Source organism: Alteraurantiacibacter palmitatis (genome assembly GCF_037154115.1).
Classification (GTDB): Bacteria; Pseudomonadota; Alphaproteobacteria; order Sphingomonadales; family Sphingomonadaceae; genus Alteraurantiacibacter; species Alteraurantiacibacter palmitatis.
The window spans coordinates 1-56,915 of sequence record NZ_JBANRO010000004.1; the positions used below are offsets into that span (position 1 = coordinate 1).

A 56,915-nucleotide genomic window follows, 5' to 3' on the forward strand; every position below is an offset into this window, starting at 1 on the left:
CTTCCTGCTCCTTCAAAACAGCGATGATCTGCTCCTCGCTGAACCTGCTCCGCTTCATTCGTCCGTCTCCTTCTCAGAGCCTGATCCGAAATTAAGTTGAGTGGTGCCAGCGGGTTAGCTTGACGCGAGCCCAAGTCGCTGATTCACGGGGTTTTGCAACAAACTTCGGGAGTTCAACGATGTGGACCGACACCACCCGGGCGCAGTATGCCCGTGCCGACCTGGCTTTGCCAAGCGATTTGACCGATGCGGAATGGGCCGTGCTGGAGCCGTTACTTCCGGGCCCTTGCTGTGTAGGGCGACCGCGCAAATGGCCGCTGCGGCGGATCATCGAGGCGATCCTGTATCTGCTGCGCGGTGGGCTGCCCTGGCGGATGTTGCCGCCCTGCTTTCCTCCGGTCTCGACGGTGCGGCGCTGGTTCTATCTGTGGCGCGACAATGGTCTGTGGCTCTCGCTCAATCACGCCCTGCTGCTGATCGGGCGGGAAGCCCTCGGGCGCGAGGCTTCTCCGAGCGCTGGGGTCATCGACAGCCAAAGCGTGAAAACCACGGAAAGCGGCGGGCCTTGCGGCTATGACGCAGGCAAGAAGATCAAGGGCCGCAAGCGACACATCGTGACCGACACCGAGGGCAATCTCGTTCATGCCGTGATCCACACCGCTGACGTGCAGGATCGCGATGGCGCGCCGTTTGTTCTGGCCGAGATCATCCGCCGTCACCCTTGGCTCAGGCACATCTTCGCCGATGGCGGCTATGCTGGCGACAAGCTTCGCCAGGCGCTGCGCAAGATCGGGAAGTGGACGGTCGAGATCATCAAGCGATCCGACCATGCCAAGGGCTTCGAGGTCCTGCCCAGACGCTGGGTGGTCGAGCGGACCTTTGCGTGGCTCGGTCGCAACCGCCGCCTCGCCAAAGACTTCGAGCAGACCATCGCATCGGCAACCGTCCGTCGCCTCGAATAGAAACATCGTTCCAGATGTCTTTAAGGCATAATCCGGGTGCGGCGCGGGATGAAGTAGCCTTACGCTGTCCGCTCCAATCAGTGAGGCGTGCTGCCCTGCCAGCCATGCATCCCGCCAAAAGGTAGTGCCATGCCTCTCAAGCGGGGAACCAATTTCGTCGCGGCAGGAGTTTACCGCCTCATTGAAAGCAGCAACATCTGACCAGACCGCAAGCCTATCTGCCCATGCCCTCAGCCGCGCTGGATCCATTTCACTCCCACTCGATCGTCCCCGGCGGCTTGCTGGTGAAGTCATAGACCACGCGGTTGATGCCCTGCACTTCGTTGACGATGCGGGTGGCGACGCCGGTCAGGAAATGCGGGTCGAACGGATAGACATCCGCCGTCATCCCGTCGGTGCTGGTTACGGCGCGCAGGCCGCACACGCTGTCATAGGTGCGGTAGTCGCCCATCACGCCCACCGTCTTCACCGGCAGCAGCACGGCGAAAGCCTGCCAGATCGCGTCATACAGCCCCGCTTTGCGAATCTCGTCGAGATAAATCGCGTCGGCCTTGCGCAGAATGTCGCAGCGTTCCTTGGTCACTTCGCCGGGGATGCGGATGGCAAGGCCGGGGCCGGGGAATGGATGGCGGCCCACGAAGATGTCGGGCAGGCCCAGCTCGCGGCCCAGCACGCGCACCTCGTCCTTGAACAATTCGCGCAAGGGTTCGACCAGTTTCATGTTCATGCGTTCGGGCAGGCCGCCGACATTGTGATGGCTCTTGATCGTGACCGAAGGCCCGCCGGTGAAGGAGACCGATTCGATCACATCGGGGTAAAGCGTGCCTTGGGCAAGGAAATCGGCCCCGCCGATCTTCTTCGCCTCCTCCTCGAACACGGCGATGAATTCCGCGCCGATGAACTTGCGCTTGGCTTCGGGGTCGGTCACGCCGGCCAGGCCCGCCATGAAGCGCTCCTCGGCATCCACCACCACCAGCGGGATGTTGTAATGGTCGCGGAACATGGTTTCGACCTGTTCCCGCTCGTTCATGCGCAGCAGGCCGTGATCGACGAACACGCAGGTGAGCTGGTCCCCAATGGCCTCGTGAATCAGGATCGCCGCAACAGAGGAATCGACCCCGCCCGACAGGCCGCAGATCACGCGGCCATCGCCCACCTGTGCGCGGATTTCGGCAACCTTGGTCTCGCGGTAGGCGGCCATCGTCCAGTCGCCCTTCAGCCCGCACACGCGGTGGACGAAATTGGCGAGCAGCTTGGCCCCATCGGGCGTGTGCACCACTTCGGGGTGGAACTGCGTGCCGTAAAACTGCCGCGCCTCGTCCGCGATCACGGCAAAGGGCGCGCCGTCCGATACCGCCACGATCTCGAAACCGGGGGCGAACTGCGTCACCTTGTCGCCATGGCTCATCCACACCTGATGCCGTTCGCCCACATTCCACAGGCCATCGAACAGCGCGCAGGGCTTGGCGACGGTGAGGTAGGCGCGGCCGAATTCGCCGCCATCCCCGGTTTCATGGCCGGGGCGCACTTCGCCGCCCAATTGGTGACTCATCACCTGCTGGCCGTAGCAGATGCCAAGGATCGGCACGCCCGCCTCGAAAAGCAGGGCCGGAGCGCGCGGGCTGCCTTCGTCGGGCACGCTGGCGGGCGAGCCTGACAGGATGATGCCCTTGGGGCGCATCCGGTGAAATGCGGCCTCGGCCATGCTGAAAGGGGCAATCTCGCAATAGACGCCCGCTTCGCGCACGCGGCGCGCGATCAACTGGGTCACCTGGCTGCCGAAATCGACGATGAGGATGGAATCAGGGTGTTCGCTCATGGCCCACGCGCTTGCCTTGAAGCGGGCGCGCTGTCCAGCCGTGCGGCCCCCTCCGGCCGCAAGACAACGCGCCTGTGTGACAATCCGTATGTGACAATCCGGCGAAAGCGCCTTTGAGAAATGCGCAACAGGCGTCGCGTTTTTCGCATTTGCACCATTTCATGCTGCAATGCACAAAGCTTCACGAGAGATGTCCGAACGGCTCCACCCCAGTTTGATTGCCCAACCGATCAATGGAGCACCGACCATGAAGACTGTTCTTTTCGCCGCCGCCCCCGCACTGGCCCTTGCTTCCGCGCTCTCTGCCCCCGCCGCCGCGCAAAGCGTGATGATCATCAAGATGGGCTATGACCGCGCCCCGCGCGCCGAAGCCGCCCTTGCCGCCGATGCCATCGTGGCCGAAGCCGCCGAACGCGCCTGCCCGCGTCCCTTCCTGCGCAATCTGCGGGCGCAGGAACTCTACCGCCTGTGCCTGGCCGAAGCGCGCGCCGAAGCCGAAGCCAAGCTGGCCGCGCGCGAAACCCCGACGGAACTGGCACGCCGCTGATCTGCGCACAAGGTCTTGTCACATATTGAAAACATACAGGTTGCAAAACTTGCAACAACTGTCAAATTCTTCGCAATTGCACAAAATGCGTATTGACCTATCTGCACCTCGCAAGCGGGCCGCCTCCATCTCTCTCCCTCCCTCTCCCCCGGAGGCGGTCCGCAAAACAGGAGCAAAAACCATGCGCAATTTCGCCACGACGCTGCTGGCCTCGATCGCTTCGCTGGCCGTCAGCGCCACGATGTTCAACGCCATTCTCGTCTGAGTTTGGCCTCGTCCGAAGCCGCACGGCCCGGACGACATAGGAATCTGGATATGACCACTTTTGCCAAGCGCGTGCTCAACGCCTATTTCGACAGCGTTGCGCGCCTGCCTTACCCGGCGATCTGGATGGCCTGATCGGCATCCCGATCCGGCCGCCCGCAACGGGCCTGAACGGCCGCTCCTTCAAAAGGGGCGGCCGTTTGCATTTGCGCCCAGAATGCGCCGCCTTGAACAAGTTGTGGAACACCCCGCCCAAAGGCGGTGCTTTTGCTTCCTAAAGTGCCTGCAGATTCCTATATGATGGGCATGACCGATACCTCTGCCACTCCGCCCCAGAAAGACGTCCGCACCGCCGAATACGGCGCCGAGAGCATCAAGGTGCTCAAGGGCCTCGATGCCGTGCGCAAGCGGCCCGGAATGTATATCGGCGATACCGATGACGGATCGGGCCTGCACCACATGGTGTTCGAGGTATCCGACAACGCGATTGACGAGGCGCTGGCCGGCCATTGCGACCTGGTGCTGATCGAACTCAACCCCGATGGCAGCGTCAGCGTCGAAGATAACGGACGCGGCATTCCGGTGGACATCCACAAGGAAGAAGGCGTGTCCGCCGCCGAGGTCATCATGACCCAGCTTCACGCAGGCGGGAAGTTCGAGAATACGAGCGACGACAACGCCTACAAGGTGTCGGGCGGCCTGCACGGCGTGGGCGTCTCGGTTGTGAACGCGTTGTCCGAATGGCTTGAGCTGACCGTTTGGCGCGACGGGAAGGAGCACTGGATCCGGTTTGAGCACGGCGATGCCGTGGCTCCGCTGAAAGTGGTGGGCGATGCGCCGAAGGTTACCGGCAATGCCGACCCGAACGGCTTCAAGAAGGGCACCCGCGTCACCTTCAAGGCGAGCGAGGAGACCTTCAAGAACGTCCTCGAATTTGATTTCGACAAGCTCGAGCACCGCTACCGCGAACTCGCCTTCCTCAATTCGGGCGTGCGCATCCTTTTGCGCGACAAGCGGCATGAGGAAGTGCTGGAGCACGACCTGTATTACGAAGGCGGCATCGCGGCCTTCGTCAAATATCTCGACCGCAACAAGCAGGCCCTTGTTCCCGAACCGATTTCGGTAAGCGCGGAGAAGGACGGGATCGGCATCGATGTCGCGCTGGAATGGAACGATTCCTATTACGAAAACGTGCTGTGCTTCACCAACAACATCCCGCAGCGCGACGGCGGCACGCATCTGGCCGCTTTCCGCGCAGCCTTGACGCGCACGCTCAACAATTATGCCGAACGCTCGGGCCTGCTGAAGAAGGAAAAGGTCAGCCTGTCGGGCGAGGATATGCGCGAAGGCTTGACCGCGATTGTCAGCGTGAAGCTGCCTGATCCCAAGTTCTCCAGCCAGACCAAGGACAAGCTCGTCTCCTCCGAGGTGCGATCACCGCTCGAAAGCCTGATGGGCGACAAGATGAACCAGTGGCTGGAAGAAAACCCGGCCGATGCCAAGCAGATCATCCAGAAGGTGATCGACGCCGCCGCCGCGCGCGAGGCTGCGCGCCGCGCCCGCGAAATGAGCCGCAAGGGCGCGATGAGCGTCGCCAGCCTGCCCGGCAAGCTGGCCGATTGCCAGGAACGCGACCCCGCCAAGTCCGAACTGTTTCTGGTCGAAGGCGATTCGGCCGGGGGCAGCGCCAAGCAGGGCCGCGACCGCAAGACGCAGGCGATCCTGCCCCTGCGCGGCAAGATCCTGAACGTCGAACGCGCCCGGTTCGACCGGATCATATCCTCCAAGGAAGTGGGCACGCTGATCCAGGCAATGGGCACGGGCCTGCGCGATGAATTCAATCTGGAAAAGCTGCGCTACCACAAGATCGTCATCATGACCGACGCCGACGTGGACGGCGCGCATATCCGCACGCTGCTGCTCACCTTCTTCCACCGGCAGATGCCCGAAATCGTCAAGGCGGGGCATCTGTTCATCGCCCAGCCGCCGCTGTTCAAGGTGGCGAAGGGCCGCAGCGAGGTTTACCTGAAGGATCAGGCCGCGCTCGACCGCTATCTGGTGGAAGCGGGCCTGCAAGGGCGCGTGCTCGAAACATCGGGCGGCGCGCGCGGGGGCAGCGAATTGGCCGATATCGTGGCGCGCGCCCTGCGGCTGAAGAACACGCTGGCCTTCGTGCCGCGCAAGTATGAGCCGCAGGTGATCGAGGCGATGGCGCTGAAGGGCGCGCTGGCCCCCGGCCTCTCGCCCGCCGACCGCGCCGCGCGGCTTGCCGATGCCGCCGCGCATTTGCAGGCAGGTGATGCCGATGCCGAATGGGCCGCTTCGCTCACCGATGATGGCACTGTGCGGTTCGAACGCAAATGGCGCGGCGTGGCCGATGTCCATCTGATCGAGGGGAAGTTCCTCGACAGTGCCGAAGCGCGCAAGGTGCACGCCCGCGCCGCCGAACAGGGCGATGTCTTTATCACCCCGGTGCGGCTGGTGCGTTCGGGCAGCGAAGCAGCGGAAGCCGAAGCCGAGATTGCCGATGGGGGCGATGACACCGCGACGCCCTCGCTGCTCCCCGTCTCGCCCGATGCCATCATGCTTCCCACGCAATTGGTGGAGGCGGTGATGGCGGCAGGCCGCAAGGGCCTGTCGGTGCAGCGCTACAAGGGCCTTGGCGAAATGAACGCCGAGCAATTGTGGGAAACCACGCTCGACCCGGAAAACCGCGCGCTGTTGCAGGTGAAGGTCGAGGATGCCGACGTCACCGACGAGATCTTCACCCGCCTGATGGGCGATGTGGTCGAACCGCGCCGCGAATTCATTCAGGACAACGCGCTGAACGTCGCCAATCTCGATATCTAGGGCGCCCGCTCTCTCTCGCCGCCGATCCGCTCCGCCGGCGCTTTCTTCACCATGATGAAGGAAGCGGGCGCCTGGCCATACGTATGGGCCATCAGCGCACTTGACGCATTCATCCAAATATGAGAGCGCTACCAAACGCTTAGGAGAATCGCCAAAAGGCGCCGGGCGCTAATCAAAAAAATGAGAGGGGGTAAGAGGATATGTTGAAGGGTGCAAAAATGGTAGCGTTATCACGCGCTGCCAAAACCGTCGTTTTGGGTGTCGCCGCCAGCCTTATGGTAAGCGTTACCGCGCAGGCGCAGACAATCTGCAGCAATGGCACGGGCAATCAGGGCGGCTATTTCTGGACATTCTTCCGCGACAGCGGATCGGGCTGCATGACGCTGGGCGCAGGCGGCAATTACAGCGTCAGCTGGCAGCTGGGCAGCAGCGGAAATCTGGTGGTCGGCAAGGGCTGGGCCACCGGATCGACCAGCCGCGTCGTCAATTACAATGCCGGCGTCTTCAATCCGGGCAATAACGGCTATCTCACGCTCTATGGCTGGACCACCAACCCGCTGGTCGAATATTACGTGGTCGATAACTGGGGCAATTACACCCCGCCGGGCGCGCAATCGATGGGCACCGTGACCAGCGATGGCGGCACCTACAACATCTACCGCACGCAGCGCGTCAACGCCCCGTCGATCATCGGCACCGCCACCTTCTACCAATATTGGAGCGTGCGCACGCAGAAGCGGCCCACCGGCCAGAACCACCGCATCACTTTCCAGAACCATGTCAATGCATGGCGCAACCGCGGCTGGAACCTGGGCCAGATGAATTACCAGGTGATGGCCGCCGAAGGGTTTGGCAGCAATGGCAGCGCCAATCTGACGGTCTGGTAAACAGTCTCCCCCGCGCTATGCGGACACTGCGGGGCTGGCCTTTACGGGCCAGCCCCTTTTTTTCTTAAAGGAGCGCTTACTCCGTCCCCATATCCAGCCGGTCTGCCAGCCAGGGCAGCACCACGTCCTGAAAGCGCGGGCCGATCCTGTCGGTATGCGTGCCGTCATAGACTTCCCAGAAATGCGGCAGGCCGAACTTGGCGAATTCCTGATGGATCAGCGTGTCGTCCGTCACCAGCCCGTCGCGGTTGCCCACATCAAGCCCGATACCATCGAAACTGCGCAAGGCTTCGACGCGCGAAGACACCATCGCCAGCGGCGAATTGGCCGCCCAGCGCGCCAGCACCAGTTCGTCGAGCGCGCCTTCCTCGTCCACCGCCCAATCGACATAGAAGGGCGGCTTTTGCGGATTGGGCGACCAGGCGACCGCGCTGGCCAGACCTGCGCGCATCCCGAACCCGGCCTGATCGACACCGTCGCGCGGCACAGCGGCCATCGTGGCGGCGCTTTCAGCGGTTTCGCGGCGGGCGGAAACGCAGCAGGGGCTTTGCGCCCAGATGCTGTCGAACACCTCAGGATGGGTCATCCCCACCACCAGCGTGCCGTATCCGCCCATCGAATGGCCGACCAGCGCGCGGCCATCCCGGCTGGCAATCGTGCGGTATTGCGCGTCAATCGCGGCAACCAGATCGGTGGCGATGAAATCGCGGAAATTGCCCGTGGTGACGCTGTTCGAATACATCGACCCGCCCATCGCGGTCAGCGTATCGGGCACCACCACGATAAACTCGCGCCCCGCCGCCGCATTGGTGGCAACCGCCGTTGGCACCTGCATATAGTCATAGAAATCGCGGCCCGAAATCGCAAAGCCGTGCAGGTAATAGACCACCGGATAGCGCCGATCCGGGCTGCTGCCATAGCTGGGCGGCAGCACCACCATCACCTCGCGCAGCGGCGAATTGCCTTCAAGGTTCCCCTCCAGCGATGCGCCGTGCACCATGATCGCCTCGACCGTGATTCCGGCGGGCACCACGGCATCGGGTGCGGTGATGTTCTGCGCGGCGGCCGGATTTGCGAGGGGAACGGCCAGCAGCAGCGCGGCGCCGGCGGCAAGGATCGTGCGGATCATGTCATTCTCTCCTGCGAAAGGTGTTCAGCGGTCCAGATGCTGCGCGAAGAAGGGCAGCACATGGGTGCGGATACGCTCGGCAATGCGGTTGCCGTGATCGCCTTCATACAGCTCGAACTGGTAGGCGACGCCGAACCGGTCGAGTTCGCGCATGAAGGCGTAATTGCCTTCCAGCAGGAAATCGGCATCGCCAATGTCGATGGCAAAGCCTTCCAGCGCGTTCAGCGCGGGCAGATATTGCGGCAGCAGCACCAGCGGCGAATTGGCGGCCAGACGCTGGTTCGCCAGCGGGTCGAGCGTGCCGTCTGCGCGAAGGCCGGTGTAGATTTTCAGGAAGCCTTCATCGGTCGGGTCGGGCGTCCATGTGGCGGCGGTGGACACGGCGGCCAGCTCCCCAAAACCGGCCGCCTCGGCCTGTTCGGGCGTCATCGCGGCGATGGCGCGGGCCTGATCGGCGGTCAGCTCCATCGGCGGCAGGCAGCACGCGCTCATCATATAGATGCTGGAAAACACGCCGGGATTCTTCATCGCCACGCGGATCGTGCCGTATCCGCCCATCGAATGGCCGGCGAGGCCCCGGCTTTCCGGCGCCGGGATCGTGCGCAGATTGGCATCGGCCCAGGCCACCAGATCGCGCGCCACCATGCTTTCGTAATCGCCCACGGTCGGCCCGCTGGAATAGAAGCCGCCGCGCCGCAGCGAATAGCCATCGGGCATCACCATGATGAAGTCCTGGCCCGCCTCTGCCGCGGCCTGCACCGCTTCGTGCAGGCGGAATCCTGCCTGCTGCGCATCGAGCGGCCCCCAATAGCCGTGCAGAAAATAGACCACCGGATAGCGGCGATCGGGGTTTTCGTCATAGCCGGGCGGGGTTGCCACCACCACGCGGCGCTCAGGCGAATTGCCTTCCAGATTGCCTTCGAGCGAGGGCGAATGGAAGGTCATGAACGTGGCGCGCGCCTGCTCCTGCGCGGCGGCAGGTGCGCTTGTCGCGGTGATGGCAAAGGCGGCGGCAAAAGCGGCAATCCGCCTTGTCAGTTTCGGCATATCTCTCCCCCGTATTATTGGCACGGATCATTGGCGGGCTGCACGGCCCGGCTCTGCCATGCAGGTTGCGGCGAGTGGCCCGCGCTTGTCCAGCGCCTTTTAGGTAAGAGATTGTCGCAGGGCCGTTTGTCGCCCCTATCAGCGCTGCGGCGGAAAGCCCGCGCCATCGGGCCAGTCGGGAGCAGCCAGACCCATCACCTTGAACAATTCCCCCATCTGCCCCGGTTCCACCAGCCGATCGCGCGCGGCCATCAACGCGCTGCGGTGCTGCGGGGCGAAGGCGGCCAGCGCTTCGGCCCGCTGATCAATGCCCAGCGCGGTCAGCCATTCGCCTTGCGTGGTGGTGCCCAGCCAGCGCGCCCCGCCCGCCAGCGCCACCTGCCGCGCCTGGTCGAAATCGACATGGGCGGTGAGGTCCGCCTCGCCCGGATGATCGAGCGGATCGACCTTGCGGTGCAGGCGCAAGGCTTGCAGTGTCGAGCCGGTGCGCGGCGCGGCATGGCCATAATCGATGAACAGCGCCGCCCCGCCCTGCGCCACAAGCCGCCCGGCCACCTCGAACAGGGTGGCCGCCGCGCCGGGGCAGGTCTCGATGATCGTGCCGATCTGGGCCGAGCGCCGGTTTTCGGGCACGGCAGCGTCCATCGGCTGGCGTCCGGCGACAGGGAAGAAGCGGCCGCTTTCGTCCACATCCACCATTACTTCGCGCCAGCCCTGATCGGTCATCACCAATTGGCGCACGGGCAGCGCATCGAGAAATTCGTTCGCCACCAGCAGGATCGGCCCGGTGCGCGGCACGCTGGCAAGATCGTGGTGGTGGATCGCGTGCGGCACCTGTTCGAGCTGCACATCGCGCAGCCGCACCGACCCTTCAATCAGATGCGCGCGCGGTTCAAAGCCATAGCGCTTCATCGCGCGCAGCGCATCGCGCGCCAGAAAGCCGCGCCCCGGCCCCAGTTCGACGAAATGCACAGGCTCCAGCCGCCCGCCCCTGATCCACATATCGGCCAGCCACAGGCCGATCAGTTCACCGAACATCTGGCTGATATCGGGCGCGGTGATGAAATCGCCCTCCTCGCCAAAGGGCTGACCTTCGGAATAATAGCGGGCGTTGCTCTCGCCCATGAACTGCATCAGGCTGATGGGCCCGGTTGCCGCAATCAGCCGGCGGAAGATGTCCGCCTGGCTCGCCTGCTTCATTGGGTCGGAGAGCCGGGGGGCGGGGTATAGCCCGTGGCCATCGCCGGCCGCATCAGCGACCACGCCACCAGCGCAAGGCCCGCCGCGATCAGCGGCAAGGTCAGCCACTGGCCCATGTTGAGGCCGCTCTGCGCTGCGAATTCGGCGAGATGTGCATCGGGTTCGCGGAAGAATTCGGCAAGGAAGCGGCCCAGCGAAATCGTGACGGTGAACACACCCACCAGCAGTCCCGTGCGATAGCGCGCGCGCGTCAGCCAGAACAGCGAGAGCATCACCACGATCACCAGCAGCCCTTCCAGCCCCGCCTGATACAGCTGGCTGGGGTGGCGCGGTTCCGGCCCCGCACCGGGGAACACCATCGCCCAAGGCACCAGCGATTCCACCGGCCGGCCCCACAATTCGCCATTGATGAAATTGGCAAGGCGACCAAACAGCATCCCGAAGCCCACATTGACGGCGATATAATCGCACACGCGCACGAAGTTGAGGCCGTTGCGCCACGCGACAAAGGCAATGGCCAACACCACGCCGATCAGCCCGCCATGGAAGCTCATCCCGCCGCCCAGCGTGTTGAACATCTCCCACGTGCCGAGGAAGTCGGGCCGGTAGAAGATCACATAGCCGAGCCTTCCGCCCGCGATGATGCCGATCATGCAATAGAAGAACAGGTCATCGGCATGGCGCTTGGCCAAAGGGGCGCCGGGCGCATCGATCATGCGGCGCAGGTGCCAATATCCCAGCACCAACCCCGCCAGATAGGCGAGCGAGTAATAGCGCAGGGTGAAGAAGCCCAGGTCAATCCCCTGCTTCAGCCCCAGATCGGCCCAGTTGATTGCGTTGCCCGCAGCAACCGCCAGAAATTCGAGCATCGGTATCAGCGCCCTTGTCTTGCCAGCCTCATTCGTCCGGCCCCACCGCACGTGCGACGGGCAATGGCACAGCAGAGGGGCAGACGAAAGGCAGCTTTTGCACATTTGCGCGCAGAGCCTTATGGGCATGGCCTGTGTCCTTTGACGATCTCACCCGCCAGCGCGCCATCATCGATCGCCGCGCGCTCGTCGCCGCCATTGCCCAGGCTGTCGAGGCCAAGGGGGCCGCTTCTGCGCGCAAAACGATCACCGGCCTGCTGCGCACGGCGCTGGATGATGGCCGCGCCGAACTGGCGCAGCGCCTGCTGGCAAAGCCCGCCGCCGGGCACGAGATCATGCATGGCCACGCCTTCCTGATCGACCAAATCATCCGCGTGGTGCACGATCATGTGACCGGCGATCTGTATCCCGTCGCCAACCGCAGCAGCGGCGAACGCCTCGCGCTGATGGCGGTGGGCGGATATGGGCGCGGCGAAATGGCGCCGCATTCGGATGTCGATATCGCCTTCCTCACCCCGGCCAAACCCACCGCCTGGTGCGAACAGGTGGTCGAATCGATCCTGTATTTCCTGTGGGATCTGGGCCTGACCGTGGGCCATTCCACGCGCAGCCTCGATGAAATGGTGCGCCAGGCACGCGGTGATCTGACGATCCGCACTGCCATTCTGGAAGGGCGCTATCTGTGGGGAGACAAGGACATCCACCGGCAGGCGGAAGACCGGTTCTGGGGCGAAGTCGTGCCCGGATCAGAAGCGCAGTTCGTGACCGAAAAGCTGGCCGAACGCGACGCGCGCCACAAGCGCATGGGCGATTCGCGTTATGTCGTGGAACCCAATGTGAAGGACGGCAAGGGCGGGCTGCGCGATCTGCAGACGCTCTACTGGATCGGCAAATATGTCTACCGGGTGCGCAGCGCTGCCGAACTGGTGGACAAGGGGCTGTTCACGCCGGAAGAATATGGCAGCTTCCGCCGCGCCGAAGGCTTTCTGCTGGCGGTGCGCTGCCACCTCCACACACTGGCCAAGCGGGGCGAGGACCGGCTGACTTTCGACCTGCAACGCGAAGTGGCGCGGCGGATGCGCTATTCCGACAGGCCGGGCAAAAGCGCGGTCGAACGCTTCATGCAGTTCTACTTTTTGCAAGCGAAGCACGTCGGCAATCTGACCGGCGTGTTTCTGGCGCAGATGCGCGAACAGGCGGCGGAGCGCAAACAGCGCGAAGGTCTGCTCCAGCGCTTCCGCCGTCCGCGCGAGGTCGAGGGCTATCCCTTGCGCGGCGGCAAGCTGAGCGCGCCCACCGACGGCTGGTTCCGCGATGATCCCGTGCGGCTGGTGGAAATCTTCACGCTGGCCGAGCGCGAGGGGCTGGAAATCCACCCCGAAACCTTCCGCATCATCCGCCGCGACGCGCCGCTGATCCATGCCGAGACGCGCAAGTCCGAACGCGCCAATGCGGCTTTCCTCGATGTGCTGACCGGGCAGCGCGACCCCGAAACCGTGCTGCGCTGGATGAACGAGGCGGGCGTGTTCGGCCGCTTCGTGCCCGATTTCGGCAAGGTCGGCGGGCAGATGCAGTTCGATATGTATCACCATTACACGGTGGACGAACACACGATCCGCGCCATTGGCCTGCTCAGCCAGATCGAACGCGGCGAACTGGCCGAGGATCACCCGCTGGCGACCCGCATCCTGCCCGGCCTCAAATACCGGCGCGTGCTCTATGTCGCGGTGCTGCTGCACGATATTGCCAAGGGGCGCGGCGGCGACCATTCGGTGCTGGGTGCAGAGGTGGCGATGAAGCTGTGCCCGCGTTTCGGCATGACCGCACAGGAAACAAAGCTGGTCGCGTGGCTGGTGCGCTATCACCTGTGGATGAGCGCGACCGCCTTCAAACGCGACCTGTCCGATCCCAAGACCATCGCCAGCTTTACCGAGGAAGTGGACGACCTCGAAAAGCTCGCGCAGCTCACCGTGCTGACCATCGTCGATATCCGCGCAGTCGGCCCCGGCATCTGGAACAGCTGGAAGCGCCAATTGCTGAGCGAGCTGTACAATTACGCCGAGGAATATCTGCGCGGCGGCGGCGATGCGCAGTTGCAGGATCGCCGGCTGGCGGCCAAGCGCGCCGAAGTGCGCGAATTGCTGGGCAAACACGCGCAGCTGCTCGACGAACTCGATACGCGGTTTGACCGCGATTACTGGTTGCAGGAACCCGCCGACATCATCGCCATCAACCTGCCGCATTATGCCGAAGCGATGCGGGGCAAGCAGTCGCTTGCCATCCATACCGCCTATTACCCGGCGCGCGGGGCGACGCTGATCACCGTGATGGCCGATGACCATCCGGGCCTGTTCTCGCGCATTGCCGGCGCCATCAGCCTGGCGGGCGCGAACATCATCGATGCGCGCATCCACACCACGCGCGTGGGCAAGGCGGTGGACAATTTCCTGGTGCAGGACCCGCTGGGCAAGCCTTTCCGCGAGGAGGACCAGCTGGCCCGCCTCAAAAAGAGCATCGAGGATGCGCTGGCGGGCAAGATCGACATCGTGCCAAAGCTCGCCGCGCGTCCGCTGGCGCGCAGCCGTGCGGAAACCTTCCGGGTGGAACCGCGCGTCTTGTTCGACAACGAGGCATCGGACCGCTTTACCGTGATCGAAGTGACCGCGACCGATCGCCCCGCGCTGCTCAACCGCCTGACCCGCGCCATGTTCGAGGCCAGCCTGATCATCAATTCCGCGCACATCACCCAATATGGCGAACGCGCAGTGGACACCTTCTATGTGACCGACCTGCTCGGCCACAAGATCTTCAGCAAGGACCGGCTGGCCAAGGTGGAAGCCGCGCTGCTCGCCGCGATTGCCGCCGGCGAACCGCAGGGCGTCGCGGCGGAGTAGCTGCTACCCCCGCCCACCGAACAGCGCGGTGCCCACGCGGATATGCGTGGCGCCAAGCATTATCGCCGTTTCAAAGTCGCCGCTCATCCCCATGCTGCGGCCCCAGGGTTGTTCATCGGCCAGCCCGTTGTCGCGCGCCAGCTTGTCGAGCAGGGCAAAGAAGGGCGCGGGCTCGATATCGGCAGGCGGCACGCACATCAGGCCGGCCAGCGGAATGTCCGCGCCGCGCGCCTGTTCGAGCAGGGCAGGCAGATCGGCAATGGCGCAGCCGCCCTTCTGCTCCTCCGCGCCAATATTGACCTGCACGAAACAGGGGACGCGGCGCCGCGCCTTGTCCATTGCCTTGGCCAGAGCCGTCAGCAGCGATGGCCGGTCGAGCGAGTGTATCGCGTCGAACAGCGCCACCGCTTCGTCCGCCTTGTTCGATTGCAGCTGGCCGACAAGATGCAGCGATATGTCGGGGAATTGTTCCTTCAGCGCAGGGAATTTGGAAGCCGCTTCCTGCACGCGGTTTTCCCCGAACACGCGCTGGCCCGCGTCGAGCAAGGGCCGGATCGCGTCTGCCCCGTGCGTCTTGCTGACCGCAATCAAGGTGATTTCTGCCGGATCGCGGCGGGCAATGGCGCAGGCCTTGGCGATGCGGGCCTGCACTTGGCCGAGAAGAGAGGATGCGTTTTCATTCATGCCCGCGCTATAGCGCAGGGATGGCGCTGATCCAGTCTTTCCCCCAATTGTGGCTGCTGTCCGATGCGCGCAATGATGCGGTGCTGGAGGCGGCGCTCGCCCGCCTGCCGCGCGGCAGCGGGTTCATCTACCGCCATTACCATCTGCCGCCGGTGGAACGGCTGGCGCGTTTTGCGCGGCTGGCGCGGCTGGCGCGGGCGCGGGGGCACACGGTTGTTCTGGCCGACAGCGCGCTGACCGCCCGCGAATGGGGGGCAGACGGAATCTATGGCGCGCCGCGCGCGCTCTGCCCGCGCCGCGACGATCTGCTGCGCCTTGCCACCGTCCATTCGCTGGCCGAAATGGCTGCCGCGCGGCGCATGGGTGCGGACGCGGTGCTGCTGTCGCCTGTCTTTGCCACGCGCACGCATCCGGGCGCAGGTTTTCTGGGGCCGCTGCGCTGGCGTTTGCTGGCGGGCAAAGCAGGCGCGATGCCGGTAATCGCGCTGGGCGGGATGAACGCGCGCACCGCGCGGCGGCTGAATTGGCCACACTGGGCCGCGATAGATGGCCTCTCGGCGCTCTAGCGGTTGACGCGGAGTCGCTGGGGATTCACAATGTGTTCCTTGCGGGAAAGAGGGGTTCGTTACCATGGCGACGCGGGTGCGCAACGCCCAGCAGGCAGGCGACTGGAAAGCGGCATTTCGCCGCTCGCTGGCGCGCATCTGCCAGCGCAGCGCCGCGTTTCTGCTGTTCACGGCCATGCTGTTCCTCGCGCTGTCGCTGATCAGCTACACGCAGACTGATCCCGCGCCCTCCACTGCTGCCGGCGATACCATTGCCAACTGGATGGGGCGCAGCGGCGCGTGGGCGGCGGACCGGGCGCTGTGGTCGTTCGGCCTTGTCTCGCTGCTGTTCCTGCCGCTGCTTTACGCCTGGGCGCGCAGGCTGTGGCGCGCCGCCGACCTGTCGAAAGATGCGGAGGAGGAAGGCCTGCCCCCGCGCCGCATGGCCGAAGGGCGCTGGTGGGCGACTTTGGGGGTGCTGCTTCTCGCCATGGTGCTGCTGTCCACCGTGCTGGCTTTGGTCAGCGATCCGGCGGGCTGGTCGCAGCCTGCGGGGCCGGGCGGGCTGGCGGGCCTGCTGGGCGAAGGCGCCTTGCGCGCGCTGGCGGGCCGCCTGCCCGAAGCGGGGCAGTTCTGGGCCATTCTGGGCGGCGGGATCGCCGCGCTTTTCGGCGGGGCGTTTCTGGCGGGCAAGGTGTTTGCGGTGGATTGGGCGGGCCTGCTGACCCTGCCGCATCTGCTGCGCCGCGACCGCGGGGATGACGGGCAGGCCGCCCTGTCGCCTGTGCGGCGCAAGCCCGCCGCCGAGCGCAAGGCCGACAGCGCCGTGCCGATCGACCAACCGCCGCGCAAAGCTCCCGAAATCGTCGATCCCTCCGCCCCGCCGCGGCCTGCCCGCCCGACCAAGGCCAGTCAGGCCGATCTGTTCGCGCAATTTGCGCTGCCCAGCCTCGACCTGCTGGAAGATCCGCCCGCCGAATCCGCGCCCAAGCTCGACAAGCTGGCGCTGGAGCGCAACGCCCGCCTGCTCGAAAACGTGCTCGACGATTTCAATGTGAAGGGCGAGATTACCGCCGTGCGCACCGGCCCGGTGGTAACGATGTACGAACTGGAGCCCGCGCCCGGCATCAAGGCCAGCCGGGTGATTGGCCTGGCCGAGGACATCGCCCGCAATATGAGCGCGATCAGCGCGCGCGTCGCCAGCATTCCGGGCAAGACGGTGATGGGCATCGAATTGCCCAATGTCGACCGGCAGACCGTCAGCTTCAAGGAAATGGTCGCCTCCGAAGCCTTTGTGGAAGCCAAGGGGAACCTGCCGATCATCCTGGGAAAGGACATTGCCGGGGAACCGGTTGTGGCCGATCTTGCCGCCATGCCGCATCTGCTGGTGGCGGGCACCACGGGTTCGGGCAAGTCGGTGGGGCTCAACTGCATCCTGCTCTCGCTGCTCTACCGCTTCAGCCCGGCCGATTGCCGCATGATCCTGATCGATCCCAAGGTGCTGGAACTGAAAAGCTACGACGATATCCCGCACCTTCTCGCCCCCGTGGTCACCGAACCGCACAAGGCGATCCGCGCGCTGAAATGGGCGGTGGCGGAAATGGAGCGGCGCTACCGCATGATGAGCGAGATCGGCGCGCGCAATATTGGCGGCTTCAACGAACGGGTGAAGGCCGCACAGGCCAAGGGCACGCCGCTGGGGCACACCGTGCTGGCCGGGTTCGATGCCGAGACGGGGGACGAGCTGACCGAGGAAAAGCGGCTCGATTACGAAGTCCTGCCACAGATCGTGGTGATCGTGGACGAGCTGGCCGATCTGATGGTGACGGTGGGCAAGGAAATCGAAGGGCTGATCCAGCGCCTCGCACAGAAGAGCCGCGCGGCGGGCATCCACCTCATCATGGCGACGCAGCGCCCCAGCGTCGATGTCATCACCGGGGTCATCAAGGCGAACCTGCCCACGCGCATCGCCTTCAATGTCACCAGCCGCATCGACAGCCGCACCATTCTGGGCGAACAGGGGGCCGAACAACTGCTGGGCCGGGGCGATATGCTCTACAAGCCCACCACTGGCGCGCTGAAACGCGTGCACGGCCCCTTCGTCTCGGACGAAGAGGTGGAGAAGGTGGCGCAGCACTGGCGCGAACAGGGCCAGCCGTCTTACGTCGAAAGCGTGACCGAGGAAGTCGAGGATGACGGCTATGGCGGCGGCGGGTTCGGCGCGCTGGAGGACGAATTTACCGGCAGCGACAATCCGGACGAGCGGCGTTACCGGCAGGCCTGCCAGATCGTGTGGGAAAACCAGAAGGCCAGCGGATCGTGGCTGCAACGCCAATTGGGCGTGGGCTACAACACCGCCGCCAAGCTGATCGAACGGATGGAGGAGGACGGCATTGTCGGCCCCGCCAACCATGTCGGCCGCCGCGAAATCTATCGCGACCGGGATGGCAATCCGCTTTAGGGCAGGCGGCAGGAATAACTCGCGGCCGCCGCCGGGTCGCCGCCGGTATAATGCGGATAGGCCGGATGCGGGCACAGCGGCCGCTCCCCCCCTGCCCCGTCGCTGCGCCGTGCCGTGATGCTGGCGGGTGCGCGGCCTTGTTCCACCCACTCAACCAACGGGCTGAGCAGATCGAACCGGTCAAACGCATTGCCGCCCGAACAATGCAGCATTCCCGGCACCATATAGAACCGTGCCGCATCATCCCACGCCGCCGCGCCATTTGTTTCCCGCGCACGCTGGAAATAATCCCATGTGTCAAAGGCCGAAAACCACGGATCGGACACGCCGTGATAGAACATCACCTTCGCGCCGCGCCCCAGGAAGGTGGAGAGGTTCGTCCAATAGGCGGTGTCGGTCAGCCGCCCCACCGCATCCCATTCCACCGCCGCCAGCCGCGCATCGAGGTCGATCTCGCGCCCCGCATTCGCCGGGCCGAAGGGGCCGGGCGCGCCCGAGGGGATATATCCGGGCAGGCCCGGCCCGGAATAGGTCACGCCGGTATCCCACGGGATCGGCACGTAAAGCGGCCGCCCGCTCGCCTCGCGCGGGCCCGCAAAGATCTGCGCCAGCGCCTCTGCCTTTGCAGGTGCCAAGCAACCCGCGCTGCCATCACTCACCTGCCCCGGCGCGCAGGCCAGCGCGCGCGCGTCGAAATTGCGGCACGCCTCGACATTGAAGATCATGCCGTCCACCCGGCCATCCGCCCCGTCGCACTGGCGGGCAAGGCCCGCATCGACCACGGCCCGCTCCGCCGGGGAGAAGCCCGCCGGAGTGGAGATGCCGGTGCCTTGCGTGCGGTTGAGCAGCACCTGCGCCCATTCGATGGCGAGGTTGGAATGGCCGGGGCGCATGGCGGGAGCGCCGATCACAATGCCGTCGAACAGTTCGGGGTAACGCTGGCTGGCCAGCATCCCCTCGCGCCCGCCTGTGGAGCAGCCTGACATGTAGGAATGGTGCGGCTGCTCGCCGTAAAAAGTCGCAGCTATCGTCCGGGTGACCAGCGTGACCGTGCGCACCGAGGTTTCGGCAAAATCGAGTGCGGCGCGCTGATCCGCCTGAAAACTGGCGTCGAACACTTCGCCCTTGTGCCCGCTGTCATGGCTGGCGACGGCAAAGCCCATGGCGAGCGCGTTGCTTTCTCCTGCCGCCACGGGGCCGAAAGGCGGGCGGATCGACCCGTTCAGCCCGCCCCCGCCCATCAGCAGATAGCGCCCGTTCCATGTCAGCGGCAGCGCCAGTTCAAAGCCGATGCCGTATTCCTTGCCATCCACCCCCACGCGGCGGTTGATCATGCCTTCGACCTTGCAATGCGCGGGCAGGGCCGCCTGCGGGCCGAACGGCGTGGCTGTGGCGGGCTGGGCAGGGATCAGCGTTGCGGCGGAAATTTCCAGATAGCCATCGCCCATCTGCAACATGGCAATGCCGCACCTTTCGGCCGACACGGTTTGCGTCTCCTGCGCAGGAAGCGCCGAACCCAGCCCGAAAGCCGAAACCGAACACGCCAGCACCGCGGCGCCGCGCACCAAATACCGCATCCTCGTTCTCCCCACCTGAGTGCAGCCCTTCGGTATCAGCCGCCCGCACCAGCGGCAACCGGCCAGAGGAGGGGTTGGGCGCCCCTCAGGCGCCCAGCGGCAGGCGGATCTCGGCGGTCAGGCCGATGACCTTTCCCGCCTTGTCGTGCCGGTTGGTGAGCGACAAATGCCCGCCATGCTGTTCGGCAATCGCGCGCGCCAGCGTCAGGCCCAGACCCGCGCCGCCGGTCTCGCGGTTGCGCGATCCTTCGCCGCGCTTGAACGGCTCCATCATCGTGGCGATCTCGCCTTCGGGGATGCCGGGGCCGTTATCGGCAATGCGGATCACCGCCTCGCCCCCCTCGCGCCCCAGCGAGATATGCGGCGTAGCCCCATAACGCAGCGCATTGCCGATCAGATTGCGCAGCGCGCGGCGCAGCCATGTGGCGCGCAGCTTCATCGGCAGGCGCGTGGTTTCGCCCAATTCCACCGCGTCGCCCATATCTTCGTATTCCTCCACGACCGAGGCGACCAGCGCGGCCAGATCGGTGCGTTCCAGCGGATCGCTGGGCCGGCCCACGCGGGCAAGCGAGAGAATATCGTCGAGCGAGCGGGTGATATCCTCGATCGTGTGCGCCATGCGCGCACGCTCGGTTTCGTCCTCCACGCTTTCGATGCGCACGCGCAGCGCCGCCAGCGGGGTTTTCAGATCGTGGCCGATCGCGCCCAGCATCACGTCCTTTTCGTCGATCAGCGCGACAATGCGCGCTTCCATCGCGTTGTGCGCGGTGATCAGGCGGCGGGTATCCTCCGGCCCCGACGGTTCGAGCTGGCCCGCAATCTGGCGTGTTTCGGCAAAGCGTTCGACCCGGTCGGCAAGGGCAGCCAGCGGGCGGGTGATGCGCCGCAGCAGAATGGCAAGACCACCAACCAGAATGACATAAAGCAGCAGCGTCTGCGCAATCAGCGCGCCCAGCTGGCCCGGATCCGCCCCGCCCACGGCCCAGCGTGCCACGGTCCATTCGGGACTGCTGTCGCGCCGCATCGCCGCCACCAGCAGGCGCCCTTGCGCCCATTCGGTCCGTTCCTGTTCGCGCAATTGCGCCATCACGAAAGGATCGTTCACTGTGTCGCGCGTCAGCACGATCAGATCCACCGGCTGCACACCCTGATCGGCCAGAATAGCCTGCAAGGCCGCTTCGCGCTGGCTGTCGCGGACTTCGCCGGGCAGCAGCGGGCTCTCCTCGGTCTTCTGCACCCGCAGCCGCTGCCAGCGGCCCATGGCAGCTGCGCCGCGCCGGTCGGGCTGACGGAAATCGAACCGGGGTTCGGTGACAAGCTGGAAGGCAAGCGCGTTGAGCGCAATGCCTTCGCGCCGCTGTTCGGATGCGCGGTATTGCAGCACCGCCGAGATCGTCTGTGCCACCATCAGTGCGACCGCCACGGCCAGAAGCATCTGGCCCAGCAGGCTCTTGGGCGCCAGCTTGCGGAACAGGGCGCGCATCAGGCCCGGCTGCCCTCGCCCGGTTGCTGCACACGGCGCACATCGGCGGCGAGGCGATAGCCCCCGCCCCACACGGTCTGGATCAGGCGCGGATCGCGGCTGTCCTCCTCCATCTTGCGGCGCAGGCGGCTCACCTGGTTGTCCACCGCCCGGTCGAACAGATGCGCCTCGCGCCCCTGCACCATGTCGAGCAGCCGATCACGGTCAAGCACCTGGCGCGGATGGTCGAGAAAGGCGATCAGCAGGCGGAATTCGGCCGACGAAATGGGCACCACCGTGCCTTCCGGATCGGTCAACCGCCGCTTGAGTGGATCGAGCACCCAGCCTTCGAATTCGTACAGCGCGTCCGCTTCCATGGGCGCCGTGGCACGGCCCGCGCGGCGCAGCACCGAACGGATGCGCGCCACCAGTTCGCGCGGCTCGAACGGCTTGACCACATAATCATCCGCGCCGATTTCGAGGCCCACGATCCGGTCGGTCGCCTCGCCCCGCGCGGTCAGGAAGATCACGGGCAATTGCCGCCCCTCGATCAGATGGCGGCACAAAGACAGGCCGTCCTCTCCCGGCATCATGATGTCGAGCAGTACCAGATCGGGCTTCTTTTCCTGCAGGATCGCGCGCGCGCGCGCGGCATCGGACGCCTGCGTCACCGCAAAGCCCTGGCGCGTCAGATATTCGGCCAGCGGTTCGCGCAGGGATGCCTCGTCGTCGACCAGCAGCAGCCTGATGTCGCCTTCACTCATACCTTGTCCGGACATCCCCCTCGGTAGCACGGGATAGCCCATCGCTCCTTTGACGGGAAGAGCGGGCGGGATCCGTGCCAGATGGCAGAACAACGGGGCCGCGCAATCCGGAAATGGGGGGGTGGGGTGATGGCGCGGCCCCGCTGTCCTTGGCCGCATTTCTACCTGCCGCTTGTCGCAGGTCTATGCCGTGCAGCCGCGATAATGTCGCAATTTGTCGCAAAGCTTGCGCCGCACCTAGATCGGCTGACAGGCCACCTCAAGCCAGGCCCGTTCGACGCCCGAAAGCTGGGGGCCGATCCGTGCCAGCACTTCGGCATGGTAGGCGTTCCACCAGGCGATATCGTCCGGGGTGAGCAAAGCCACATCCACCAGCCGCCGGTCGATCGGCGCAAGGGTAAGCGTTTCAAAGCCCAGCCAATCGCCTTCTGCACCCGGAATGGCCCGCGGACAGACCAGCACGAGATTCTCGATCCGGATGCCATAGGCGCCGGTCTTGTAATAGCCCGGCTCGTTGGAAAGGATCATGCCCGCCAGCAATTCCTGCTCTGTCCCCGCCTGCCCGCCTCTCGGCTTGGCGATGCGTTGCGGCCCTTCGTGCACCGACAGGAAACTGCCCACGCCGTGCCCGGTGCCATGTGCGTAATCGATGCCCGCCGCCCACAGATGCGCGCGCGCCAGCACATCAAGCTGCGATCCGGTTGTGCCTGCGGGGAAGGTCTGCACCGCCAGCGCAATGTGACCCTTCAGCACGCGGGTGAAGCGGTCTTTGACTTCCGCATCAGGTTCCCCCGGCCCGATCCAGACGGTGCGGGTAATGTCGGTGGTGCCATCGGGATATTGCCCGCCGCTGTCCACAAGATAGACGCTGCCGGGCTCAAGCGGGCGGTTGGTCTCTTCGCTCACCCGGTAATGCACGATCGCCCCGTTCGGGCCGGAGCCGCTGATCGTGTCGAAGGACAGGTCAACCAGCTTGCCGCTCGCCCGGCGGAAGGATTCGAGCTGATTGGCGGCCGAAATCTCGTCCACCGTGGCGGTGGGGGCGTTGACATCGAGCCAATGGAGGAAGCGCGACACCGCCACCCCGTCGCGCAAATGCGCGGCGCGGGCGCCCTCCTGCTCGGCAGGGGTTTTCACCGATTTGGGCAGCACGGCGGGATCTGTCAGCGGGGCAATCGCGGCGCCGGCCTTCTCCAGCGCGGCAAAGATCGCGGCCACGCTGCGCGCCGGATCGGCGGCCACCCGCTTGCCCGAAAGCGCGGCAAGCGCCGCGGTGAACTCCGCCCGGTCCTGCACCCGCACATCGGTGCCCAGCGCCCGCGCAACCTCGGCAGGCACCTTGCCCGGCGCCACGAACCAGTCGGCACTGGCATCGGCGTGAACGATCAGGAACGACAGCACGACCGGCGTGCGCTCCACATCGGCGCCGCGCACATTGAGCACCCAGGCGACCGAATCGAGCGCGGCGATCACCACTGCGTCGCAGCCTTCGGCGCGCAGCCAATCAGCAATCGCAGCGCGCTTGTCCGCGCTGCTGCGCCCGGCCAGCGCGTCATCCAGCAGGAAAGCGGGCGCCGATGATGGCGCGGGGCGATCCGCCCACACGGCGTCCACCGGATTTCCCTCCACCGGCACCAGCACGGCCCCCGCCTTCTCCAGCCGCGCTGCCGCCGCATCGGCCCAGCCGCGCGTGTGCAGCCACGGATCGAAGCCAATTCTGGCTCCGGCGGGCGCATTGTCCGCCAGCCAAGCGGCCAGCGAATCGCCGGGCACCGATTTGTATTCGAACAACCGACCATCGACCTGATCGCGCACTTGCAGCGTGTAACGGCCATCGACGAAGATCGCGGCCCTGTCCTTCAGCACCGCCACCGTTCCGGCCGATCCGCCAAAGCCCGTCAGCCAGTGCAGCCGCTGGGCATAGGCGCCGACATATTCGGACAGGTGCTCGTCACTGATCGGCACCACAAAACCATCCAGCCCTTTCCGGCCAAGCTCCTCGCGCAGGGCGGCAAGGCGGTTTTCATGAGTCTGCATCAGCATCGGGCACATCGCTTTTCGGTTTTATCTGAAACCGGATTGTGTAACACACCCGGCGAATGAGGCCAGTCTAGTCTGTGTGCGGCCCATCTGCCAAGGAACGCCTTCCACGCATGAAGAACATTGCCCTTGTTGCCGCTGCCTTGCTGGCGCTACCGCCGCTGTCCCAACAGGCAATCGCCCAATCACCCGATAACGGAGCCCGCGTGACCGACACTGCCCCCGCTGCCGTCCCCACTTCGCCGCCTTTGGCCGAGCAGCGCGAATACAGCTATTCGCGCCACGGCATCACCATTTCCGACCCCTGGCACTGGCTGCGCGACCCGTCCTATCCGGTGATCGACGATCCCGATGTGCTGGCTTATCTCAACGCCGAAAACGCCTGGTTCGAGGCAAATATGGCCCCGCATCAGGGGCTGGTCGACACGCTGTTTGCCGAGATGCGCGGCCGTATCAAGGAAGACGATGCCACCGTGCCGCAGAAGGATGGCGACTGGCTCTACTGGTCCGAATATGAAGCGGGGCGCGAATACCGCAAATATTACCGCCGCCCGGCTGCTGGCGGCGAGGCGCAGCTTTACCTCGATGCCAATCTGCTGGCCGAGGGGCATGACTATCTGTCGATCAACGATATCTCGATCAGCAAGAACGGCCGCTACATGGCCTATGCGGTGGATACCGACGGGTCGGAACGCTACACCGTGCGCATCCGCGATCTGGAAACGGGCGCGGACCTTCCCGATGTGATCGCGGACACCAACACCTCGCTCATCTGGGCGGCGGATGACAGTGTGCTGGTTTACGGCGTGGCGAACGAGAACTGGCGCGTGGACAATGTGCGCGTCCACCGCATCGGCACCGATGCCGCCGAGGATGTGGAGATTTACCGCGAGGCGCAGTTGGGCTTCACCGTATCGGCCACGCTGTCGGGTAACGAGGAATGGCTGATCCTTGCCACCGGCGATAACGAGACGAGCGAGGTCATGCTGCTGCCCGCCGCCGATCCTTTCGCCACGCCGATCATGATCCGCCCGCGCCAGACCGGGGTGGAATATGCCGCCGACATCAAGGACGACACGCTCTATATCCTGCACAATGCTGATCATGTGAATTTCAGCGTTTCGACCGCCTCGCTCGCCAATCCGGGCGAATGGACCACGCTGATCGAAGGGACGGACGCCTTCTACCTGACGGGGATGGAGCTGTTCCGCGATTTCTACGTCACCGAAGGGCGACGCGCTGGCCTCGATCAGGTGCAGGTCCGCTATTACGGCGATCCTGCGCGGGTGGAGGAGATCACCTTTCCCGAGGCAAGCTATTCGGCGGGCCTCACCGACAATCCCGAATGGGCGGTGGACCGGCTGCGGTTGGGCTACCAGTCGATGGTCACGCCCGGCACGGTCTATGATTACCACGTGGCCGACCGGCGGCTGGAAGTGCTGAAAGTGCAGGAAATCCCCTCGGGCTATGATCCGGCGCTCTACCGGGTGGAACGGCTGGAGATTCCGGCGCGCGATGGCACGCTGGTGCCGGTTTCGGTGCTGTCGCGGCGCGACCGTCCGGCGGGTGGCCCGATGCATATCTATGCCTATGGCGCCTATGGCTATGCCGTGCCGCCGGGCTTTTCGACCAACCGGTTCAGCATGGTCGATCGCGGCATGGCCTATGCCATCGCGCATATTCGCGGCGGGGATGATCTGGGGCGGCGCTGGTATTTGGCTGGCAAGATGGAGGAACGCACCAATACCTTCAACGATTTCGTCGATGTGGCGCGCGGGCTGATTGCCAGCGGCCACACGTCGGCCGGCCGCATCAGCGCCAGCGGCGGCAGCGCCGGGGGCGAATTGATGGGCGCGGTGATCAACCAGGCGCCCGATCTGTTCGGCGCGGTGGTGGCCCATGTGCCCTTTGTCGATGTGCTCTCCACCATGCTGGACGAGACGCTGCCGCTGACGCCGGGCGAATGGCCCGAATGGGGCAACCCGATCGAAAGCAAGGCCGCCTTCACCCACATCCTCAGCTATTCGCCTTACGATCAGGTGGTGGCACAGGATTACCCGCCGCTGCTGGTGACAGCGGGCCTCAACGATCCGCGCGTGACCTATTGGGAACCGGCCAAATGGGTTGCCAAGCTGCGCGTGACCAAGACCGATGACAATGTGCTGCTGCTTAAAACCAATATGGGCGCAGGGCATGGCGGGCGGTCGGGCCGGTTCGAAAGCTTGCGCGAGGATGCCGAGGAATACGCCTTTGTCCTGTGGCAATTGGGTGTGACGGAGTGAGGCGTATATGATTCGTTCGTGTTTTGTGCTATGCATCGCGAATGGCAAAGCACTTAAAGCCCCTTTCTGAGGTCTGGTACGGCTCCCCTTATCCGGCGATATTTCGTCGCAAAAAAGGAAAGATCTGGGTTCGAATTGAAAAAAGTTTAGAGAATGTAACCCTCATCAAGGTTGGTCGAAACTGCCCGTATTGGATTGAAGAAAAAAGCTGTTTTGAAGTGCCCGCTGCGTGGTTTAATAGACTTGTGAGATTGTTGGTCGATGAGTTTGGGGCCCTCTGGATTATTCAGCCCTATAACGAACGGGAAGTTTGTGCGCCGAATTGCGTAAATGCGCAGGGTCATGAGTGTGAATGTCAATGCATGGGAAAGAATCACGGCTCTGGAAACGCAGGAAGTGGATGGTTTGAAGTCTCAGACACATTCATGGTTCGCTACTCGGAACAGCAATGGGGCTGTCGCTTGATGATATCGAGCAATTGAGCAACACCTTCTCCATGACCTTCACCGCCAAGCCTGAGCACATTGACGAGCTCGGCCATGTGAACAACGGCGTGTGGGTGAACTGGATGGAGGAGGTGGCAACCGCGCATTGGCAGCGCGACGGCGATTCGGCCCATATTGCCGCCTATGCCTGGGTCGTCACCCGGCACGAGATCGATTACCGCGGCAATGTGCGGCTGGGCGATATTGTCCACGCGCTGACCGAAATCCGCGAAGGGCCATCGGGGGCGCGGTTTGACCGGCACATGACCTTCACCGATGCGGGCGGAAAGCTGCTGGTGCGCGCGCGCACCACCTGGGCAATGATCGACCGCGCTACCGGCCGCCTGCTGCGCGTGCCGCAGGAAGTGGCCGCGCCGTTCCTGACCCAGGGTTAGCGATCGGCAAACAGCCCCAGATCAATGCTTTCGCCCACCGCCTGCAAACCGGCATCGGAGCCGTGCAGGAAATCGCCCATGTGGTATCCCTCGCGCATCACGGCGGGGTCTGCCGGATCGGCAAAGGCCAGATCTAGCCGCGTCACCGCGTCGAATTCGCCGCCCTTGACGATCCAGTCGTTGATCGTTTGGCGCGCGGCCTCGCCTTCCTCGCTCCAGTATCCTGCGCCCTTATAGGGGCCGATAGGGCTGCCGATCACGGTGATGCCCTTTTCGCGAGCACGGTGGATCAACTGGCGGTATCCCGCGATCATCTGCGCCGCATCAATCTGCGGCTGGTCCAAGGTGAACCCCCCCGGCCCGCCGCGCTGGGGGCCGTAACGGTTGCCGATATCGTTCACACCCACAAAAATGATGAGATGCGTCACATTGGGCAGGGCCAGCACATCCTCGTCAAAGCGGGCCAGCGCGCTTTCGCCCATGCCGGGGGACAGGACGCGGTTGCCCGATATCCCTGCATTGGCCACCGCATATTCCAGCCCCGCTTCCTCCAGCCGGTTGGCGAGGATATCGGGCCAGCGGCGGTTCGCACCCGGCGTTGAGCCGACCCCGTCGGTGATCGAATCGCCATAGGTGACAATCGTGCCGCGCGCATCGGGGCTGAACACTTCCACCGTGTGCAGGAAAGCGCGGTAGCCCGCGGTGGAGGCCGCTTCCCATGCCTGCCCCACATGGTTGCCGGGGGCGGACACGGCCAGCGTGTCCTGCCCGGTCAGGTGGCAGGTGCACGGGCCGGTGGCTTGGGGCAGGTAAAACTCCACCTTGATGCGGGAAAGATCGGGCAGGTTCAGCGCCACGGCATCGCTGGCAAAGGGGCTGCCGCGCGGGATTACCGCGCTTGGCGCGCCGCCAAAGGTCAGTGTGCGGCTGGTGCCGGGCACTTCCGCGCCCGCCTCGTCAATCTGGAACAAGCGCGCGGCGCCGATGGCCAGCGGGCCGGAGCCATAGCGGTTGGTGAAGCGCACGCGCAGATGCGTGCCCCCTTCGGACAGGCGTAGCACCTGCGAAATCGTGACATTCTCGAAACTGGCGGCGGCAAACGGCCCTTCGGTGGAAAGCGGCGCGTGCGGGCTGGCGGTCCAGCTGCCGACCCACATTCCAGCGCCATCCTGCGCCAGCGCGGGCGCGGCCATAGCCATCGCTGCCGCAGCCAATCCCAGCCCCAAACGCCGCATCCACTCTCTCCCTTGTGTCCGCGCCTTGTCCGGCGCTGTGTGCTGCCCTAGACCCCGTGTCTTACCGCATCAATCCGCCAATCAGATTGCGCACGAAACGCCCGGCGATGGAACCGCCCAGTTCGGTGGCGATGCTGCCCGCCGCGCTGGTGGCGGCGGTGCGCATCGGATTGGCGCGGCTGGATTTGCCGGTGATGGCGGCGGCAGCAACCGAGGCGGCAGAGCCGGCGGCTGCCCCCAGCGCCGCCTTGCCCGCCTTTTCCCACAACGAGGTATGCTTGCGCGAGCGCTTGCTCACTTCGGCTTCGCCCTTTTGCGCCACTTCGGCAGCGGTGGCGGCGGCATCGGCAGCCTTCATCGCCAGCACTTCGGCGGCGCTTTCGCGGTTGACGGCGGTGTCGTATTTCCCGTCCACCGGGCTGATCGAGCGGATGATGGCGCGTTCCTTCTCGGTCACCGGGCCTAGACGGCTGCGCGGCGGCTTTACCTTGGTGCGCTGCACGACCGAGGGCGCACCATCCTCCATCAGGGTGGAGACCAGCGCTTCACCCGTTTTCAGTTCGGTAATCGCCTGCTCGACATTGAGGTCGGGATTGATGCGGAAGGTCTGCGCGGCGGCCTTGATCGCCTTCTGGTCGCGCGGGGTGAAGGCGCGCAGTGCGTGCTGCACCCGGTTGCCCAATTGACCCGCAACTGCTTCCGGAATGTCGATGGGGTTCTGCGTGACGAAATAGACGCCCACGCCTTTCGAGCGGATCAGGCGCACCACGCGTTCGATCGTGTCCTGAAGCGCCTTGGGCGCATCGTCGAACAGCAGATGCGCCTCGTCAAAGAAGAACACTAGCTTGGGCTTTTCGGGATCGCCCACTTCGGGCAGGCTTTCGAACAGTTCAGCGAGCAGCCACAGCAGGAAGGTGGCGTAAAGCTTGGGGCTGCGCATCAGCTGGTCGGCGGCAAGCACGTTGATATAGCCGCGCCCCTGTTCGTCCACTTTCAGGAAATCGTCGATTTCCAGCGCCGGTTCGCCAAAGAACTGCCCGCCGCCCTGCGAATCGAGGGCCAGCAACTGCCGCTGGATCGTGCCGATGGTCGCCTTGGTCAAATTGCCGTATTTCGCGGTGAGCGTGGCGGCGTTTTCCGCCGTGTAGACCAGCATGGATTGCAGATCTTCCAGATCGAGCAGCAGCATCCCCTGCTCATCCGCAAAGCGGAACACGATGTTGAGCACGCCTTCCTGCGTCTCGTTGAGATCGAGCAGCCGGGCGAGCAGCAGCGGCCCCATTTCCGATACGGTGGTGCGGATGGGGTGCCCCTGCTGGCCATACAGATCCCAGAATATCACCGGATTGTCGGAATAGGCATAATCGGTCATCCCCAGTTCCGCCGCGCGCTCTTCCAGCTTGGCGGCGTTCTTGAAGGTGGGCGATCCGGCCATGGCGATGCCCGACAGATCGCCTTTCACATCGGCCACGAACACCGGGACGCCTGCGGCAGAAAAGCTTTCGGCAATGCCCTGCAGGGTCACCGTCTTGCCCGTGCCCGTGGCGCCCGCGATCAGGCCGTGCCGGTTGGCGCGGGCCAGAACCAGCGCTTGCGAACCGCCGGTGGCATCCTTGCCGATGAAAATCTCGCCCATGCTGCGTCCCTGTCTGACTGGAAACTCAGGCAGAAGCTTGGCGCACCAAAGCCTGCGCGGTCAAGCGCCTGCCCCTAAAGACAATGGATCAGGCAATGGACAAGGCGCAATTTGTGATTAGAGCGAGCCTGTATGTCCGCCCAGAAGCCTTTCGTCCTGCTCGATGATGCCCGCGCCCAAGGGGCAGGCGACGCGCAGCTTTTCGAAAACCCCCGCGCGCTGTTCATTGCCCGTGCGCCCGGCGATGTGGCCCGCGTTCTGGCCCAAGCGGATGCGGCGCGGCGGACAAGTGGCGGCACGCTGGCGGGATATCTTGCCTATGAAGCGGGCCTGGCGCTGGAAGAACGGCTTGCCCCGCTGGCCGAGGCGCGCAGCGGCGCGGCCGGCCCGCTGGTGTGGCTGGGCCTGTTTGACGAGGTGACCACGATCCCCGCCGCCGATATGCCTGGCTGGCTGGAGGAGCGCGGCGGCAGCAATCCGGCCAGTATCGGCCCGCTCAATCCGCAGATATCGACCGGCGCCTATCTGGCCGGGTTCGAACGCCTGCAGGAAGCCATCAGGGCGGGCGACATCTATCAGGTCAATTACACCATGATGCTGGCGGGCGCGGCAAACGGGCATCCGCTGGCAATCTACCGCGCGGTGCGCCCCACCGCGCTGGCGGGCTATGGCGGCGTGGTGTTTGACGGGTCGCACTGGCTGCTCTCGTTCAGCCCCGAACTGTTTTTCACGCTGAAGGGGCAAGAGGCGCGGGTCAAGCCGATGAAAGGCACCCGCCCGCGCGGCTTGAACGCCGCCGAGGACGCCGCCTTTGCCGCCGAGCTGGAAGGATCGGTGAAGGACCGGGCCGAGAACCTGATGATCGTCGATCTGATGCGCAACGATCTGTCGCGCGTGGCGGTGCCGGGCAGCGTGCGGGTGGAACGCCCCTTTGCCATCGAAAGCTACCCCACGGTGCACCAGATGGTCTCCACCGTGCGCGCCACTTTGGCCGATGGCATGGGCGCGCTCGACATGATTGCTGCGCTGTTTCCCTGCGGATCGATCACCGGCGCGCCGAAAATCCGCGCGATGGAACTGATCAACGCGGTGGAGCGCGATGCACGCGGCCCCTATTGCGGCGCAATTGGCCGCATCGGCACCGCCGCCGATGGCAGCGCGGACGCCGCCTTCAATGTCGCCATCCGCACCGTGCGATTGACCCCCGGCGAGAATGACCGGCACAAGGTCGAGGCGGGCGTGGGCGGCGCGATCGTGGCCGACAGCGTGGGCATGGCCGAATGGCGCGAATGTCTGGTCAAGGGCGGCTTTCTGCGCGGCCCGGCTTCTGGCGCGGATCTGATCGAATCGATGCGTTTTGATCCGGAGGAAGGCATTCCCCTGCTGGAACTGCATTTGGAACGGATGAAGGCAAGCGCGGCGGAACTGGGCTTTGCCTTCGACCGGCACGAAACGCGCAACCGCATTCAGGCGCTGTGCTTTGAACTTGATGCACCGGCCAAGCTGCGCCTGCTGCTGGCCCGCAATGGCGAGGTGACGCTGGAGGCCGTGCCGCTGTCTGCCGGTGCCCCGCCCGAAGAACTGGCCTGCGCGGTCATGCCGCTGCCCGTTGTTTCCGGCGACTGGCGGCTGCGGCACAAGACGACCGACCGCGCCTTTTACGACGATGCGCGCCGCGCCGCGCAAGACACGGGCGCGAACGAAGTGCTGTTCCTCCGCGATGACGGGCTGCTGACCGAAGCCAGCTATGCCAGCCTCTTTGTCGAGCGCGACGGCAAGCTGCTCACCCCGCCGCTGGCGCTGGGCCTGTTGCCCGGCGTGCTGCGCCGCCACCTGATCGCGCAAGGCCGTGCGCAAGAGGCCGAATTGCGGCTGGAGGATCTGGCGGGCGGCTTCTTCCTTGGCAATTCGGTGCGCGGATTGATGAAAGCACGCCTGCTATGACCGCACATCTCAGCCAGATGCTCCAGCGGATCGAGGCATCGCCCACCACCGCGATGACCGACCGCGCGATTCAGCTGCGTGAAGAAGGGCGCGACATCATCTCGCTCTCGGTGGGGGAGCCTGACTTTGCCACGCCTGCCCATGTGATCGACGCGGCCAAGGCGGCGCTGGATGCAGGCGCCACCAAATATACCCCTGTCACCGGCACCATGGCGCTGAAAAAGGCCGCCGTGCTGCATTTCGCGCGCGATCTGGGCATTGCCACCGATCCGTCGCGCGTGATCGTGACCGCAGGGGGCAAGCAGGCGATCTTTCAGGCCATCGCCGCGACGGTAAGCGAAGGGGACGAGGTGATCGTGCCCGCGCCGTGGTGGGTATCCTATCCGCAGATGGTGCGCTTTGCCGGCGGGCGCGTGGTGCCGCTGATTACCCATGCGCACCGCAATTTCCGTTTCGATCCGGGCGATGTCGAGGCGCTGATCACGCCGCGCACGAACTGGCTGATGCTCAATTCGCCGGGCAATCCCACGGGCGCGGTCTATCCCGCCGAAATGCTGCGGGGCCTGGCCGAGGTGCTGCGCCGCCACCCGCAGGTCATGGTGCTGTCCGACGATATCTACGCGCCGCTCAACTACACCGATGGCCCCCACGCCACGCTGGCCAATCTGGCCCCCGATCTGGCGGAACGCATCTGCACCGTGTCGGGCGTGTCGAAAAGCCACGCAATGACCGGTTTCCGCATCGGCCTTGCCACTGGCCCCCAATGGCTGATCGAGGCGATGGGGCGGCTGCAAAGCAATTCCACCGGCAATCCCGCCGCCGTCAGCCAGGCGGCCGCCGTGGCGGCACTCGAAGGCCCGCAGGATTTTCTCATCCAATGGCGCGAGATTTTCCGCCGCCGCCGCGATTTGGTGGTGGCGGGGATCAACGCGATTCCCGGCCTTTCGACCCCGGTGCCCGATGGCGCGTTCTACTGCTTCATCGATGCCGCCCCCTTGATGGGCCGGTTCGATGGAGACGACAACAAGCTGGCGCTGCATCTGCTGGAGGCGGGCGTAGCGGTGGTTTCCGCCTCCTCCTTTGGCGGCAAGAACGGTTTCCGCATTTCCTTTGCCACATCCGAAGATGTGCTGGCCGAGGCGATCAGGCGCATCGGAGCAGCCTTGGCATGAGCGAATTCACCATCCTGTATGAAGACGGGGAAGCGCTGGTGATCGACAAGCCGGGCGGCCTGCCGATCGACCGGCCGCGCAAGGGCGGCCTCTCGCTGGAGGCGCGGCTGGATGAATTGCGGCTGGGCTTTCAGCGCCAGCCGCAACCGGCCCACCGGCTCGATACCGATACATCGGGCTGCCTGCTGCTGGCGCGCAATCCCAAGGCGCTGAAACGCTTCAACCAGGCGTTCGAGGATCGGCAGGTTGGCAAGACCTATCTGGGTATTCTGGCGGGCGTGCCCGAGGCGAAGGAAGGCGTGGTCGAACTGGCGCTCGCCAAGATCAGCAGCGCCGAGAAAGGCTGGCGGATGATCCCGGCGAAAAAGGGCAAACCCAGCATCACCCATTGGCGCGTGCTGGCCGAGGAAGGCGGGCGCGCTTTGGTGGAGTTTCGCCCTGAAACGGGCCGCACGCACCAGATCCGCGTGCACGCCGCCAGCGGCATTGGCATCCCCCTGCTGGGCGATCCGGTCTATGGCACGTCGGCAGGCTTTGCCCGCACCATGCTGCACGCCAGCCGCATTGAAATGCCGCGCGAAGGCAAGACACCGGTGGCGGCCCACGCCCCGCTCCCTGCCGATTTCGTGAATCTTGGCTTCACCGAAAGCTGAGCCATGGGCCGCATCCTCGACACCGCGCTGGCGATTGCCGAGGAGAGCTTCGTCACCGCGTCCGGCCCCGGCGGGCAGAATGTCAACAAGGTGGCGACCGCGGTGCAGCTGCGCGTCAATATTTACCGGCTGGGCCTGCCGCCGCAGGTCTATCACCGGCTGGTCGCGTTGGCGGGATCGCGGCTGAACCAGAAGGGCGAGATCGTGATCGATGCGCGCCGCTTCCGCACGCAGGAAGCCAACCGCGCCGATGCGCGCGCCCGACTGGCCGAGATGATCGCGGCGGCGCTGAAAGAGCCGAAAAAGCGCGCCCGCACCACTGTCAACCGGCCCGGCAAGGTGAAACGGCTGGCCTCCAAAAAGGCGCGCGGCACGGTGAAAGCCACGCGCGGCAAGGTGGAGTGGTAGGGCATCCTTGACGCCCTCGCCCGCCAAGTCCGCGCGCTTGACTTTCCCCCGATTCTCCCCCAATGGCCCGCCCCATGAGGCGGCGCTGCGCGCGCCGCCTGTTGTTTTTTGCGGCTGGTGCCGCGCACAAGCTTTATTGGGAATTGCGACATGGCGAAGCCTGCAACCATCAAGATCCGCCTGAACTCGACCGAGTCGGGGCACTTCTATGTCACCAAGAAGAACCCCCGCAACACGACCGAGAAGATGAGCTTCCGCAAATACGACCCCGTCGTGAAGAAGCACGTCGAATACAAGGAAGGCAAGATCAAGTAAGCGGCCATTTGCCGCCTTTCCGGGCCGGAACGATCCGGTTCAGTGACAGTTCAAGGCCCAGCCGATAAGGATGGCCGGATGAACAGCTTGAAAAAAATCTCCGCTCGCACCTTGGGCGCCGCATCTGCCGGCGCCCTTGCGATTCTGGCACCCGCCGCGCTGATTGCGCCTGCCGCACCCGTGGCTGCACAAAGCGCCGCGCAAAACGCGCAGATCACCCGCGCCGTGGCCGCGCTTCGCGGCATCACCACGATGCAGGCCGATTTCACCCAGACCGATCGCGCCGGGCGCACCGTGTCGGGCACGCTGACGCTGAAAAATCCGGGCCGCATCCGCTTTGAATACAGCCGCGATGTGAATATGCTGGTCGTCTCCAATGGCAGCACGCTGACGCTGGTGGATTACGATGTGCAGCAGGTCGAACGCTATCCGGTGCGCAATTCGCCGCTTGGCGCGCTGCTCGATCCCAACCGCGATGTCGCCCGCTTTGGCCGCGTGGTGCCGAGCAACAGCCCCGGCGTGGTGAGCATTGCGGTGGCCGATCCCGGCCGCCCGGAAATGCCCGAATTCACGCTGATCTTTGTCGAGAAGGCGTCCGCCCCGGGCGGGCTGGAACTCGCCAGCTGGGTGGCGCGTGATGCGCAGAACAACCGCACCACAGTGCGCCTTCGCGGCCATCGCTACGGCTTGGCCGTGGCGGACAGCACCTTCACTTACCGCGATCCGCGCCGCACCACTCGTCGGCCCTGAGCGTCAGCTCATGGCCGGGATGTTGGAAGTTTGCGACAAAATGCTTTCGTCCATTCATTCAGCGGACAGGCAGCGCTTCCTATAGTGAGAATTGCAAGACGGCTGGCGTATTCGGGTTTCCCCCCTGTTGCCCGATCCGCCCCAAAGGCCCGATTGCAAGCGTGACGAACGCTAAGAACGAACCCCCGTCCCACGATGCCCCCGGGACGGGGGTTTTTCGTGCGCGGCGTGCAGGCAAACCCCTTGGCACCCGCTGCCTTGCCACCTAAGCATCGCGGCCATGATCTCTGTTGCCAGCTGGAACATCAACTCGGTCCGCCTGCGTATGCCGCTGGTGGCGCAATTCCTTGGCAGCCAAGCGCCCGACATTCTGTGCCTGCAGGAAATCAAGTGCCAGGAAGGCCAATTCCCGCACCAGGCCTTTGCCGAGCTTGGCTATAACCACATCGTGATCCACGGGCAGAAGGGCTATCACGGCGTCGCCACGGTCAGCCGCATCCCCATCCGCGAAGTGTCCCGCCACGATTGGCAAGCCAATGGCGAGGCGCGCCATGTGGGCGTGGAACTGATCGGGCCGCAGGCGGGCGCGCTGGCGGGCATGGTGCTGGAAAACGTCTATGTGCCCGCCGGGGGTGACGAGCCGGACCGCACGATCAACCCCAAATTCGGGCAGAAGCTGGATTTCCTTGAACGCATGACCCGCTGGGCCGATGCGCTGGACCGGCCCACGCTGATCGTGGGGGATTTCAACATCGCCCCGCTGGAAAGCGATGTGTGGAGCCACAAGCAATTGCTCAAGGTCGTCAGCCACACGCCGATCGAGGTGGAGACGCTGGCGCGCTTTCGCGATGCGCATGGCTGGGCGGACCTTGGCCGCCAGTTCATCCCTGATCCGGCGCGCTATTACAGCTGGTGGAGTTACCGCTCCGCCGATTGGCGCGCGAATGATCGCGGGCGGCGGCTCGACCATATGTGGGCCAGCCCCGATCTGGCGCGGCAGGCCACGGGCCACCGCGTGCTGGAGGAGGCGCGCGGATGGACGCAGCCATCCGACCACGTGCCGCTGATCACGGAGTTTGCAAGCTGAGCGCGGACTCGCCTCCCTCTCCCGCCCGCCGCGTGGCGCAGGCGGTGGACGCGCTGCGCCATGGCTGGCCGCTGCGGATCGGGGATGCGCCGCTGCTGCTGCCGGTGGAAACCGCCGCTGCGCCGGGTGCCACTTCCGCCCGCCTGCTGATTTCCGCCGCACGTGCCGCAACCCTCAAACTGGCGAATCAGCGCGAGGCTGCGGATGGCCATTCGCCCGTGCTGGTCGAGGCGGGCGAGCCGCAAAATCTGGCGCAGGCGCTGGCCGTGGCCGATCCCTCGCTCGACCTTGTTTCCCCGCTGAAAGGCCCGTTCGCGGCACGAGCCCTCGCTTTCGCAGTCGAGGCCGAGGCCGCGCTGGAACTAGCGCGGATTGCGGGTGTGCTGCCGGCCTTTCTGGTCGAACCGGCTGAGGCGGGGGAGGCGGTGATGCTGGAGGCGCAGGATCTGGCGCACTGGGCCGATCCCGCCCATCTCGCCATCGCCACCCGTGCCCGCCTGCCCGTGGCGGCAAGCGAGGAGGCCGAAATCGTCGCCTTCCGCAAACCGGACGATACGCGCGAGCATATGGCGCTGGTGATCGGCAATCCCGATTATGGCCGCGCGCCGCTGGTGCGGCTGCATTCCGAATGTCTGACGGGCGATATCTTCGCCAGCCTGAAATGCGATTGCGGGCCGCAATTGCAGGCCGCCCTTGCCCTGATGGCGGCAGAGGCGGCGGCGGGCGGCTGGGGCGTGTTGCTATACCTCAGGCAGGAAGGGCGCGGCATTGGCCTCGTCAATAAGCTGCGCGCCTATCGCTTGCAGGACGAAGGCTTCGATACGGTGGACGCCAATGCGCGGCTGGGCCTGCCGGTCGAGGCACGCGATTTCGCCACTGCCGCGCGGATGCTCGAATTGCTGGGGGTGGAGGCGGTGCGCCTGCTCACCAACAACCCGGCCAAGGTGGAGGCGCTGGCCGCAGCAGGCGTGCGCGTGGCAGAGCGCGTGGCGCACCAATTGCCCGCCAACCCGCACAACGCCCGGTATCTGGCCACAAAGCGCGACCGGAGCGGGCATTTGCTGGGGTAGCGCGCGGCGACCCTACCGTATCTCGTAGCGCGTCAGCCCGCGGCCCAGCGTGTTGCCGGTGATCTGCTGCACTTCGCCCGACCAGTCGGCCACGAACACGGTGTTGCGATCGACGCCGGGGGCCAGCCGCGCCGTGTTGCCCGCCACTACCAGACCGGCGCTCGAATAATCGCGGCTTTCGGGGGCGACGGCGATGAAGGCGGAGTAATTCTCCTTGTCGCGCCCCTGCACGAACCAGTTGTTGCTGATCTGGCCGCTGGCGCCGGCAGGCAAGTCGATCATGTAATTGGTAGCGCGGCCGCCCGCATCGTCAAAGCTGTTGCTGGCGATTTCCACGCGCGGGGCGCGGGCTTTCAGGTAATGGCCGCCGCGCCCCTGTTCGAACCGGCTGTTGGTGACACGCACCAGCCCCAGCGCGCCGGTATAGATCGAATGTGCACACCCCCCCGATCCCTCGCAGGTGCCAAGGCGGGTGAAGGTGGAGTGATCGACCACCAGCGTCGCGGTTTCGGCATTGGCGGTCAGGATGCCCTGCTGGCTGTCGCGGAACCAGCTTTGCGCCACGGTCAGGTCGCCCGCCTCCATGCGGATGCCGGCGCCGTTGTAATCGCGCACGCGCATATTCTGGAATACCAGGCCCGATACCTGCGCGCTGCGCCCGCGCAGCACCAGCGCCGCCTTGCCTTCGCAGGTGACGGCGTCGAACACCGCCTGCCCCGGCTGGGTGGCGAGATAGGCGATCTCGCCTGCGTTCTGCACCGCGCATTGGCGGTGATTGCCCGGCGCAATCGCGATGGTGCCGCGCCCGTCTCCGATCGAATCAACCGCGGCCTGCAGATTGGCAAAGCCCTGCCCCGTTTCGACCACGGTGAACGGGGCGGGCGAGCCTTGCGCCAACAAAGCGGCGGGAATAGCGGCGGCAGCGGCAAGCGCGGCAAGGGCGGTGAGGCGTTTCATGGGCTGCGCCTATAGCCCGGCGCGGGTTAACAGGCGGAAAAGGCGGGCATCACCTCTGCGCCGAAAAGTTCCGCCGACCGGGTGACTTCGGCCACGGTCATATCGCCAAAGGCCAGTTGCGCCACGCTGTAGGTATAGCCGCCCGCCGCAATGTCGCTTTGCAGAAAGGCGCGCACGGTAGCAGGCGACCCGGCGCAGCCGCTGCCCGCGGCCTCCAGCGCGGCCCAGTCGGCGGGGAAGCGGCTGACAATGGGATTGGGCACGTCCTGCGTCTGCCACAGATGCACAAAGCTGGCGCGCCAGCGGGCAAAGGCGCGGGTGGCAATCGCGCGGGCCTCTCCGTCGCTGTCCGCCACCACGATATGCCGCCCCGCCCCGATCAGCGGCATCGCCTCCGCATCGCCGCCGCTTGCCGCATAGGCCGCGCGGTAACTTGCCACCAGCTTGCGCAGCGGTTCGCCTGCCAGCAGCGTGACGATGTTCAGCCGCTCCTTCGCGCAGCGCTCCGCCGATCCAGGCGAGTTGGTGCCGTACCACAGCGGCGGGCGCGGGGTCTGGGTGGGCCGCTGCGGCACGGGAACGCCGTTGAAGGTGAAAAAGCGGCCCGTATGGTCCAGTGTGTCGCTTTCAAGCGCTTTGAGCACCACGGCGAGCGTTTCGGCTGCGCGCTCCTCCTGCTCCGCCATGTCCACGCCGTAAAAGCCCATTTCGATGGGGGATATGCCCCGCCCGTATCCGAATTCCAGCCGCCCGCCCGATAGCGCATCGAGCATGGCGATCTCCTCGGCCAGCCGCAGCGGGTGGTAGAGCGGCAAAAGGAACACGAGCGGGCCAAGCCGGATGGTTTGCGTGCGCTGGCTCAGCGCGGCCAGATAAACCGCAGGCGATGGCGCATGGCCGAGCGGCGTGCCGTGATGTTCGGCCACGTGATAGGCGTGAAAGCCCGCTTCCTCGAATGCGGCGACCATGTGCAGCCGCGCTTCCAGATGGTCGGCCAGCGGCAGGCCGGAATCATCCACATGGTCGAAAATGCCGAACTTCATTGCGCCGCCTCTCCCCATGAACAGGAGACCGCGCCCCTTAGCGTCGGCCCTTGTCCCGCTCCCGCTCGCGCTTGAGCGCCAGCACTTCGTCAAGGTTGATAACCTCGCTGCGCGCCAGCATCCAGCGGATCATCGCAATCGCCCAGATGGCGGTGACAAGGATGAAGCCTGCGGTGATCTGGCCCACAAAGGTCTCGTCATCCGGGCGGCCTGCCACGATCCAGACATAGATGCCCGACAGCAGCGCATAAAACAGCATCCACATCGCTGTCAGCCGCCAGCCTTCGCCGCCGCGCGGCATGATCTTCATCGCCCAGCGCCCCTGCCGGTAACAGACGAAGGGCTTGTCCTTGTCCGTCATCCCCTATTCTCCCTTTTTCGGCCGCCCGCGCCGGGGCGGCTCGCTTTGTTCCACACGGATGCCGCGCCGCCCCAGCGCCTCGCGCAGCAGCACTTCGATCTCGGCATTGACCGAGCGGAAATCCGCCGCCGCGACCCGCTCCAGCGCCGCATACAGCGCCGGATCGAGCCGCAGGGGAAAAGGCTTCTTGGGGCTTGCAGGCATCGTTCGGCTTACTGGTACAGCGTGCCTGTATTCACCACCGGCTGCGTGTCGCGGTCGCCCACCAGCACCACCATCAGATTGGACACCATCGCCGCGCGCCGTTCGTCATCCAGATTGACGATCCCGTCAGCCGAAAGCTTGTCGAGCGCCATCTGCACCATGCTCACCGCGCCCAGCACCAGCTTGGCGCGCGCGGCGATCACCGCTTCGGCCTGCTGGCGGCGCAGCATGGCTCCGGCGATTTCGGGGGCATAGGCAAGGTGCGTCAGGCCCGCTTCGTCCACCACGATGCCCGCCACCTTCAGCCGGTCGTTGAGTTCGGCCTGCAATTCGGCGTTGATGACATCGGCGCTGCCGCGCAGCGTCGTCTCGTCCTCCTCGCTCATATCGTCATAGGGGTGGCGCGCGCCCACCGTGCGCAAGGCCGCCTCGATCTGGATGTTCACGAATTCGCGGTAATCATCCACATCGAACACCGCCTGCGCGGTATCGGCCACGCGCCAGACGACATTGCAGGCGATCTCCACCGGATTGCCGCGCAGGTCGTTGATCTTCACGCGTTCGGAATGGACGTTGTTGGCGCGCACCGATACCTTGGTGCGGCCCATCCACGGCCAGATCCAGCGCAGGCCCGTAGTGCGATCGGTTCCGCGATAGGCGCCGAACAGCGTGATGACGCGGCCCTGATTGGGCTGGATCATGAAGAAGCCGGGCAGGATCAGCAGCGCGGCGATGCCGCCCAGGATCAAGGCAAAACCGTGCACCGGGCCGGATGTTGCCGCGTCAAAACTCACGATGCTCCAGAACACAGCCGCCACCGCAACCACCAGCAGGCCAAGCGCGGCATAGCCGTTGAACGTGGACGCGCTGCTCTCCTTGCTGGTGTTCATCCCCACTGAAAAATCCCGCATCTCCAATGCCCTCCAAACCGACCGCCCGAACCAAGGGGCGATATTAATGTGATATCATATTTATCGAACGGAAGAGGCGTGGCAAGCGGAATCGGTCAATAGGCGCGGATCACGGAAAGGAACTGGCGGCCATAGGCCTCCAGCTTGCGCGCGCCGATGCCCGGAAGCGCGCCGAGTTCCGCCAGCGTGGCCGGCCGGGCCAGCGCGATTTCGCGCAAGGTGGCATCGTGGAAGATCACGAAGGGCGGCACGCCCGCTTCCCGCGCCAGTTCGCGGCGCAGCGCGCGCAAGGCTTCGAACAGCGGATTGCCCACGGGGTTTGCCGCGCCCGCACCGGCAGCGCGCCTGCCTTTGCGCGCGGCGCGTTCGGCGCTTCGGGCAAGCGCCACCGGCCTCTCGCCTTTCAGGATTTTCCGCGCATCACCGCCCAGCGCGAGGCCCCCGTGCTCGGTCGCCACCAGCGCGCCACGCGCCTGAAGGCTGCGCACCAGCGGTTGCAGCAGCCGCGCCTCGTCTGCGCCGACAATGCCGAAGACTGACAAACGGTCATGCCCGCGCGCGCTCACCCGCTCGTCGCTCACACCCGTCAACACCTTCTGCACATGGCCAAAGCCGAAGCTCTGCCCCGTGCGATACACGGCAGAGAGCAGCTTGCGCGCCAGTTCGGTGACGTCCACCATCGCGGGCGGATCAAGGCAATTGTCGCAATTGCCGCAGGATGGCGGCGGCTCCTCGCCAAAATGGCGCAGCAGCAGCGCACGGCGGCAGGCCGGCGTTTCGACCAGCGCAGCCAGCGCGGCCAAGCGCTTGTGCTCCCCCTTCTGCCGCGCTTCCTCCACCTCGGACACACGCTGGCGCGCGGCGACAAAATCGCCCGCACCCCAGAACATCACCGCCAGCGCCGGATCGCCATCCCGCCCGGCCCGGCCGGTTTCCTGGTAATAGGCCTCGATCGATTTGGGGATGCCGGCATGGGCGACAAAGCGCACATCGGGCTTGTCGATGCCCATGCCAAAGGCAATGGTGGCGACCATCACCATGTCTTCGCTTGCCACAAAGGCCGCCTGGTTTTCGGCGCGCACCTCCACCGGCAGCCCTGCGTGATAGGGGCGCACTTCGCGGCCCGTCTGCCGTTCCAGCTGCGCGGCCAGTTCCTCCACCTTGCGGCGCGTGGGGGCATAGATGATGCCCGGCCCCGGTTCCTCCTCCATTAGCTGCGCCAATTGCGCGGGCACCGATTGCCGGTGGCGGATGGCATAGCGGATATTGGGCCGGTCGAAGCCTGCCACCACCATGCCTTCTTGCGGAATGCCCAGCTGTTCCAGAATATCGGCGCGGGTGTGCGCATCGGCGGTGGCGGTCAGGGCAAGGCGTGCCGCACCGGGAAATCCGTCCATCAGCGGGCGCAGCAGGCGGTAATCGGGGCGGAAATCGTGCCCCCATTCGGATACGCAATGCGCCTCGTCCACCGCAAACAGGGCCACCCGCCCGCGATTGAGCAGGTCGCGAAAACCCGGCTGGCTGGCGCGTTCGGGCGCGACATAGAGCAGGTCGAGCGCGCCATTGCAGAAAGCGTCAACCGTCTCGCGCCAGTCGGCATCGGCGCTGGTCAGCGCGGCGGCGGCAATGCCGTTGGCGCGCGCGCTGCGCAGCTGATCGTGCATCAGCGCGATCAGCGGCGAGATGACCACGCAGGTGCCGGGGAGAAGTGCGGCAGGCAGTTGATAGGTGAGCGACTTGCCCGCGCCCGTGGGCATGACCGCCAGCGTGGATTGCCCGGCCAGCACGCGCGCGACCACCTGTTCCTGCACCCCGCGAAAGCTGTCAAAGCCGAATATGCGGCGCAAGGCGGCGCGCGCATCCTCCATGCGGCACGCAGTCGCGGATTCAGGGAAAGGCGGATGATCCATCGCCCCCGCTTGGCACAGGGGTGGCGCAGCGCAAACCGTTCAAGAGGCCGTTATCGGCGATTTTCTTGTGCGCGTGGCTGGGCTATTGGCTTGCCATACGCGCATTACAGGAGATTGCGATTATGAAGTCCCTTCACGCCCTTGCCCCCCGTATGGCCCCCCGTATGGCTTTGGCGGCCCCGCTGGCGCTGGTGCTGGCCGCTTGCGGTTCGGCCACCGACGCATCGGAAGACGCGCTGGCCGACAATGTCGAACTGCCCGCCGACGAAAGCATGGCCGGCACGCCTGCTCCGGTTGCAGACGAGGGCGCGCTGGCCGAAGACGCCGCTGCGGCGGAAGGCGAAGCGGTTGACGCGGCGGCAGAGGCCGAAGCCATGGTCGCAGCCGACGCGCCGGCTGCTCCGGCGGCCGAGTGATCCGCATCCTTGCTTCGCTTGCTGCCTGCCTGTTTCCGGGCCTGCTTCTGGCGGCCTGCGGCGGGTCGGATACCGATCCCGGCCCGGGCGGGGTAACGGTGGGCGAAGCGCGCGCGCTGGACGAGGCTGCGGAAATGCTCGACCAGCAGCGTCTGCCCGCCGCGGCGCTGGAAGAGCCGGAAACGCCGCAAACCCCTGCGCCATGACCGGCCATCGCTGCATACAATAGGAAAGGGCCGGCCCCGCGCCATGCGGAACCGGCCCTGATCCTGTGCTGCACCCCAAAAGGTGCAGGCCGCAGCAGCTTACTGAGCCGGAGCTTCTTCAGCCGGAGCAGCGGCGTCAGCCGGAGCAGCTTCCATGGCAGCGGCATCAGCCGGAGCTGCTTCTTCCATCGGAGCAGCTTCAACCGGAGCAGCTTCTTCCATCGCGGGCTCTTCCACGGGAGCTTCTTCAGCAGCTTCTTCAGCGCAGGCAGCCAGGCCCATGGTCAGCACGGCAGCAGCAGCGACAGCAACGATCTTCTTCATGTGTTTTCCCCTTCAAGAAACCAGGGCGGTTTGCACCACCCATCGAAGGGGCAAGCACCCCTTCACTGGGCTGCTTAGCGCATTTCGCCGCGCTGCAACAGATTAACTGCAACAAGAAGAATAATTGCCCCGCCAAAGGACACCAGCAGCGCTTCCACGCTGTAGGCCCCGCGCAGGAGGTTTCCCAGACCGATCAGCGGGTTGATGACGATTCCGGCCAGAATGGCCCCGCCCACCCCGCTGGCAAGGTTCACCAGAAGGTTGCGTGTCTGGCCTGTCTGCAGAATGATCGTCGCCAACCATCCCAGCACCAGGCCGAGCAGGATGAGGAAAATCAGCCCCATGATATATTGATCCGCTGCATCATGCGGACAAAACGCGGTGGGATGGCGCTTGTTCCGTTCACCCGCAGAAGCGGATCGCCGGTTTTACCGCATTGTCAGCCAGATCAGCGCCACCGTGCCGATCACGATGCGATACCAGGCAAAGGGCGTGAAGCCGTGCCGGCTGACATAGGCCACGAACAGCCGGATCACGATCAGCGCCACGATGAAGCTGACAACGAAGCCGATTGCGATTTCGCTCCAGCCAATGCGGGTTATGCCGTCCATCAGATCGCCGCCCTTCTGGAACAGTTCCAGCGAGGTCGCGCCGATCATGGTGGGAACGGCGAGGAAGAAGGAAAACTCCGCCGCGGTCTTGCGGTTCACCCCCATGGCGAGCGCCCCCATGATGGTGGCGCCCGACCGGCTGACGCCGGGAATCATCGCCAAGCACTGGGCAATGCCGATCCCGACCACCTGCGTCATCGGCAGATCGGATACGGACACTTCCTCGCCCGGTTTTGCCACCTTCTCGATCCCGATAATGGCAATCCCGCCCAGGATCAGCGCCCAGCCGACCAGTTCCGGGCTGCCCAGCATGATGTCGATATAATCCTTGAACGCCAGGCCCAGCACCGCGCTTGGCACAAAGGCGATCAGGATGTTGCGGGCAAAGCGCAGGCCCGGCGCTTCCAGCCGCAGTACACCCATCCCCGCGTTCCAGAACGTGCCCCAATACTGATACACCACCGCCAGGATCGCGCCGAGCTGGATCACCACGTTGAACATGGCCCATTCGGCCGCGTCATAGCCGAACATCTCCGACGCCAGAATCAGATGGCCGGTGGAGGAAACGGGGATGAATTCGGTCAGTCCCTCGACAATGCCGAGAAGGATTGCGGTGAGGGTCGTATCCATGCGTGCTGCGATGCGGCATGGCGGGGGCTTTCGTCAAGCCGCCCGCCCGACTTGCCGATTGATTACCAGATCTTCACGCGCTCTTCAGGCGCCAGATACATCGGATCATCCGGCGTTACGCCAAAGGCATCGTACCACGCATCGACATGGCGCACCGCGTTGTTAAGGCGGAAATCGCCCGGCGGGTGCGGGCTGCCGCCGATCATCTGCGCGCGCAGCGCCTGTTCGCGGTATTTGCCGCGCCACACCTGCGCAAAGCCCAGGAAGAACCGCTGATCGCCGGTCAGCCCGTCGATCACCGGCGCTTCCGCCCCGTCCAGCGACAGGCGATAAGCCCGATAGGCCATTTGCAGGCCCACCACATCGCCCAGCGTTTCGCCAAGGCCGCGGCTGGTCAGGCACACCTGCCCATCGTCAATGCAATATTGCTGCAGCAGGCCGACCAGACTTTGCGTGCGTTCCCGGAAACCGGCCAGATCTTCCGGCTGCCACCAGTTGCGCAGCGTGCCCGTGCCATCATAGCGCGAGCCCGAATCGTCAAAGCCGTGCCCGATCTCGTGCCCGATCACCGCACCGATCGCGCCGTAATTCACCGCCGGGTCGTTGTCCGGCCCGAAGAAGGGCTGTTGCAGGATCGCGGCAGGGAACACGATCTGGTTGAACGGCGGCATATAATAGGCGTTCACCGTCTGCGGCAGCATCAGCCATTCCATGCGGTCCACCGGCTTGTCCAGCCGGCTGAGCGAATCGGCGCGGCGCCAGGCGGCGGCACTCATGCGGTTGGCCAGCGGCGCGCCGGGCGTGATGTTCAGCCCGTCATAGGTCTTGAACTGTTCGGGATAGCCAATCATCGAGGTGAAGGAGGCCAGCTTGGCCTTCGCCTCTTCCACCGTCGCGGGCGTCATCCAGTCGTTTTCGGCCAGATCCAGCTCCATCGCGCGGAACAGATTGGCGACGAGTTCGTCCATCATCGCCTTGCTTTGCGGCGGAAAATACCGCTCGACATACAGCGCGCCCAGCTGCTCGCCCAGCATCCCCTCGATCTCGCTGATCCCCCGCTTCCAGCGCGGGCGCTGTTCGGTCTGACCGTTGAGGAACCGGCCGAAGAAATCGAAATGCGCGGTGTCGATGACCGAAGGCAGGACGGGGGCATAGGAGGCGAGGAACCGCACCGCCATCCACGCCTTGAGCGTTTCCAGCGGTTCGTCCGCAACCATCTGCATCATCGCCGGAAGTCCGCCGCCCATCAGGGCAAGCTGCGCCTCGGTCAGTTCCAGCGCGGCCACTTCCTCGTCCGTGGGCAGAAGCTGCGAGGCGAGGAAACGCTGCACATGGCCCAGTTCGCTGCTGTCGAGCAGCGCGTCCACCGGGAAGGCCGGGGCAAGCGCAGCCAGTTCGGCGCGGCTGAGTTCATTATAGGTCAGTTCCGGGATGCGCAGCATCTGCTGGTCCCATTCGATCACCGCCACGCGGCGTTCGAAATCATAGACCGCATCCGCGGCCGCCTGCGGATCGGCATAGCCCGCCTGCCCCAGCATGAAGGTGAGATATTCACGGTAGGCCGCGCGCGTCGCCAGGTTCTGTTCGGTATCGTCGAGGTAATATTTGCGATCGGGCAGGCCCATCCCGCCAAACCCCACTTCGACCGCGTGCGCATTGGGGTCCATATCGTCAATCGTCACGCTGGCCGAAACCATTGCGGGCATTCCGGGGCGGGCGAACAGGCGCACCAGTCCGTCCAGATCGGATGCGGCGTAGATTTCGGTCAGGAAGGGGTAGGCCGGCGCCATGCCCGCCGCGTCAATCGCCTCCTGATCCAGAAAGGCCTGATAGGCATCGACCAGCCGGCGGGCCTGCGTGCCCGGCGCGGGGTTGGAGGCGACCAGTTCGGCCACCAGCGCTTCCACATCGGCCACCGCCGCCTCGCGCAGGAAATCGAACGCGCCAAAGCGGGAAAGATCGGCCGGAATCTCGGTATTTGCCGTCCAGCGCCCGTTGACATAGGCGTTGAAATCCGCGCCCGGCCGAACCGAGGGATCAATCTGCGTCAGGTCCACGCCCCATGTGCCAAAGGTCATGGTGGGCGCGGCAGAGACGGTTTGCGAGGCGGCAGTCGGCGTGTCAGCCGCTGTGTGAACCGCCGCGTCCTCATGCGCCAGAGCCGGCAGGGAAACAGCCAGGGCGAGCGTGGAAAGGCCGGTGGCAAGAAGGCGACGGATCATGTGTAACCCCTGAAAGCGCTGCGCGGATGGCGCACAGGCTGTGGCAAATGCAAAACGAAGCTGTAGCCGAGGCGCGCGGCGGACAAATGCCGCTTGTCGGTTTCAGTTGTTACTTCGTCGATTATCAGCGGGCGGTCATGCGGGCAAGCAGGGCCGAAGGCGGTGCAAGGCGGGGCGGAGCGGTCGCAGCGTCTCAAGCCGCCTGATCGGTGAATTGCAGCGAGGCCAGCCGGGCGTAAAGGCCACCCTTGGCCATCAGCGCGGCGTGATCGCCTTCCTCCACGATGCGCCCGCCATCCATCACGACGATTCGGTCGGCCGCGCGCACCGTGGCAAGGCGATGCGCGATCACCAGCGTAGTGCGGTTTGCCATCAGCCGTTCCAGCGCCTGCTGCACCAATTGCTCGCTTTCGGCATCGAGCGCGCTGGTCGCTTCGTCGAGCAGGAGAATCGGCGCATCGCGCAGCAGCGCGCGCGCAATCGCCATGCGTTGACGCTGCCCGCCCGACAGCCGCGCCCCGCCTTCACCCAGAAATGTGTCGAGCCCTTCGGGCAGGTCGCGCAGAAACCTTTCCGCATTGGCCGCGCGCGCCGCGTCCCAGATCGCCTCCTCGCTCGCATCCCATGCGCCGTAGCGCAGATTGTCGCGCGCATTGGCCGCAAACAGCACGCCTTCCTGCGGCACCAGCGCCATGCGGCGGCGAATTTCCGCCGGGTCCGCCTGGGTCAGCGGCACGCCGTCGATCTTCACCGTGCCCGCCTGCGGATCGTAGAAGCGTTCGGCCAGTTGGAAAATCGTGCTCTTGCCCGCGCCCGACGGGCCGACAATTGCCACCGTCTCACCCGGCTCCACGGTCAGCGTGAAGCCTTCGATGGCCTTTTCGCCGGGCCGAGTCGGATAGCTGAAGGTCACATTGTCGAACGCGATTGCCCCGCGCGGCGGCACGGGCAGCGCCACGGGCCGGGCGGGCGGCGCGATGGCGGGTGTCTCGCTCAGCAATTCGTTGAGGCGGCTGGCCGCGCCTGCGCCGCGCAGCAGGTCGCCATACACCTCGGTCAGCGCGCCGAATGCGCCCGCCACCAGCAGGCCGGTAAAGACAAAGGCGGCAATCGTCCCCCCGCTCAGCGTGCCGTTGGCCACCATCATCGCGCCGCGCCACATGATGAAGGTGAGCGCGCCGAAAATCAGCGCAATCGCCGTGGCCGTCATCACCGAACGGATCAGGATGCGCGTGCGCGCGGCGGCGAAGGTATCCTCCACATTGCCGGCAAAGCGGGCCAGTTCGCGGTCTTCCTGGTTGAAGCCCTGCACGATCTTCATCGCGCCCAGAACCTCGGTAATTCGCGCGCCCACCGTGGCGATGCGATCCTGGCTTTCGCGGCTGGCCTTGCGCACCCTGCGGCCGAATACGGCAATCGGCCCGATCACCAGCGGAATCGCCACCACCATCAGCAAGGTCAGGCTGGGGGCAAGGTAGATCATGTAACCCAGCCCGCCCACCGCCAGAATGGCGTTGCGCAGCGCGACCGAAATCGTGGTGCCCACCACGTGCTCGATCTGCGCGGTATCCGCTGTCATCCGGGTAGAAATCTCGGACGGGGAGTTCTCCTCGAAAAAGCCGGGCGAGAGGCGCAGCAGGTTCTCCTGCACCGCCAGGCGGATGTCCGCCACCACCCGTTCGCCCAGCAGCGAGACGAAGTAGAACCGGCAGGCCGTGCCCAGCGCCAGCACCATCGCCACCATGAACAGGCGGCGGAACCACAGATTGATCTCTGCCGGATCGGCCCCGGCGGCAAAGCCGGAATCGATCACGCCGCGGAAATAGGCGGGAATCGCCAGCGTGGCGCTGGCCGTTATGACAAGCGCCAGCCCCGCCAGCGCGATCAGCCCGCGATAGCGCGCCGCCGCACGAAAGATCATCGCCAGCGGGCCGAGGCTGTCGGCGGGTTTCACGGTGTCGGGCGATGCACGGCTGGCCATATCGGCCTCGCGCCTAGCCGATAAGTGCGCGCGAATGAAGGGGCGCGTCGGCATGGCACGGACAATTCTTTGCCTGTCACGGGCAAATGGCCATTTGCGCTTTGTGCTGCAACGCACCATATCCTAGGTATGAACCAGCCAATGATCCACAGGATCGCAGCCGGGGGTCGCCATGCTTTATTCCGCCTATGAAATGCACCGGCAGATGATGAATGCCGCCAGCACCTGGGCACAGGTGGGCGCGCATCTGCTGTCCAATCCCGCCTTGCCGATGGGCTATTTCGGCCTCGGCCCCGCCATGGCGAGCGCGCTGAAGGTCTTTGCCCATGTCTATGAGGAGCGCGGCAAGCCGGCCTTCGGCATCGACGCGGTGGAGGTAGAGGGCGAGCTGTTCCCGGTGATCGAGGAGGTCGTGCTGGAAAAGCCCTTTGGCAGCCTGCGCCATTTTCGCCGCGAAGGCCTGCCCGCCGATGCGCCGCGCCTGCTGATCGTCGCACCGATGAGCGGTCACTACGCCACGCTGTTGCGCGGCACGGTGGCGCGGATGGTGGAAAATCAGGATGTGTGGATAACCGACTGGGCCGACGCCCGGATGGTGCCGCTGGATGCGGGGATGTTCGATCTGGATGACTACATTGATTACCTGATCGATTTCCTGCACTTCATCGGAGAAGGCACGCATATGCTGGCGGTGTGCCAGCCTTCGGTCCCGGCCTTTGCCGCTGCGGCGGTGATGGGCGCGGCGGGCGATCCCTATCGCCCGGCCAGCCTGACGATGATGGGCGGCCCGATCGATACGCGCGCCAGCCCCACTTCGGTGAACGACGTGGCAGTCAACCGGCCGCTCAGCTGGTTCGCCAACAATGTGATTGCCACCGTGCCGTTCAATTACCCCGGCGCGGGGCGCAAGGTTTATCCCGGCTTCCTGCAACTGGCCGGGTTCATCTCGATGAACCTCGAAAGCCATATGCAGAGCCATTACCAGATGTTCCAGCACCTGACGCTGGGCGACCATGAAAGCGCCGAGGCGACGCGCAAGTTTTATGACGAATATCTGTCGGTCTGCGACATGACGGCGGAATTCTACCTCCAGACCATCCACCACGTGTTCCAGGAACACAGCCTGCCGCGGGGCAAGTTCGTGCATCGGGGCACGGCGATCGATCCCGACGCGATCCGCGACACCGCGCTGCTGGCGATCGAGGGGGAAAAGGACGATATCTCCGGCATCGGCCAGACCAAGGCCGCGCTGGGCCTTGCGCCGCATCTGCCCGATACGATGAAGAAATACCATCTCGCCAAGGATGTCGGCCATTACGGTATCTTCAACGGATCCAAATGGCGCAAGAATATCGCCCCGGTGGTGGAGGACTGGGTCCGCGCCAACGCGCGCTGATGCGCTCAGGGCGCAGGCGGCGGGGCGGTATCGGGAACGCGCCAGAACAGCCGTTTCAGCACCCGCCGCGCCAGCACCAGCAGCCACACACAGCCCGCCAGCACGATCAGCGCGACCACGGCGGCGGCCACCGGATATTCGTAGGCCAGCCAGATCAGGCCAAGGGTGGCCACGTCCTCCACACTCGACACGGCGACATTGCTGACCGGTTCGGGACTGGTGTTGACCACGGCGCGCGCGCTTGCCTTGCCGCCATGCGCCAGCAGCGCCCCGCCCCCGCCCAGCAGGAAAGCGACCACCTGCAACACAGGATCGCCGGGGTCGACAATTGCCAGCGCCACCAGCGCGCCGCCCAGCGGGCGCACGAAGCTGTGCACCCCGTCCCACAGGCTGTCGATCCACATGACCTTGTCGGCCAGAAATTCCGCCAGCGCGCCCACACCGGCCAACCCCATGATCCACGGATTGGCCAGCACGCTGAGGCCTGACAAGTGCTCAGGCAAAGGCACCGCGCCTGTGCGCATGGCAATGCCGGTCGCCAGGATGACGAGGTAAAGCCGCCATCCCGCCAGCAGGCTGGCGCTGGTGGCAAGGCCCAGTATCTCGATAATGCCAATGGCAGGCGGTGCGTCCATCGCGGCAGGCTACACCTGCCTGGGCCGCCTTGTCGATCAGGCAGTTGATGGCACGGGGCGGCTTCGCGGCGCCAGCTTGGCCCGCCATTCGCGCCCTTCCACCCGCTGGACATAGCTCCACAGCGCGCATTGCAGACCCACCAGCATGAACAGGAAGGGCTGATAGGCAATGCCCACAAAGACCGCGCCCACCAGATAGACCAGATGCGCCTGTTGCAGCGCCGTGGCGAGGCCCCATTGCCAGCTGCGGTTATCCCCATCGCGGCGCCGGAACCGGCGGCGCAGGCTTTCCATGTGCCACACGCCCAGCCCCTGAAGCAGCAGCCAGATGGCGAGGCCGAAATAGCCCTGTTCGCCCAGCAGCTCGAAATAGGAGGAATGGTAAGCGCGCGCGGTTTCGGTCACCTCCCGGTACTCCACCCGGCGCATCGGCCCCTCGCCGCTGGTCACCACGGTGTTGTAGGTGAAGCTGTTCGCACGGTAGGCGTCGAAACCGCCGCCCAGCGGATGCTCCTTTGCGTAATCGATCGTCCATTGCCACACCACCAGCCTTGTGGAAGCCGACTGGTCGCCGCGAAAGCCGACAATCGTCTCCATCCGCTCAACATAACTTTGTGGAAGGAAGGGCACCGCCGCCATCATCGCCAGGCTCGCCGCGCCGGCATAGAGGAAGCGGTAGCGCACCGAGCGCAGCAGGAGCACGCCCAGCACCAGAATGCAGATGAGACCCGTGCGCGCCGAAGTGCCCACCGGGATAAGCAAGCAGGCAAACACCAGCCCCGCAGTAAAGGCCCATGTCGTCCAGTGGCGCGGGAAGATGCTGGTATGGCGCGCCACCCACAGCGCCAGCGGGATGGTGGCAATCGCCACCGTGGAGATGATCGAGCCTTCATACATCCCCGAATTTTCGTCCACCAGCAGGCGTAATTCGCCGTATCCGCCGCCGCCGAACACCGTCTTGATCCCGCCATTGATGGCAATTGTGCCCACCGCCAGCACTACGAAGGTCACCGCCGCCTCGATCCGAAGCTTGGTGCGCAGCGTCAGCGGCAGGAAGGCGGCAAAGATCAGCGCCTTCCACACCCAGTCCCATTTGGCCCAGGCCGAATCCTGAAACTCCGCCCCCAGCGTCGTCATCCCGCACCACGCCAGCAGCACCAGGATCAGCCCCTGCCGGAAGGTGAAGCGCGAGCCGTATTTGGAATCGAGCAGCAGCCACCCGGCAAAGGCGGCAACAAAAGTGATGAGCGAGAGCTGGAAGCTCTGGATCAGGCCCCAGCCGATCTTCTGCGGGGCGACAATGTCGATATAGATATAGGCCAGCACCCAGATGAACGGGCGCTTCAGCCCCAGCAGCAGCAGCAGGCCGATAAAGCCAAGGAGGAACAGGTCCTTCAGCATGGCCTAGCCGTCCCGCTCCGCCGGGGAGGTCGGCGCGCGCTTCTTGAGCCAGCGCGACCGGGGTTGGCCCTCGCCCTCCTCGTCCAGCTCGTCACGCTGGATCAGGCGCCAGGCGGCAAAGGCCATCAGGCCATGCGTCAGGGCAAGGGTGAAAATGTCGACCAAGAAGAGCGCTTCCGGCAATTGCAGCCGTTACGCCCTAGCGCACAGGAATTGACGCGGCGTTAAGCAAAGCGTGGCAACAGTTTGGCCCCATGGACCTCACCACGCTTCGCATCCTGCACGTTCTTGACCATTCGCTGCCCATGCACAGCGGTTACACCTTCCGCACGCGCGCCATTCTGAAGGCGCAGGAAGCGCTGGGCTGGCAGGTGCGCGGGATCACCGGGCTGCGCCACACGGCACCCGGCCCGGATGCGGAGGAAGCCGAGGGGCTGCATTTCATCCGCACGCGCGGCAACGCCAGCGGCCCGCCGGCTTTGCGCGAATGGCGCGAGGCAGGCCTGCTCGCCGATGCGATCTGCGATCTGGCGCGGGAGTGGCGGCCGGATATCCTCCACGCCCATTCGCCCGCCTTGTGCGGCCTTGCCGCCCTGCGTGCCGGCAAAAGGCTGGGCCTGCCGGTGGTGTATGAAATCCGCGCCTTCTGGGAAGATGCGGCCGTGGGCAACGGGACGGGGCAGGAAGGCTCGCTCAAATACCGCCTTACCCGCGCGCTGGAAAACCATGTCGTGGCGGCTGCGGACCGGGTGGTGACGATCTGCCAGGGGCTGCACGCCGATCTGGTCGCGCGCGGCGTCCCCGCGGCAAAGCTTTCCGTCATGCCGAATGGCGTCGATCTGGCGCTGTTCGGCACGCCCGCGCAGCGCGACGGTGTGCTGGCGGCAGAGCTGGGGTTGGGCGATGGGCCGGTGATCGGCTTCATCGGCAGCTTTTACGATTACGAAGGGCTGGACGATCTGATCGCAGCCATGCCGGCTCTGGTCAGCCGCCATCCCGATGCGCGGCTGCTGCTGGTGGGCGGCGGGCCAATGGCCGACAGGCTGAAGGCGCAGGCCGAGGCAAGTCCGGCAGCGGGCGCAATCCGCTTTGTCGGCCGCGTGCCGCACGATCAGGTCGAACGCTATTACGCGCTGGCGGACATCATGGCCTATCCGCGAAAAGCCAGCCGCCTGACCGATCTGGTCACGCCGCTCAAACCGCTGGAGGCGATGGCGCAGGGCAAGCTGGTGGCGGCAAGCGATGTGGGCGGTCACCGGGAATTGATGGTGCATGGCGTCACCGGCACGCTGTTTGCGGCAGACAATCCCGCGCACTGCGCCGCCGCGCTGGCCGATCTGCTCGACGCGCGCGATGGGTGGGAGGCGATGCGGGATGCTGCCCGCGCGCACGTCGCCAGGCATCACGACTGGGCGCGCAACGTGCAGCGTTATCAAGACGTTTACCAAAGCCTGTTACGCCCCGATCAGGATGGCCTGAGCACCGCCGCCTGAAAGGGCGCGGGGCACGGGGCCGCAATGACAGGACAAATGCGTGGCAAGTCTGGCTGATGAAAAGCGGGTGAAGGGCAAAACGGCAAAGCCGCCGATCAGCACACATCCCGCTTTCCCGTTCATCGTGGCGCTGTGGTTTGCCGCCTTGCTGGGCATTGGCAGCCTAGTCGTGCCCGTGCCACTGATCGAACGCATCAGCGTGGCAACCGGCCTTGCCGCGATCCTTCCGCCCGCTGCTCCGCCGCTGGGCTTTACAGCCCGTCTGCTGATGGCGCTGGCCTTTACCGCGGGCGGTGCGCTGGTGGGCCTGTTCATCGCGCGCAAGGTGGCAGAGGCGCACCGCGCCGAACCCGCGCTGCGCCGTGCCACACGGCCCGTTGCCGAAACCGATGGCGCGCCCGCCATGCCCCGGCCTATCTCGGCGCTCGACGAACTGGGCAGCGAAGGGCTGGATGGCCGCCAATTGACCGGCACCCCTCCGCGCGGGCGCCGTGCGCTGGCGATCGAGGAGGAGGCAGGCCCAAGCACGTTCCTCGAATTTCCCCCGCTGCCCGGAACCCATGCCGGCGCCATCCCCGCCTCCATGCGCGAGGCGGTGCACGCCAGCGGGTTGACCGGATGGCGTCCGGACGATGCACGCGCCGATGAGGCTGATGATCTCGACGAACTCGATCTTGCCCTGGTCGAAATGGCGCAAGAAGAAGAGGCCGGGCCGGAGATGGCTTTGCCCGAAGCGCCAATGGTCCTGGCCAGCGAGGCCGGATTGACCGAACCCGGTTTCAGCGAGTCCACTTTCGGCGCCAAGGCCGACCATGCCGAAACAGACCCCCCCCTTGCCCAAGGCACCGCCAGCAGCGCCACGCCGCTTGCCGCGGCCCGGCAGGAATTTCGTTTCAATCCCAATCCGTCGGAACGCCCGACAGTCGCCATCGCCTGGGACGAAGCGGAATCGCATTCCGCCAGCTTCCCGCCTCAGATCTTCAGCGAAGCCGCGGCGCAATCGGGTGCCGATGAAAGGGAGCCGGAAGTGGACGACGAAGCATCCGACCTGATCGATCACAGCCAATTCCTTGCCCCTCATGCCGTCTTTGACGCGGGCGAAGCCGACGCGGAAGATACATATCTGCCCCCTGCTGCCGTCCTTGCCCCGCAAACCCGGGCCGCACCCGAAGGCGAGCCGGAAACAACCTCAGCCTCCACCGCAGCGCATGATGCGCTTGACGAACTGGGCCTTGTGCAACTGGCTCAGCGGCTCGGCTCGTCGATCGAAAGGCGCCGCGCGCTGCTGGCTGAACGCGCTGCACAGGCTGCCCGGCGCGATGCAGCAGCACCCGCCAATGCACCCGCGCCGGCCGCCATGGCCGCCCGCGAACCGCTGGCCGCCATTCCGCTGCTGGACGATGTTGACGCTGTCGCACCCGACGAGGCCGCGCAGGCGATGGCGGCTTGGTTTGACCGGCCTGCCCGCTCGCAGGATGACGCGGCAAGGACGCCCGAAAGCGACGAAGCCGCCCCGGTTGCGATCGAGGCCGCTGCCGGTGCGCCGCGTCAGGTGTTCAAGCCGCTGGACGAGGACGAACAGGACGACACGCCCGAAACCGGCCGACCCGATCCCATGCCTGCGCCGCCGTTCCCGACGTTTCCTGGCCGCGCGCTCGATGGCTTTGCGCATATCGATATCGACGAGGAGGAGGAGGACGAGGAACTTTCCGACCTCGCCGCCAGCTTCGCGCTCAATCTCGGCGCGGCGGCCGGCGCAATGCCGGACGATGGCGAAACAGCGCCCGTGAACCCCTTTGCCGCGCCCCGCCAGACTTTCGTGCGGATCGAGGACGAGCCGGAAGCGGGCGACCCCGGCGACGCCCAACCCGCCGTGGTTTTCCCCGCCGAAACGCCAGTGGCAGCCGGCAATGGCGAGGGAGCCGCTGCCAGCCTGTCTGCCGCCGATCAGGAAGCGCAGGACCGCGCGCTGCGCGAGGCACTGCTCAATCTCCAGCGGATGAGCGGCGCGGCCTGAAGCCAGGCGCGTTCGCACCGCGCCGGTTTCCCTTCCCCAAGGCCTTGCCACCCGATACCGTCAATGGTCCAAGGGATGCACCGGCCCTATCCGTAAACGCGGGCCCGCATGGAACGCGGGCCGAAATTGCCCTGCCTGCAATCTTGCCAAAACACATTAGTGTCGCCATGGGGAAATCTCGCGACATTTATGACAAGCACCCATGCCGGGTGAGTCGCGCATCGCTGCCTGCTCAACAGCGGCAACGGGGCGCTGCAAACCTTGGCCTGAGACAGGGACCACCAAGTTGAACGAGCTGCCAGCCCCTCAGGGCCTCTACGATCCGCGCAACGAACATGACGCCTGTGGCGTGGGCCTGATTGCCCACATCAAAGGCGAAAAATCGCACGCCATCGTGACCCAGGCGCTGGAGATCCTGAAAAACCTCGATCACCGCGGGGCCGTGGGCGCCGATCCGCTGCTGGGCGATGGTGCGGGCATCCTGATCCAGCTGCCCGATCTGCTGCTGCGTAAATGGGCACAAGGCGAAGGCCTGAAACTGCCCCAGCCGGGCGATTATGCGGTTGCCATGTGCTTTCTGCCGCAGGACGAGGCGGCGCGCGATTTCGTGGTCGCTACCTTTGAAAAGTTCATCGCCAAGGAAGGCCAGCGCCTGATCGGCTGGCGCGATGTGCCGGTGAACACCGATGGCCTCGGCAAGACGGTGCTCGAATCGATGCCCGTCATCCGCCAGTGCTTCGTGGCCCGCGGCGAAAATTGCGCCG

At 65.3% G+C, this 56,915-nt stretch carries 50 protein-coding genes (1 of these 50 running past the window's edge); 24 read left to right on the plus strand and 26 right to left on the minus strand.

The annotated features are described in order from the left end of the window. Positions 1–179 precede the first annotated feature (179 nt). A complete protein-coding gene (locus WFP44_RS05265; protein WP_336925355.1) occupies positions 180–962 on the plus strand; it encodes an IS5 family transposase in 783 nt (260 codons plus the stop codon). Between the two features lie 250 nt (positions 963–1,212). Here WFP44_RS05265 and guaA read toward each other — a convergent pair whose 3' ends face one another. Continuing rightward, a complete protein-coding gene (gene guaA, locus WFP44_RS05270) occupies positions 1,213–2,781 on the minus strand; it encodes a glutamine-hydrolyzing GMP synthase (protein WP_336925356.1) in 1,569 nt (522 codons plus the stop codon). A gap of 247 nt (positions 2,782–3,028) precedes the next feature. Here guaA and WFP44_RS05275 point away from each other — a divergent pair, with 247 nt between their 5' ends. From WFP44_RS05275 to WFP44_RS05290, 4 genes are all read left to right on the plus strand, one after another. Beyond that, positions 3,029–3,328, plus strand: coding sequence for a hypothetical protein (locus WFP44_RS05275; protein ID WP_336925357.1), 300 nt, complete (start codon positions 3,029–3,031; stop codon positions 3,326–3,328). Positions 3,329–3,413: 85 nt separating this feature from the next. After that, positions 3,414–3,593 (plus strand): hypothetical protein, encoded by a 180-nt coding sequence (locus WFP44_RS05280; RefSeq protein WP_336925358.1) that lies wholly within the window; start codon positions 3,414–3,416, stop codon positions 3,591–3,593. A 296-nt stretch (positions 3,594–3,889) separates the two neighbouring features. After that, complete coding sequence (gene gyrB, locus WFP44_RS05285) at positions 3,890–6,442, plus strand: DNA topoisomerase (ATP-hydrolyzing) subunit B (protein ID WP_336925360.1); 2,553 nt, start codon at positions 3,890–3,892, stop codon at positions 6,440–6,442. Positions 6,443–6,717: 275 nt separating this feature from the next. Further along, positions 6,718–7,329 (plus strand): glycoside hydrolase family 11 protein, encoded by a 612-nt coding sequence (locus tag WFP44_RS05290; protein WP_336925361.1) that lies wholly within the window; start codon positions 6,718–6,720, stop codon positions 7,327–7,329. 76 nt (positions 7,330–7,405) lie between these two features. Here the strand turns inward: WFP44_RS05290 and WFP44_RS05295 are convergent, their stop codons facing one another. From WFP44_RS05295 to lgt, 4 genes are all read right to left on the minus strand, one after another. After that, positions 7,406–8,458 (minus strand): alpha/beta hydrolase, encoded by a 1,053-nt coding sequence (locus WFP44_RS05295; protein ID WP_336925362.1) that lies wholly within the window; start codon positions 8,456–8,458, stop codon positions 7,406–7,408. Positions 8,459–8,482: 24 nt separating this feature from the next. Then, on the minus strand, positions 8,483–9,505 hold the full coding sequence (locus WFP44_RS05300; RefSeq protein ID WP_336925363.1) for an alpha/beta hydrolase: 1,023 nt from the start codon (positions 9,503–9,505) through the stop codon (positions 8,483–8,485). A gap of 138 nt (positions 9,506–9,643) precedes the next feature. Then, entirely contained in the window at positions 9,644–10,705 is a 1,062-nt protein-coding gene (locus WFP44_RS05305; protein WP_336925364.1) for a class I SAM-dependent methyltransferase, read from the minus strand. Continuing rightward, positions 10,702–11,574, minus strand: a complete 873-nt coding sequence (gene lgt, locus WFP44_RS05310) for a prolipoprotein diacylglyceryl transferase (protein ID WP_336925365.1) — start codon at positions 11,572–11,574, stop codon at positions 10,702–10,704. The genes WFP44_RS05305 and lgt overlap by 4 nt, the downstream gene beginning before the upstream one ends. 134 nt (positions 11,575–11,708) lie before the next feature. Between lgt and WFP44_RS05315 the strand changes: the two genes are divergently transcribed. Continuing rightward, the gene (locus WFP44_RS05315; protein WP_336925367.1) at positions 11,709–14,468 is read left to right on the plus strand and encodes a [protein-PII] uridylyltransferase; all 2,760 of its coding nucleotides are present in this window, start codon (positions 11,709–11,711) and stop codon (positions 14,466–14,468) included. A 3-nt stretch (positions 14,469–14,471) separates the two neighbouring features. On the opposite strand, the gene WFP44_RS05320 is transcribed toward WFP44_RS05315, so the two are convergent. After that, positions 14,472–15,152 carry a YggS family pyridoxal phosphate-dependent enzyme gene (locus tag WFP44_RS05320; protein ID WP_336925368.1) on the minus strand — a complete coding sequence of 227 codons (681 nt, stop codon included), beginning with the start codon at positions 15,150–15,152 and terminating at the stop codon, positions 14,472–14,474. On the opposite strand from WFP44_RS05320, the gene WFP44_RS05325 reads away from it, so the two are divergent. After that, positions 15,137–15,718, plus strand: a complete 582-nt coding sequence (locus WFP44_RS05325) for a thiamine phosphate synthase (protein ID WP_336925370.1) — start codon at positions 15,137–15,139, stop codon at positions 15,716–15,718. The two genes, WFP44_RS05320 and WFP44_RS05325, sit on opposite strands and share 16 nt — an antisense overlap. A gap of 64 nt (positions 15,719–15,782) precedes the next feature. Continuing rightward, entirely contained in the window at positions 15,783–18,158 is a 2,376-nt protein-coding gene (locus tag WFP44_RS05330) for an FtsK/SpoIIIE family DNA translocase (protein ID WP_336925372.1), read from the plus strand. Here WFP44_RS05330 and WFP44_RS05335 read toward each other — a convergent pair. The 4 genes from WFP44_RS05335 to WFP44_RS05350 form a co-directional block, all read right to left on the minus strand. Beyond that, complete coding sequence (locus WFP44_RS05335) at positions 18,155–19,735, minus strand: tannase/feruloyl esterase family alpha/beta hydrolase (RefSeq protein ID WP_336925374.1); 1,581 nt, start codon at positions 19,733–19,735, stop codon at positions 18,155–18,157. The genes WFP44_RS05330 and WFP44_RS05335 overlap by 4 nt on opposite strands. 85 nt (positions 19,736–19,820) lie before the next feature. Further along, positions 19,821–21,218: a sensor histidine kinase gene (locus tag WFP44_RS05340; protein WP_336925375.1), complete on the minus strand. Its 1,398-nt coding sequence runs from the start codon at positions 21,216–21,218 to the stop codon at positions 19,821–19,823. Then, positions 21,218–21,961, minus strand: coding sequence for a response regulator (locus WFP44_RS05345; protein WP_336925376.1), 744 nt, complete (start codon positions 21,959–21,961; stop codon positions 21,218–21,220). The genes WFP44_RS05340 and WFP44_RS05345 overlap by 1 nt, the downstream gene beginning before the upstream one ends. Positions 21,962–22,198: 237 nt before the next feature. Continuing rightward, positions 22,199–23,998, minus strand: coding sequence for an aminopeptidase P family protein (locus tag WFP44_RS05350; RefSeq protein WP_336925636.1), 1,800 nt, complete (start codon positions 23,996–23,998; stop codon positions 22,199–22,201). Positions 23,999–24,114: 116 nt separating this feature from the next. Between WFP44_RS05350 and WFP44_RS05355 the strand changes: the two genes are divergently transcribed. Next, on the plus strand, positions 24,115–26,283 hold the full coding sequence (locus WFP44_RS05355) for a S9 family peptidase (protein WP_336925377.1): 2,169 nt from the start codon (positions 24,115–24,117) through the stop codon (positions 26,281–26,283). A gap of 478 nt (positions 26,284–26,761) precedes the next feature. Continuing rightward, a complete protein-coding gene (locus WFP44_RS05360) occupies positions 26,762–27,163 on the plus strand; it encodes an acyl-CoA thioesterase (RefSeq protein WP_336925637.1) in 402 nt (133 codons plus the stop codon). Here the strand turns inward: WFP44_RS05360 and WFP44_RS05365 are convergent. Beyond that, positions 27,160–28,398 (minus strand): SGNH/GDSL hydrolase family protein, encoded by a 1,239-nt coding sequence (locus WFP44_RS05365; protein WP_336925378.1) that lies wholly within the window; start codon positions 28,396–28,398, stop codon positions 27,160–27,162. The genes WFP44_RS05360 and WFP44_RS05365 overlap by 4 nt on opposite strands. Before the next feature lie 61 nt (positions 28,399–28,459). Continuing rightward, positions 28,460–30,034, minus strand: a complete 1,575-nt coding sequence (locus WFP44_RS05370) for a helicase HerA-like domain-containing protein (protein ID WP_336925379.1) — start codon at positions 30,032–30,034, stop codon at positions 28,460–28,462. A gap of 132 nt (positions 30,035–30,166) precedes the next feature. On the opposite strand from WFP44_RS05370, the gene pabB reads away from it, so the two are divergent. The 8 genes from pabB to ribA all read left to right on the plus strand — a co-directional run bounded on the left by pabB (position 30,167) and on the right by ribA (position 37,433). Then, on the plus strand, positions 30,167–31,978 hold the full coding sequence (gene pabB / locus WFP44_RS05375) for an aminodeoxychorismate synthase component I (RefSeq protein WP_336925380.1): 1,812 nt from the start codon (positions 30,167–30,169) through the stop codon (positions 31,976–31,978). Then, positions 31,975–33,150, plus strand: a complete 1,176-nt coding sequence (locus WFP44_RS05380; protein WP_336925381.1) for a pyridoxal phosphate-dependent aminotransferase — start codon at positions 31,975–31,977, stop codon at positions 33,148–33,150. The genes pabB and WFP44_RS05380 overlap by 4 nt, the downstream gene beginning before the upstream one ends. Continuing rightward, positions 33,147–33,803 carry an RluA family pseudouridine synthase gene (locus tag WFP44_RS05385; protein ID WP_336925383.1) on the plus strand — a complete coding sequence of 219 codons (657 nt, stop codon included), beginning with the start codon at positions 33,147–33,149 and terminating at the stop codon, positions 33,801–33,803. Before WFP44_RS05380 ends, WFP44_RS05385 begins: the two co-directional genes overlap by 4 nt. Positions 33,804–33,806: 3 nt before the next feature. After that, entirely contained in the window at positions 33,807–34,211 is a 405-nt protein-coding gene (arfB, locus tag WFP44_RS05390; protein ID WP_336925385.1) for an alternative ribosome rescue aminoacyl-tRNA hydrolase ArfB, read from the plus strand. 150 nt (positions 34,212–34,361) lie between these two features. After that, entirely contained in the window at positions 34,362–34,526 is a 165-nt protein-coding gene (gene rpmG / locus WFP44_RS05395) for a 50S ribosomal protein L33 (RefSeq protein WP_160770263.1), read from the plus strand. Between the two features lie 78 nt (positions 34,527–34,604). Continuing rightward, positions 34,605–35,276 carry a LolA family protein gene (locus WFP44_RS05400; protein ID WP_336925386.1) on the plus strand — a complete coding sequence of 224 codons (672 nt, stop codon included), beginning with the start codon at positions 34,605–34,607 and terminating at the stop codon, positions 35,274–35,276. A gap of 280 nt (positions 35,277–35,556) precedes the next feature. Continuing rightward, positions 35,557–36,363, plus strand: a complete 807-nt coding sequence (locus tag WFP44_RS05405; RefSeq protein ID WP_336925387.1) for an exodeoxyribonuclease III — start codon at positions 35,557–35,559, stop codon at positions 36,361–36,363. Next, positions 36,312–37,433 (plus strand): GTP cyclohydrolase II, encoded by a 1,122-nt coding sequence (gene ribA / locus WFP44_RS05410; protein WP_336925388.1) that lies wholly within the window; start codon positions 36,312–36,314, stop codon positions 37,431–37,433. Before WFP44_RS05405 ends, ribA begins: the two co-directional genes overlap by 52 nt. 12 nt (positions 37,434–37,445) lie before the next feature. On the opposite strand, the gene WFP44_RS05415 is transcribed toward ribA, so the two are convergent. From WFP44_RS05415 to recQ, 6 genes are all read right to left on the minus strand, one after another. Then, positions 37,446–38,390: a right-handed parallel beta-helix repeat-containing protein gene (locus WFP44_RS05415; RefSeq protein ID WP_336925389.1), complete on the minus strand. Its 945-nt coding sequence runs from the start codon at positions 38,388–38,390 to the stop codon at positions 37,446–37,448. 26 nt (positions 38,391–38,416) lie between these two features. Next, positions 38,417–39,433 carry an LLM class flavin-dependent oxidoreductase gene (locus WFP44_RS05420; RefSeq protein ID WP_336925390.1) on the minus strand — a complete coding sequence of 339 codons (1,017 nt, stop codon included), beginning with the start codon at positions 39,431–39,433 and terminating at the stop codon, positions 38,417–38,419. Positions 39,434–39,470: 37 nt separating this feature from the next. Next, the gene (locus WFP44_RS05425; protein WP_336925391.1) at positions 39,471–39,794 is read right to left on the minus strand and encodes a hypothetical protein; all 324 of its coding nucleotides are present in this window, start codon (positions 39,792–39,794) and stop codon (positions 39,471–39,473) included. A 3-nt stretch (positions 39,795–39,797) separates the two neighbouring features. Beyond that, positions 39,798–39,998, minus strand: a complete 201-nt coding sequence (locus WFP44_RS05430) for a type II toxin-antitoxin system antitoxin (protein WP_336925392.1) — start codon at positions 39,996–39,998, stop codon at positions 39,798–39,800. Between the two features lie 8 nt (positions 39,999–40,006). Then, positions 40,007–40,888 carry an SPFH domain-containing protein gene (locus WFP44_RS05435; RefSeq protein ID WP_336925393.1) on the minus strand — a complete coding sequence of 294 codons (882 nt, stop codon included), beginning with the start codon at positions 40,886–40,888 and terminating at the stop codon, positions 40,007–40,009. 116 nt (positions 40,889–41,004) lie between these two features. Beyond that, a complete protein-coding gene (gene recQ, locus WFP44_RS05440; RefSeq protein ID WP_336925394.1) occupies positions 41,005–42,777 on the minus strand; it encodes a DNA helicase RecQ in 1,773 nt (590 codons plus the stop codon). 194 nt (positions 42,778–42,971) lie between these two features. Between recQ and WFP44_RS05445 the strand changes: the two genes are divergently transcribed. Both WFP44_RS05445 and WFP44_RS05450 read left to right on the plus strand, forming a co-directional pair. Then, positions 42,972–43,235 carry a hypothetical protein gene (locus WFP44_RS05445; RefSeq protein ID WP_336925395.1) on the plus strand — a complete coding sequence of 88 codons (264 nt, stop codon included), beginning with the start codon at positions 42,972–42,974 and terminating at the stop codon, positions 43,233–43,235. Further along, the gene (locus WFP44_RS05450) at positions 43,232–43,441 is read left to right on the plus strand and encodes a hypothetical protein (protein WP_336925396.1); all 210 of its coding nucleotides are present in this window, start codon (positions 43,232–43,234) and stop codon (positions 43,439–43,441) included. Before WFP44_RS05445 ends, WFP44_RS05450 begins: the two co-directional genes overlap by 4 nt. Positions 43,442–43,540: 99 nt before the next feature. Here WFP44_RS05450 and WFP44_RS05455 read toward each other — a convergent pair whose 3' ends face one another. From WFP44_RS05455 to WFP44_RS05475, 5 genes are all read right to left on the minus strand, one after another. Beyond that, entirely contained in the window at positions 43,541–43,765 is a 225-nt protein-coding gene (locus tag WFP44_RS05455) for a hypothetical protein (RefSeq protein WP_336925397.1), read from the minus strand. Between the two features lie 74 nt (positions 43,766–43,839). Beyond that, positions 43,840–44,109: a GlsB/YeaQ/YmgE family stress response membrane protein gene (locus WFP44_RS05460; RefSeq protein ID WP_336925398.1), complete on the minus strand. Its 270-nt coding sequence runs from the start codon at positions 44,107–44,109 to the stop codon at positions 43,840–43,842. 84 nt (positions 44,110–44,193) lie between these two features. Beyond that, complete coding sequence (locus WFP44_RS05465; RefSeq protein WP_336925399.1) at positions 44,194–45,006, minus strand: undecaprenyl-diphosphate phosphatase; 813 nt, start codon at positions 45,004–45,006, stop codon at positions 44,194–44,196. A gap of 62 nt (positions 45,007–45,068) precedes the next feature. Next, a complete protein-coding gene (locus WFP44_RS05470) occupies positions 45,069–47,228 on the minus strand; it encodes a M13 family metallopeptidase (RefSeq protein WP_336925400.1) in 2,160 nt (719 codons plus the stop codon). A gap of 193 nt (positions 47,229–47,421) precedes the next feature. Then, positions 47,422–49,209 (minus strand): ABC transporter transmembrane domain-containing protein, encoded by a 1,788-nt coding sequence (locus WFP44_RS05475; RefSeq protein ID WP_336925401.1) that lies wholly within the window; start codon positions 49,207–49,209, stop codon positions 47,422–47,424. A gap of 172 nt (positions 49,210–49,381) precedes the next feature. On the opposite strand from WFP44_RS05475, the gene WFP44_RS05480 reads away from it, so the two are divergent. Next, positions 49,382–50,605 (plus strand): polyhydroxyalkanoate depolymerase, encoded by a 1,224-nt coding sequence (locus WFP44_RS05480; protein WP_336925402.1) that lies wholly within the window; start codon positions 49,382–49,384, stop codon positions 50,603–50,605. Between the two features lie 5 nt (positions 50,606–50,610). Here WFP44_RS05480 and WFP44_RS05485 read toward each other — a convergent pair whose 3' ends face one another. Genes WFP44_RS05485 through WFP44_RS05495 form a run of 3 tightly spaced genes read right to left on the minus strand, consistent with a single transcriptional unit; the run spans position 50,611 to position 52,806 of the window. After that, a complete protein-coding gene (locus tag WFP44_RS05485; protein WP_336925638.1) occupies positions 50,611–51,222 on the minus strand; it encodes a DUF4126 domain-containing protein in 612 nt (203 codons plus the stop codon). A gap of 54 nt (positions 51,223–51,276) precedes the next feature. Continuing rightward, positions 51,277–52,641, minus strand: coding sequence for a putative O-glycosylation ligase, exosortase A system-associated (locus WFP44_RS05490; RefSeq protein WP_336925404.1), 1,365 nt, complete (start codon positions 52,639–52,641; stop codon positions 51,277–51,279). 3 nt (positions 52,642–52,644) lie between these two features. After that, entirely contained in the window at positions 52,645–52,806 is a 162-nt protein-coding gene (locus tag WFP44_RS05495) for a hypothetical protein (protein ID WP_336925405.1), read from the minus strand. A gap of 89 nt (positions 52,807–52,895) precedes the next feature. Here WFP44_RS05495 and WFP44_RS05500 point away from each other — a divergent pair, with 89 nt between their 5' ends. The 3 genes from WFP44_RS05500 to gltB all read left to right on the plus strand — a co-directional run. Continuing rightward, positions 52,896–54,134 (plus strand): TIGR04063 family PEP-CTERM/XrtA system glycosyltransferase, encoded by a 1,239-nt coding sequence (locus WFP44_RS05500; RefSeq protein ID WP_336925406.1) that lies wholly within the window; start codon positions 52,896–52,898, stop codon positions 54,132–54,134. Between the two features lie 40 nt (positions 54,135–54,174). Further along, positions 54,175–56,151: a hypothetical protein gene (locus tag WFP44_RS05505; RefSeq protein WP_336925407.1), complete on the plus strand. Its 1,977-nt coding sequence runs from the start codon at positions 54,175–54,177 to the stop codon at positions 56,149–56,151. A 286-nt stretch (positions 56,152–56,437) separates the two neighbouring features. Further along, on the plus strand, positions 56,438–56,915 hold the 5' portion of the coding sequence (gene gltB / locus WFP44_RS05510) for a glutamate synthase large subunit (RefSeq protein WP_452039003.1). Its footprint extends 4,166 nt past the window's final position; the window shows 478 of its 4,644 coding nt (coding positions 1–478); the start codon lies at positions 56,438–56,440; its stop codon lies off the right edge, out of view.

Excerpts from the sequence above, each read along its gene's own strand:
- WFP44_RS05340 (WP_336925375.1), bottom strand. The coding sequence starts at position 21,218 with ATGCGCGCCCTGTTCCGCAAGCTGGCGCCCAAGAGCCTGCTGGGCCAG.
- WFP44_RS05455 (WP_336925397.1), bottom strand. The coding sequence starts at position 43,765 with ATGAAGAAGATCGTTGCTGTCGCTGCTGCTGCCGTGCTGACCATGGGC.
- WFP44_RS05305 (WP_336925364.1), bottom strand. The coding sequence starts at position 10,705 with ATGAAGCAGGCGAGCCAGGCGGACATCTTCCGCCGGCTGATTGCGGCA.
- WFP44_RS05355 (WP_336925377.1), top strand. The coding sequence starts at position 24,115 with ATGAAGAACATTGCCCTTGTTGCCGCTGCCTTGCTGGCGCTACCGCCG.
- rpmG (WP_160770263.1), top strand. The coding sequence starts at position 34,362 with ATGGCGAAGCCTGCAACCATCAAGATCCGCCTGAACTCGACCGAGTCG.
- WFP44_RS05280 (WP_336925358.1), top strand. The coding sequence starts at position 3,414 with ATGCGTATTGACCTATCTGCACCTCGCAAGCGGGCCGCCTCCATCTCT.
- WFP44_RS05445 (WP_336925395.1), top strand. The coding sequence starts at position 42,972 with ATGGCCCCCCGTATGGCTTTGGCGGCCCCGCTGGCGCTGGTGCTGGCC.
- WFP44_RS05370 (WP_336925379.1), bottom strand. The coding sequence starts at position 30,034 with ATGGGCGAGATTTTCATCGGCAAGGATGCCACCGGCGGTTCGCAAGCG.
- WFP44_RS05365 (WP_336925378.1), bottom strand. The coding sequence starts at position 28,398 with ATGCGGCGTTTGGGGCTGGGATTGGCTGCGGCAGCGATGGCTATGGCC.
- recQ (WP_336925394.1), bottom strand. The coding sequence starts at position 42,777 with ATGGAGGATGCGCGCGCCGCCTTGCGCCGCATATTCGGCTTTGACAGC.
- WFP44_RS05345 (WP_336925376.1), bottom strand. The coding sequence starts at position 21,961 with ATGAGTGAAGGCGACATCAGGCTGCTGCTGGTCGACGACGAGGCATCC.
- lgt (WP_336925365.1), bottom strand. The coding sequence starts at position 11,574 with ATGCTCGAATTTCTGGCGGTTGCTGCGGGCAACGCAATCAACTGGGCC.
- WFP44_RS05275 (WP_336925357.1), top strand. The coding sequence starts at position 3,029 with ATGAAGACTGTTCTTTTCGCCGCCGCCCCCGCACTGGCCCTTGCTTCC.
- WFP44_RS05295 (WP_336925362.1), bottom strand. The coding sequence starts at position 8,458 with ATGATCCGCACGATCCTTGCCGCCGGCGCCGCGCTGCTGCTGGCCGTT.
- WFP44_RS05480 (WP_336925402.1), top strand. The coding sequence starts at position 49,382 with ATGCTTTATTCCGCCTATGAAATGCACCGGCAGATGATGAATGCCGCC.
- guaA (WP_336925356.1), bottom strand. The coding sequence starts at position 2,781 with ATGAGCGAACACCCTGATTCCATCCTCATCGTCGATTTCGGCAGCCAG.
- WFP44_RS05300 (WP_336925363.1), bottom strand. The coding sequence starts at position 9,505 with ATGCCGAAACTGACAAGGCGGATTGCCGCTTTTGCCGCCGCCTTTGCC.
- WFP44_RS05430 (WP_336925392.1), bottom strand. The coding sequence starts at position 39,998 with ATGCCTGCAAGCCCCAAGAAGCCTTTTCCCCTGCGGCTCGATCCGGCG.
- WFP44_RS05490 (WP_336925404.1), bottom strand. The coding sequence starts at position 52,641 with ATGCTGAAGGACCTGTTCCTCCTTGGCTTTATCGGCCTGCTGCTGCTG.
- WFP44_RS05320 (WP_336925368.1), bottom strand. The coding sequence starts at position 15,152 with ATGAATGAAAACGCATCCTCTCTTCTCGGCCAAGTGCAGGCCCGCATC.
- WFP44_RS05465 (WP_336925399.1), bottom strand. The coding sequence starts at position 45,006 with ATGGATACGACCCTCACCGCAATCCTTCTCGGCATTGTCGAGGGACTG.
- pabB (WP_336925380.1), top strand. The coding sequence starts at position 30,167 with ATGTCCGCCCAGAAGCCTTTCGTCCTGCTCGATGATGCCCGCGCCCAA.
- WFP44_RS05470 (WP_336925400.1), bottom strand. The coding sequence starts at position 47,228 with ATGATCCGTCGCCTTCTTGCCACCGGCCTTTCCACGCTCGCCCTGGCT.
- WFP44_RS05425 (WP_336925391.1), bottom strand. The coding sequence starts at position 39,794 with ATGACGGACAAGGACAAGCCCTTCGTCTGTTACCGGCAGGGGCGCTGG.
- WFP44_RS05415 (WP_336925389.1), bottom strand. The coding sequence starts at position 38,390 with ATGAAACGCCTCACCGCCCTTGCCGCGCTTGCCGCTGCCGCCGCTATT.
- WFP44_RS05325 (WP_336925370.1), top strand. The coding sequence starts at position 15,137 with ATGCGTTTTCATTCATGCCCGCGCTATAGCGCAGGGATGGCGCTGATC.
- WFP44_RS05420 (WP_336925390.1), bottom strand. The coding sequence starts at position 39,433 with ATGAAGTTCGGCATTTTCGACCATGTGGATGATTCCGGCCTGCCGCTG.
- WFP44_RS05460 (WP_336925398.1), bottom strand. The coding sequence starts at position 44,109 with ATGGGGCTGATTTTCCTCATCCTGCTCGGCCTGGTGCTGGGATGGTTG.
- WFP44_RS05475 (WP_336925401.1), bottom strand. The coding sequence starts at position 49,209 with ATGGCCAGCCGTGCATCGCCCGACACCGTGAAACCCGCCGACAGCCTC.
- WFP44_RS05350 (WP_336925636.1), bottom strand. The coding sequence starts at position 23,998 with ATGCAGACTCATGAAAACCGCCTTGCCGCCCTGCGCGAGGAGCTTGGC.
- WFP44_RS05330 (WP_336925372.1), top strand. The coding sequence starts at position 15,783 with ATGGCGACGCGGGTGCGCAACGCCCAGCAGGCAGGCGACTGGAAAGCG.
- arfB (WP_336925385.1), top strand. The coding sequence starts at position 33,807 with ATGGGCCGCATCCTCGACACCGCGCTGGCGATTGCCGAGGAGAGCTTC.
- ribA (WP_336925388.1), top strand. The coding sequence starts at position 36,312 with ATGGACGCAGCCATCCGACCACGTGCCGCTGATCACGGAGTTTGCAAG.
- WFP44_RS05385 (WP_336925383.1), top strand. The coding sequence starts at position 33,147 with ATGAGCGAATTCACCATCCTGTATGAAGACGGGGAAGCGCTGGTGATC.
- gyrB (WP_336925360.1), top strand. The coding sequence starts at position 3,890 with ATGATGGGCATGACCGATACCTCTGCCACTCCGCCCCAGAAAGACGTC.
- WFP44_RS05400 (WP_336925386.1), top strand. The coding sequence starts at position 34,605 with ATGAACAGCTTGAAAAAAATCTCCGCTCGCACCTTGGGCGCCGCATCT.
- WFP44_RS05500 (WP_336925406.1), top strand. The coding sequence starts at position 52,896 with ATGGACCTCACCACGCTTCGCATCCTGCACGTTCTTGACCATTCGCTG.
- WFP44_RS05435 (WP_336925393.1), bottom strand. The coding sequence starts at position 40,888 with ATGAACACCAGCAAGGAGAGCAGCGCGTCCACGTTCAACGGCTATGCC.
- WFP44_RS05335 (WP_336925374.1), bottom strand. The coding sequence starts at position 19,735 with ATGCGGTATTTGGTGCGCGGCGCCGCGGTGCTGGCGTGTTCGGTTTCG.
- WFP44_RS05265 (WP_336925355.1), top strand. The coding sequence starts at position 180 with ATGTGGACCGACACCACCCGGGCGCAGTATGCCCGTGCCGACCTGGCT.
- WFP44_RS05405 (WP_336925387.1), top strand. The coding sequence starts at position 35,557 with ATGATCTCTGTTGCCAGCTGGAACATCAACTCGGTCCGCCTGCGTATG.
- WFP44_RS05380 (WP_336925381.1), top strand. The coding sequence starts at position 31,975 with ATGACCGCACATCTCAGCCAGATGCTCCAGCGGATCGAGGCATCGCCC.
- WFP44_RS05290 (WP_336925361.1), top strand. The coding sequence starts at position 6,718 with ATGGTAAGCGTTACCGCGCAGGCGCAGACAATCTGCAGCAATGGCACG.